At 51.5% G+C, this 49,937-nt stretch carries 36 protein-coding genes, 3 tRNA genes and 1 pseudogene; 20 read left to right on the top strand and 20 right to left on the bottom strand.

Annotated features, from left to right (window positions below; genetic code table 11):
• Window positions 1-455: transposase (locus tag HMPREF2661_RS11050; protein ID WP_141760003.1), on the top strand; the 455-nt coding region annotated here is incomplete at its 5' end.
• Between the two features lie 182 nt (window positions 456-637).
• On the opposite strand, the gene ettA is transcribed toward HMPREF2661_RS11050, so the two are convergent.
• Entirely contained in the window at window positions 638-2,314 is a 1,677-nt protein-coding gene (ettA, locus tag HMPREF2661_RS11045) for an energy-dependent translational throttle protein EttA (RefSeq protein ID WP_070823801.1), read from the bottom strand.
• Between the two features lie 343 nt (window positions 2,315-2,657).
• On the opposite strand from ettA, the gene HMPREF2661_RS11040 reads away from it, so the two are divergent.
• From HMPREF2661_RS11040 to pgmB, 3 genes and pseudogenes are all read left to right on the top strand, one after another.
• Window positions 2,658-4,010: an SLC45 family MFS transporter gene (locus tag HMPREF2661_RS11040; RefSeq protein ID WP_036493892.1), complete on the top strand. Its 1,353-nt coding sequence runs from the start codon at window positions 2,658-2,660 to the stop codon at window positions 4,008-4,010.
• Window positions 4,011-4,086: 76 nt separating this feature from the next.
• Window positions 4,087-6,345: pseudogene (locus tag HMPREF2661_RS11035) on the top strand (glycoside hydrolase family 65 protein).
• Between the two features lie 12 nt (window positions 6,346-6,357).
• Window positions 6,358-7,023, top strand: a complete 666-nt coding sequence (gene pgmB, locus HMPREF2661_RS11030; protein WP_049323068.1) for a beta-phosphoglucomutase — start codon at window positions 6,358-6,360, stop codon at window positions 7,021-7,023.
• Between the two features lie 162 nt (window positions 7,024-7,185).
• Here pgmB and nadB read toward each other — a convergent pair whose 3' ends face one another.
• Together nadB and nadA are read right to left on the bottom strand one after the other, a co-directional pair.
• Window positions 7,186-8,694, bottom strand: coding sequence for an L-aspartate oxidase (gene nadB, locus HMPREF2661_RS11025; protein ID WP_070823800.1), 1,509 nt, complete (start codon window positions 8,692-8,694; stop codon window positions 7,186-7,188).
• Window positions 8,695-8,900: 206 nt separating this feature from the next.
• Window positions 8,901-10,013, bottom strand: a complete 1,113-nt coding sequence (nadA, locus tag HMPREF2661_RS11020) for a quinolinate synthase NadA (RefSeq protein ID WP_070823799.1) — start codon at window positions 10,011-10,013, stop codon at window positions 8,901-8,903.
• A gap of 157 nt (window positions 10,014-10,170) precedes the next feature.
• On the opposite strand from nadA, the gene HMPREF2661_RS11015 reads away from it, so the two are divergent.
• Window positions 10,171-11,109 (top strand): NUDIX hydrolase, encoded by a 939-nt coding sequence (locus HMPREF2661_RS11015; protein ID WP_036493882.1) that lies wholly within the window; start codon window positions 10,171-10,173, stop codon window positions 11,107-11,109.
• 73 nt (window positions 11,110-11,182) lie between these two features.
• Window positions 11,183-12,064 carry a carboxylating nicotinate-nucleotide diphosphorylase gene (nadC, locus tag HMPREF2661_RS11010; protein ID WP_070823798.1) on the top strand — a complete coding sequence of 294 codons (882 nt, stop codon included), beginning with the start codon at window positions 11,183-11,185 and terminating at the stop codon, window positions 12,062-12,064.
• Window positions 12,065-12,125: 61 nt separating this feature from the next.
• On the opposite strand, the gene murI is transcribed toward nadC, so the two are convergent.
• Window positions 12,126-12,935 carry a glutamate racemase gene (gene murI, locus HMPREF2661_RS11005; protein WP_003747483.1) on the bottom strand — a complete coding sequence of 270 codons (810 nt, stop codon included), beginning with the start codon at window positions 12,933-12,935 and terminating at the stop codon, window positions 12,126-12,128.
• 60 nt (window positions 12,936-12,995) lie between these two features.
• The gene (locus HMPREF2661_RS11000) at window positions 12,996-14,225 is read right to left on the bottom strand and encodes a multidrug effflux MFS transporter (RefSeq protein ID WP_070823797.1); all 1,230 of its coding nucleotides are present in this window, start codon (window positions 14,223-14,225) and stop codon (window positions 12,996-12,998) included.
• 241 nt (window positions 14,226-14,466) lie between these two features.
• On the opposite strand from HMPREF2661_RS11000, the gene HMPREF2661_RS10995 reads away from it, so the two are divergent.
• Window positions 14,467-15,996: a helicase HerA-like domain-containing protein gene (locus tag HMPREF2661_RS10995; RefSeq protein ID WP_070823796.1), complete on the top strand. Its 1,530-nt coding sequence runs from the start codon at window positions 14,467-14,469 to the stop codon at window positions 15,994-15,996.
• Between the two features lie 62 nt (window positions 15,997-16,058).
• On the opposite strand, the gene HMPREF2661_RS10990 is transcribed toward HMPREF2661_RS10995, so the two are convergent.
• The 3 genes from HMPREF2661_RS10990 to HMPREF2661_RS10980 form a co-directional block, all read right to left on the bottom strand.
• Complete coding sequence (locus HMPREF2661_RS10990; RefSeq protein WP_070823795.1) at window positions 16,059-17,414, bottom strand: PFL family protein; 1,356 nt, start codon at window positions 17,412-17,414, stop codon at window positions 16,059-16,061.
• A gap of 15 nt (window positions 17,415-17,429) precedes the next feature.
• Window positions 17,430-17,702: an ACT domain-containing protein gene (locus HMPREF2661_RS10985; protein WP_003680574.1), complete on the bottom strand. Its 273-nt coding sequence runs from the start codon at window positions 17,700-17,702 to the stop codon at window positions 17,430-17,432.
• A 107-nt stretch (window positions 17,703-17,809) separates the two neighbouring features.
• On the bottom strand, window positions 17,810-18,949 hold the full coding sequence (locus tag HMPREF2661_RS10980; RefSeq protein WP_070823794.1) for a polyamine ABC transporter substrate-binding protein: 1,140 nt from the start codon (window positions 18,947-18,949) through the stop codon (window positions 17,810-17,812).
• Between the two features lie 328 nt (window positions 18,950-19,277).
• Between HMPREF2661_RS10980 and HMPREF2661_RS10975 the strand changes: the two genes are divergently transcribed.
• Entirely contained in the window at window positions 19,278-19,814 is a 537-nt protein-coding gene (locus tag HMPREF2661_RS10975; RefSeq protein ID WP_003747493.1) for an RNA pyrophosphohydrolase, read from the top strand.
• 68 nt (window positions 19,815-19,882) lie between these two features.
• A complete protein-coding gene (gene parE, locus HMPREF2661_RS10970) occupies window positions 19,883-21,868 on the top strand; it encodes a DNA topoisomerase IV subunit B (protein ID WP_070823793.1) in 1,986 nt (661 codons plus the stop codon).
• Between the two features lie 201 nt (window positions 21,869-22,069).
• On the opposite strand, the gene HMPREF2661_RS10965 is transcribed toward parE, so the two are convergent.
• The 4 genes from HMPREF2661_RS10965 to HMPREF2661_RS10950 form a co-directional block, all read right to left on the bottom strand.
• Window positions 22,070-22,146 (bottom strand) — tRNA-Asp (locus HMPREF2661_RS10965).
• Between the two features lie 32 nt (window positions 22,147-22,178).
• Window positions 22,179-22,254 (bottom strand) — tRNA-Val (locus HMPREF2661_RS10960).
• Between the two features lie 125 nt (window positions 22,255-22,379).
• Complete coding sequence (gene ribA / locus HMPREF2661_RS10955) at window positions 22,380-22,973, bottom strand: GTP cyclohydrolase II (RefSeq protein WP_003685106.1); 594 nt, start codon at window positions 22,971-22,973, stop codon at window positions 22,380-22,382.
• Window positions 22,966-23,631, bottom strand: coding sequence for a hypothetical protein (locus HMPREF2661_RS10950; RefSeq protein WP_070823792.1), 666 nt, complete (start codon window positions 23,629-23,631; stop codon window positions 22,966-22,968). The genes ribA and HMPREF2661_RS10950 overlap by 8 nt, the downstream gene beginning before the upstream one ends.
• 162 nt (window positions 23,632-23,793) lie before the next feature.
• Between HMPREF2661_RS10950 and HMPREF2661_RS10945 the strand changes: the two genes are divergently transcribed.
• Both HMPREF2661_RS10945 and HMPREF2661_RS10940 read left to right on the top strand, forming a co-directional pair.
• Window positions 23,794-23,878, top strand: a tRNA-Leu gene (locus HMPREF2661_RS10945).
• A gap of 158 nt (window positions 23,879-24,036) precedes the next feature.
• Window positions 24,037-25,377 carry a DUF2868 domain-containing protein gene (locus HMPREF2661_RS10940; protein WP_070823791.1) on the top strand — a complete coding sequence of 447 codons (1,341 nt, stop codon included), beginning with the start codon at window positions 24,037-24,039 and terminating at the stop codon, window positions 25,375-25,377.
• 73 nt (window positions 25,378-25,450) lie between these two features.
• Here HMPREF2661_RS10940 and HMPREF2661_RS10935 read toward each other — a convergent pair whose 3' ends face one another.
• The 3 genes from HMPREF2661_RS10935 to grpE form a co-directional block, all read right to left on the bottom strand.
• A complete protein-coding gene (locus tag HMPREF2661_RS10935) occupies window positions 25,451-25,639 on the bottom strand; it encodes a hypothetical protein (RefSeq protein ID WP_234398619.1) in 189 nt (62 codons plus the stop codon).
• Between the two features lie 298 nt (window positions 25,640-25,937).
• Window positions 25,938-27,866, bottom strand: a complete 1,929-nt coding sequence (gene dnaK, locus HMPREF2661_RS10930; RefSeq protein WP_049348822.1) for a molecular chaperone DnaK — start codon at window positions 27,864-27,866, stop codon at window positions 25,938-25,940.
• Between the two features lie 302 nt (window positions 27,867-28,168).
• Window positions 28,169-28,729 carry a nucleotide exchange factor GrpE gene (gene grpE / locus HMPREF2661_RS10925; RefSeq protein WP_070823790.1) on the bottom strand — a complete coding sequence of 187 codons (561 nt, stop codon included), beginning with the start codon at window positions 28,727-28,729 and terminating at the stop codon, window positions 28,169-28,171.
• Window positions 28,730-28,879: 150 nt separating this feature from the next.
• On the opposite strand from grpE, the gene cysE reads away from it, so the two are divergent.
• Window positions 28,880-29,698, top strand: a complete 819-nt coding sequence (gene cysE / locus HMPREF2661_RS10920; RefSeq protein ID WP_070823789.1) for a serine O-acetyltransferase — start codon at window positions 28,880-28,882, stop codon at window positions 29,696-29,698.
• Window positions 29,699-29,772: 74 nt separating this feature from the next.
• On the opposite strand, the gene HMPREF2661_RS10915 is transcribed toward cysE, so the two are convergent.
• Window positions 29,773-30,363, bottom strand: a complete 591-nt coding sequence (locus HMPREF2661_RS10915; protein ID WP_070823788.1) for a tyrosine-protein phosphatase — start codon at window positions 30,361-30,363, stop codon at window positions 29,773-29,775.
• 124 nt (window positions 30,364-30,487) lie between these two features.
• Between HMPREF2661_RS10915 and mnmC the strand changes: the two genes are divergently transcribed.
• Complete coding sequence (gene mnmC, locus HMPREF2661_RS10910; protein ID WP_070823787.1) at window positions 30,488-32,098, top strand: FAD-dependent 5-carboxymethylaminomethyl-2-thiouridine(34) oxidoreductase MnmC1; 1,611 nt, start codon at window positions 30,488-30,490, stop codon at window positions 32,096-32,098.
• 77 nt (window positions 32,099-32,175) lie between these two features.
• Here the strand turns inward: mnmC and HMPREF2661_RS10905 are convergent, their stop codons facing one another.
• Both HMPREF2661_RS10905 and HMPREF2661_RS10900 read right to left on the bottom strand, forming a co-directional pair.
• Window positions 32,176-34,548, bottom strand: a complete 2,373-nt coding sequence (locus HMPREF2661_RS10905) for a TonB-dependent hemoglobin/transferrin/lactoferrin family receptor (RefSeq protein WP_070823786.1) — start codon at window positions 34,546-34,548, stop codon at window positions 32,176-32,178.
• Between the two features lie 169 nt (window positions 34,549-34,717).
• Entirely contained in the window at window positions 34,718-35,341 is a 624-nt protein-coding gene (locus tag HMPREF2661_RS10900) for a biliverdin-producing heme oxygenase (RefSeq protein WP_036493824.1), read from the bottom strand.
• A gap of 396 nt (window positions 35,342-35,737) precedes the next feature.
• On the opposite strand from HMPREF2661_RS10900, the gene HMPREF2661_RS10895 reads away from it, so the two are divergent.
• Genes HMPREF2661_RS10895 through HMPREF2661_RS10885 form a run of 3 tightly spaced genes read left to right on the top strand, consistent with a single transcriptional unit; the run spans window position 35,738 to window position 39,224 of the window.
• Window positions 35,738-37,048: a paraquat-inducible protein A gene (locus tag HMPREF2661_RS10895; RefSeq protein ID WP_084824337.1), complete on the top strand. Its 1,311-nt coding sequence runs from the start codon at window positions 35,738-35,740 to the stop codon at window positions 37,046-37,048.
• Entirely contained in the window at window positions 37,045-38,706 is a 1,662-nt protein-coding gene (gene pqiB, locus HMPREF2661_RS10890) for an intermembrane transport protein PqiB (RefSeq protein ID WP_070823784.1), read from the top strand. Before HMPREF2661_RS10895 ends, pqiB begins: the two co-directional genes overlap by 4 nt.
• Window positions 38,706-39,224 (top strand): PqiC family protein, encoded by a 519-nt coding sequence (locus tag HMPREF2661_RS10885; protein WP_070711805.1) that lies wholly within the window; start codon window positions 38,706-38,708, stop codon window positions 39,222-39,224. Before pqiB ends, HMPREF2661_RS10885 begins: the two co-directional genes overlap by 1 nt.
• Before the next feature lie 55 nt (window positions 39,225-39,279).
• Here HMPREF2661_RS10885 and HMPREF2661_RS10880 read toward each other — a convergent pair whose 3' ends face one another.
• Window positions 39,280-39,990 (bottom strand): GrxB family glutaredoxin, encoded by a 711-nt coding sequence (locus tag HMPREF2661_RS10880; protein ID WP_070823783.1) that lies wholly within the window; start codon window positions 39,988-39,990, stop codon window positions 39,280-39,282.
• Window positions 39,991-40,077: 87 nt separating this feature from the next.
• Between HMPREF2661_RS10880 and HMPREF2661_RS10875 the strand changes: the two genes are divergently transcribed.
• From HMPREF2661_RS10875 to putA, 4 genes are all read left to right on the top strand, one after another.
• Window positions 40,078-42,291 carry a RelA/SpoT family protein gene (locus tag HMPREF2661_RS10875; RefSeq protein WP_070823782.1) on the top strand — a complete coding sequence of 738 codons (2,214 nt, stop codon included), beginning with the start codon at window positions 40,078-40,080 and terminating at the stop codon, window positions 42,289-42,291.
• A 198-nt stretch (window positions 42,292-42,489) separates the two neighbouring features.
• A complete protein-coding gene (locus tag HMPREF2661_RS10870; protein WP_049323149.1) occupies window positions 42,490-43,284 on the top strand; it encodes a formate/nitrite transporter family protein in 795 nt (264 codons plus the stop codon).
• 452 nt (window positions 43,285-43,736) lie between these two features.
• Window positions 43,737-45,263, top strand: coding sequence for a sodium/proline symporter PutP (putP, locus tag HMPREF2661_RS10865; RefSeq protein ID WP_070823781.1), 1,527 nt, complete (start codon window positions 43,737-43,739; stop codon window positions 45,261-45,263).
• 223 nt (window positions 45,264-45,486) lie between these two features.
• The gene (gene putA, locus HMPREF2661_RS10860; RefSeq protein ID WP_070823780.1) at window positions 45,487-49,092 is read left to right on the top strand and encodes a bifunctional proline dehydrogenase/L-glutamate gamma-semialdehyde dehydrogenase PutA; all 3,606 of its coding nucleotides are present in this window, start codon (window positions 45,487-45,489) and stop codon (window positions 49,090-49,092) included.
• 58 nt (window positions 49,093-49,150) lie between these two features.
• Here putA and nth read toward each other — a convergent pair whose 3' ends face one another.
• Complete coding sequence (nth, locus tag HMPREF2661_RS10855) at window positions 49,151-49,780, bottom strand: endonuclease III (RefSeq protein WP_049323145.1); 630 nt, start codon at window positions 49,778-49,780, stop codon at window positions 49,151-49,153.
• Window positions 49,781-49,937 lie beyond the last annotated feature (157 nt).

The raw sequence follows: 49,937 nt of genomic DNA, 5'->3' as shown, positions 1-49,937 counted from the left end.
TGACAGCCCAAATTAAAGCCGTAAAGCAACAGATCAAACAATTCTACAAACAACACCTCGAATACGGCCAAAACCGAAAACGCCTGATGACAATAACAGGCATAGGAGAAACCGCCGCTTCTGTTTTGCTCTCAACCTATAAAAAACACGAATTTAAAACATCAAAGCAATTTGTAGCCTTTATCGGTTTAGATCCCAAACAACACGAATCAGGGACAAGCGTAAAAGGCAAAAGCCGAATATCCAAAATAGGCAAGGCCGACACAAGAAAAGCACTTTTTATGCCGGCATTGGTAGCCTATAGAAGCAACGCATTCCCCGCCCTCATCAACCGTCTGAAGTTAAAAAATAAGCCTCTAAAAGTGATACTGGTAGCACTAATGCGCAAACTAGCGGTAATAGCGTTTACTCTGTTGAAGATTGGCCAAGATTTCCAAGTGGAAAGATATAAATAAAAAATTAAATCAGGCTTTCGCCGGCGATTTTCAATTTATTGAAAATAAAGAATAAATTAAAACATTAAATCTATTCAAAACAAAACAAACACCCCGAACAAGTCGGGGTGCGAATACTTACAACGTCAAGAAATGTAAACATATTTGACTGTGCAATACACTATCTTTTCATGAAAACCTGCTTAACGTGTTACCGGTTTGTAACGGATACGTTTCGGTTTTGCGCCCTCTTCGCCCAAACGGCGTTTCTTATCGGCTTCGTATTCCTGATAGTTGCCGTCGAAGAACACCCATTTAGAGTCGCCTTCACAAGCCAGAATATGCGTAGCGATGCGGTCGAGGAACCAGCGGTCGTGCGAAATCACCATCACGCTGCCGGCAAATTCCAACAATGCGTCTTCCAGCGCGCGCAGGGTTTCTACATCAAGGTCGTTAGACGGTTCGTCTAGCAGCAACACATTGCCGCCGCTCAACAAAGTTTTTGCCAAGTGCAGACGACCGCGTTCGCCGCCAGACAATTGACCTGCGATTTTGCTTTGGTCACTGCCTTTGAAGTTGAAGCGTCCCAAATATTGGCGGGCTGGAATTTCAAACTGACCAACCTGTAAAATGTCGCGGCCTTCGGCAATGTTGTCGAACACGGTTTTGTCGTTTTGCAAACCTTCGCGGCTTTGGTCGATCAGGCTCATTTTTACGGTTTGGCCGATTTTCACTTCGCCGGAATCAGGCTGCTCTTTGCCCGAAATCATTTTGAACAGCGTCGATTTACCCGCGCCGTTCGGGCCGATGATGCCGACAATCGCGCCCGCAGGCACTTTGAAGCTCAAATCGTCAATCAGCACTTTATCGCCAAACGATTTGGAAACGTTCACAAATTCAATCACTTCATTACCCAAACGCTCGGCAACAGGGATAAAGATTTCCTGAGTTTCGTTGCGTTTTTGGTATTCGTAGTTGCTCATTTCCTCAAAACGCGCCAAACGCGCTTTAGACTTGGCTTGGCGGCCTTTGGCATTTTGGCGCACCCATTCCAATTCCTGCTTCATCGCCTTCACGCGCGCAGCTTCTGATTTCGCCTCGTTTTCCAAGCGTTTTTCTTTCTGCTCCAGCCAAGACGAGTAATTGCCTTTCCATGGGATACCGTGGCCGCGGTCAAGTTCCAAAATCCATTCGGCGGCGTTGTCCAAGAAGTAGCGGTCGTGCGTTACCGCGACCACCGTACCGGGGAAGCGCACCAAGAATTGCTCCAGCCATTCGACCGATTCCGCATCCAAGTGGTTGGTCGGCTCGTCCAGCAGCAGCATATCGGGCTTGCTCAACAAGAGTTTGCACAAGGCAACGCGGCGTTTTTCACCGCCGGACAGATTGCCGATTTTGGCATCCCATTCCGGCAGGCGCAGCGCATCGGCAGCAATTTCCAATTCGTGTTCCGCACCGCCGCCCGTGGACGAGCCTGCCGCAATAATCGCTTCCAAGCGGCCCTGCTCTTCCGCCAGCGCATCAAAATCCGCATCAGGATTGGCGTACTCGGCATACACTTCTTCCAAACGTTTCTGCGCCGCAGCCACTTCGCCCAAACCGCTTTCCACTTCCTCACGCACGGTTTTTTCAGGATCAAGCTCCGGCTCTTGCGGTAGATAGCCGATTTTGATGCCACCCATCGGCACGGCTTCGCCCTCGAATTCCTTATCCACACCCGCCATAATCCGCAGCACGGTGGACTTGCCCGCGCCGTTCAAACCGAGCAGGCCGATTTTCGCGCCGGGGAAGAAGGAAAGGGAAATATCTTTAATGATGGTTTTCTGCGGCGGCATAACCTTGCTCACGCGCAGCATAGAATAGACGTATTGTTGGGACATGGTTTTTTCTCGATTCGCTCAAACAAATTTCAGACGGCCCATTTTAACCGATTGCTCAAATACCTGCTTGTTCAAATGCCGTCTGAAAATAGAAATCAGCATCACAAGATGCAGCAAAGCCGAACCAATGCTTTCATTCTCCAAAATTTTCAACACGAAACCGTAAAAAATTTGATTTAAGCCAGTTTATCTTTGAACAAACATTGCCAATATTCGATACGCTCCATAAAATGCGCCTATATCCTTGAAAGTACATAAACAAATAATAACGACAAAGAAACACCGCGCTAAAAACAATTTCAGATTTCCCAATACAAATACTTTTAAAATAAGGATTTGCCTCATGTCTGAACATACGCAAAAAACAACAAAACAAGGTTTGCCCTCACTGGCAAAAAGTACGATTTGGATGCTGAGCTTCGGCTATCTCGGCGTTCAGACGGCCTTTACCCTGCAAAGCTCGCAAATGAGCCGAATTTTTCAAACGCTAGGCGCTGACCCGCACAATTTGGGCTGGTTTTTCATCCTGCCGCCGCTGGCCGGTATGCTGGTGCAGCCGATTGTGGGCTACTACTCAGACCGCACTTGGATGCCGCGCCTGGGTGGCCGCCGCCTGCCCTATCTGCTTTACGGCACGCTGATTGCCGTCATCGTGATGATTCTGATGCCCAACTCGGGCAGCTTCGGTTTTGGCTACGCTTCTTTGGCGGCTTTGTCGTTCGGCGCGCTGATGATTGCGCTGTTGGACGTATCTTCCAATATGGCGATGCAGCCGTTTAAGATGATGGTCGGCGACATGGTCAACGAGGAGCAGAAAAGCTACGCCTACGGCATTCAAAGTTTCTTAGCGAATACGGGTGCAGTTGTGGCGGCGATTCTGCCGTTTGTGTTCGCGTATATCGGTTTGGCGAACACGGCCGAAAAAGGCGTCGTGCCGCAGACTGTTGTCGTAGCATTCTATGTGGGCGCGGCATTGCTGATTATTACCAGTGCGTTCACCATCTTCAAAGTCAAAGAATACGATCCGGAAACCTACGCCCGCTATCACGGCATCGACGTCGCTGCGAATCAGGAAAAAGCCAACTGGTTCGAACTTTTGAAAACCGCGCCTAAAGCGTTTTGGACGGTTACTTTGGTACAATTCTTCTGCTGGTTTGCCTTCCAATATATGTGGACTTACTCGGCAGGCGCGATTGCGGAAAACGTTTGGCAGACAACCGATGCTTCTTCCGTAGGCTACCAAGAAGCAGGCAACTGGTACGGCGTTTTGGCGGCGGTACAATCCATTGCTGCTGTTATCTGCTCGTTTATTCTGGCAAAAGTACCGAATAAATACCATAAAGCCGGTTATTTCGGTTGCTTGGCTTTGGGTGCGCTCGGTTTCTTCTCCGTTTTCTTCATCAGCAACCAATACGCGCTGGTGTTGTCTTATACCTTAATCGGTATTGCGTGGGCCGGTATCATTACCTATCCTTTGACGATTGTGACCAATGCCCTCTCAGGCAAACACATGGGTACTTATTTGGGCCTGTTCAACGGCTCTATCTGTATGCCTCAAATCGTCGCTTCGCTGCTGAGTTTCGTCCTCTTCCCTATGCTGGGCAGCCATCAGGCAACCATGTTCTTGGTTGCCGGCGCAGTCTTGCTGATGGGGGCTTTCTCAGTATGCCTGATTAAAGAGACCCACGGCGAATAATCCGTTTCAACACCATCGGCAAAGGCCGTCTGAAACCTTTGCCGATCTGACAATTTTAATAACAGGAGCTTCATAAATGTACACGAGAATCATGGAAGTCAGCCCTTGGACACTGCGTTCGACCAAACTGGAAAAAGAGCACAAACGACTGCAAGAGAGCCTGACCAGCTTGGGCAACGGCTATATGGGCATGCGCGGCAACTTTGAAGAAACCTACTCCGCCGACAGTCACTTGGGTACCTACATCGCCGGCGTGTGGTTCCCCGACAAAACCCGCGTCGGCTGGTGGAAAAACGGCTATCCTAAATATTTTGGCAAAGCCATCAATGCGCTCAATTTCAGCAAAGTCAAAATCTTTGTCGATGGTCAAGAAGTGGACTTGGCGAAAAACGACGTTGCCGACTTCTCCGTCGAACTCGATATGCAGCACGGCGTGTTGCGCCGCTCGTTCACCGTATTCGGCGTGCGTTTCGATGTGTGCAAATTCCTGTCCGTCGCGCAAAAAGAGCTGGCTCTCATCCGCTGGGAAGCCGTATCCGTTGACGGCAAAACCCACCAAGTCCGCATCGATTCCATCATCGACGCCGACGTGAAAAACGAAGACTCCAACTACGAAGAAAAATTCTGGCAAGTATTGGACAAAGGCGTTTCAGACGACCGCTCCTACATTGCCACCCAAACCGTCGCCAATCCCTTCGGCGTGGAACAATTCATCGTCAACTCCGAGCAAACCTTCGCCGGCAGCTTCAAAGCCCTCGGCGGCAGCCAAACCGATTGGCAGGTCTCCAATTCTTTCGAAGCCGAAGTCGGCGGCACGCCCGAAACCTTTGAAAAACGCGTGATTGTTACCACCAGCCGCGATTATCAAGGCTTGGAAGCAGTGAAAGCCGCAGGCCGCGCCTTGTCGGAAAAAATCGCAGGCGTTGCGTTTGAAACCTTGTTGGACGCACACAAAGCAGGCTGGCTGCACCGTTGGGAAATCGCCGACGTGGTCATCGAAGGCAGCGACGAAGCGCAGCAAGGCATCCGTTTCAACCTGTTCCAACTGTTCTCCACCTACTACGGCGAAGACGCACGCCTGAACATCGGCCCGAAAGGCTTTACCGGCGAAAAATACGGCGGCGCGACCTATTGGGACACCGAAGCCTACGCCGTACCACTCTACCTCGCACTGGCGGAACCCGAAGTTACCCGCAACCTGCTGCAATACCGTCGCAACCAACTGCCGCAGGCGCAGCACAACGCGCGCGAACAGGGCTTGGCAGGCGCACTCTATCCGATGGTGACGTTTACCGGCATCTAGTGTCACAACGAATGGGAAATCACCTTCGAGGAAATCCACCGCAACGGCGCGATTCCTTACGCCATCTACAACTACACCAACTACACCGGCGACGAAAGCTATCTTGCCAAAGAAGGCTTGGAAGTCTTGGTCGAAGTGTCCCGCTTCTGGGCGGACCGCGTCCACTTCTCCAAACGCAACGGCAAATACATGATTCACGGCGTAACCGGCCCGAACGAATACGAAAACAACATCAACAACAACTGGTACACCAACACCCTCGCCGCATGGGTATTGGACTACACCCGCGAAGCCCTGGCGAAATACCCGCGTCCGGATTTGAACGTGAGTGCCGCCGAGTTGGAAAAATGGGCGGACATCAGTGCGAATATGTACCGTCCGCATGACGAAGAACTCGGCGTATTCGTGCAGCACGATGGCTTCCTCGACAAAGACATCCGCCCCGTGTCCGCACTTTCGCCCGACGATTTGCCGCTCAACCAGAAATGGTCGTGGGACAAAATCCTGCGTTCGCCATTCATCAAACAGGCGGACGTATTGCAAGGCATCTACTTCTTCGGTGACCGTTTCAACATAGACGAAAAACGCCGCAACTTCGACTTCTACGAACCGATGACCGTGCATGAAAGCTCGTTGTCGCCTTGTATCCACGCCATCCTTGCCGCCGAACTGGGCAAAGAAGAAAAAGCCGTGGAAATGTACCAGCGCACTGCCCGCCTGGACTTGGACAACTACAACAACGACACCGAAGACGGCCTGCACATCACCTCCATGACCGGCTCGTGGCTCGCCATCGTCCAAGGTTTCGCCCAAATGAAAACTTGGGGCGGCAAACTCAGCTTCGCCCCGTTCCTGCCGAGTGCGTGGACAGGCTACGCCTTCCACATCAACTACCGAGGCCGTCTGATTAAAGTCGCCGTCGGCAAAGAAAACGTGGTCTTCACCCTGCTCAAAGGCGAGCCGCTCGATTTGCAGGTGTACGGCAAAGACATCACGCTCAACGGCAGCCACACCGTCGCGTTAGAAAAATAAGGAGGGCGCAAAATGACTTTTACCGCAGTCCTCTTTGACCTCGACGGCGTCATCACCGATACCGCCGAATACCACTACCGCGCATGGAAAAAGCTTGCCGAAGAACTGGGCATCAGCATCGACCGCAAGTTTAACGAGCAGCTCAAAGGCGTGTCGCGCGACGATTCGCTCAAACGCATCCTCGCACACGGCGGCAAAACCGTCAGCGAAGCCGAGTTCGCCGAACTGACCAGCCGCAAAAACGACAACTACGTCGAAATGATTCAGGCAGTCAAACCCGAAGACGTGTACCCCGGCATTTTGCCGCTACTGGAAGCATTGAGGGCAAACGGCAAAAAAATCGCCCTCGCGTCCGCCAGTAAAAACGGCCCGTTCCTGCTGGAGCGCATGGGGCTGACCCACTTCTTCGACGCCGTCGCCGACCCTGCCGCCGTCGCGCATTCCAAACCCGCCCCCGACATCTTCCTCGCCGCCGCCGAGGGCGTGGGCGTGAACATCCGCCAATGCATCGGCATTGAAGACGCCGCCGCCGGCGTCGCCGCCATCAAAGCCGCCGGCGCCTTGCCCATCGGAGTGGGCAAATCCGAAGACTTGGGCAGCGACATCGCGCTGGTGGCCGGCACCGCCGAGCTGACCTACGCCTACCTGCAAAACGTGTGGGCACAGTCAGGCAGATAAAATATTAAGGAAGTAGAAAGGCCGTCTGAAAAACATTCCAGACGGCCTTTCTGCTTTTAAAACAGAGTAATAACCCAACTTACGCAACCATAAAGACTGAATACCAACTTTTCAATCATGCTATTCAAATTTATTTGAACGATTTTTACTGGCCAGCCAACCTTAACAATCACTATTAAAATGCGCGCCGATGTTTTGCCGCCTTGCGTATGCGGCTTGGGCGACGGCGAGGCTGCATTCGAGCAGATTGCGGTCTTCGTATTCGGACGCGGTGCGCGGCGCGGTTTGGTTTTGCTTCCAAAGCCGCAGTTGGGCGATGGCGTGGCGCAGGCCGGTATCGTTGCGGAGGATGCCCAGATGGCGTTGGTTGAACGCTTGCAGGGCGGGGCGGCTGAATGTGTTTTGGAGGTCGTCTGAAAAGATGCCTGCTTCAGCGAGGGGGTTTTCAGACGACCTTTGGGACGATACGGTTTGGAATGCTTGTCCGTCCGCGATGGTTTGGGCGGCAAGTCTGGCAGTAACGACGCATTCGAGCAGGGAGTTGCTGGCGAGGCGGTTGGCTCCGTGCAGCCCTGTGCAGGCGGTTTCGCCTAAGGCGTAGAGCTGCGGCAGGGAGGTTCTGCCGCAAGGGTCGGTTTGGATGCCGCCGCAGGTATAGTGTTGCACGGGGCGGACCGGGATGGCTTGGCGCGTGATGTCCAAGCCGCATTGGGATAAACAGTGTCGATGGATGGACGGAAAATGCTGACGGACGAACGCTGCGGGTTGATGGCTGATGTCGAGCGAGACGAAGTCTTGCGTTTGTTTGGCGATTTCGGCGGCGATGGCGCGGGCAACGATGTCGCGCGGCGCGAGTTCGGCGCGGCGGTCGTAATGCGGCATAAACCGTTCGCCCGCTTGGTTGGTCAGGATGCCGCCTTCGCCACGCACAGCTTCGGAAATCAGGAAGGTGCGACCGTTTTCAGACGGCCTTGCCAAGCCTGTAGGGTGGAATTGGATAAATTCGAGGTTTTCGACTACGCAGCCTGCGCGTATCGCCATGGCGATGGCGTCGCCCGTGCATTCGGGCGGCGTGGTGGTGGTGGCGTAAATCTGTCCCAAGCCGCCGCTTGCGAGTACGGTATGGCGGGCGTGGATGCGGTAGGTTTCTTGCGTTCGGCGGTCGAGGACGGTCAGTCCGCATGCCGCGCCTGATTCGGTTTGAACGTCCAACGCCATCTGCCGCTCGTAAACGCGGATGTTCGGACGGCAGCGTATTTGGGCAATCAGGCTCTGCATGACGGCTTCGCCCGTGTAGTCGGCGACGTGGGCGATTCGGCGGCAGGTATGCCCGCCTTCGCGCGTCAGGTGCAGGTCGTTATTATTTTGGTCGAACGCCACGCCCTGCGCCAGCAGCCATTCGATTGCCGGTTTGCCCTGCGACAGGATGGTGCGGACGGCGGCTTCGTCGCACAAGCCCGCGCCCGCTTCCAAGGTATCGGCAACGTGTTTTTCGATGTCGTCCTCTCCCGACCACGCCGCCGCAATCCCGCCTTGCGCATGACGGCTGGCGGTGTCGTCCAGCCGGTTCTTGCACAAAATGACGATGCGGAACGATTCAGGCAGCGACAGGGCGAGCGTCAGCGCCGCCAGCCCGTTTCCGGCAATCAATACGTCGCAATCGGCTTGCATGGTGTTGTCCTTGTTTGAAAGGTCGTCTGAAACGGTATAGTGGATTAAATTTAAACCAGTACGGCGTTGCCTCGCCTTAGCTCAAAGAGAACGATTCTCTAAGGTGCTGAAGCACCAAGTGAATCGGTTCCGTACTATCTGTACTGTCTGCGGCTTCGTCGCCTTGTCCTGATTTAAATTTAATCCACTATAATATGGACGGCAAATCAGGCGGGGCCCATGCCGTTGAACACATCTTTTTTCTTCAGCCCTGCCGCGAAGTCGAGCATACGCTGCAAAGGCAGTTTGGCGGCTTCGCCCAGCTTTCTGTCCAACAGGATTTCGTTGTGTCCGCTTGTCAGGGCGTGTTTGATGCCGCCCAGCGAATTCATCGCCATCCACGGGCAGAACGCGCAGCTTTTGCAGCTTCCGCCGTTGCCCGCCGTCGGGGCGGCGATAAATTCTTTGTCGGGCGCCTGCTTTTGCATTTCATGCAGGATGCCCAAATCGGTCGCCACGATGAATTTTTTTTCGGGACGCGATACGGCGGCTTTGAGCAGTTTGCTGGTCGAGCCGACCACGTCGCCCAGTTCGATGACGCTTTGCGGCGATTCGGGATGAACCAGCACCACCGCGTCGGGATGCTCCGCCTTCAGTGCCGCCAGCTCCTGCCCTTTAAATTCGTTGTGAACAATGCACGAACCCTGCCACAACAACATATCCGCGCCCGTTTCGCGGCGGATGTAGTCGCCGAGGTGGCGGTCGGGTCCCCAAATCAGCTTCTCGCCGCGCGCTTTCAAATGCGACACGATTTCCAACGCCACCGAAGACGTAACCACCCAGTCGGCACGCGCTTTCACTGCGGCGGAAGTGTTGGCGTACACCACCACCGTGCGGTCGGGGTGTTGGTCACAAAAAGCCGAAAACGCCTCTTCGGGACAACCCAAATCCAAAGAACATTCCGCTTCCAAATCAGGCATCAGCACCGTTTTTTCAGGGCAGAGGGTTTTCGCGCTCTCGCCCATGAAGCGCACACCCGCCACCACCAATGTATCGGCTTCGTATTCCGCGCCGAAGCGCGCCATCTCTAGCGAATCGCCCACGCATCCGCCCGTTTCCAAAGCCAAATCCTGAATCAGCGGATCAACGTAATAATGCGCCACCAAGACCGCGTTTTTCTCCTTCAACAAAACCTTGATTTCATCTTTCAGACGGCCTGCCGTCTCGCGGTCGGGCGTGTCGGCAACCTTCGCCCACGCCTGACGGATTTGGCAGGCAGAAGTCGGCGTCTGAATGAGGGGCATATCGTAATCGAACGAGCGGCGGGCGGCGGTTTGCATGATGTTTCCTTGTGACTGTTTTTTTCAGACGGCATAAAGGTTTGCCGTTTATGTTTCAAATAGTTTTTATATTATGCTCAACTTGAGTATAATATGCAAGGTCGTCTGAAAACCGCTTTGGTTTACAATAAGGTTTTCTCTTGAATGAAAGCCACGCATGGATGCCTATCCTGAAACAGCAGCCAATACGCAAAGTATCGTCGAACTGGTTCCTGTACTGATCGCCATTACAAACGGCAGCTTGAGGGTTTTGACCGTTGCCCAAGGAGCACTGCTGCCCAACGGCCTGCTTGCACCGCTTCGCCACTCCTTGCAGGCAGGGGTCAGGATGTGGGTCGCCAAGCAGACATCTCAGCCCATGGGCTATGTGGAACAACTTTACACCTTTGTCGATACGCGCCGTCAAAACGAGCAAGGCCTGCCTGTCTTGTACGTCAGCTATCTGGGGCTGGTGCGCGAGGCGGCCGACAGCATCCTGCACCCGGATGCGAAATGGCAGGACTGCTACGGCTATTTTCCGTGGGAAGATTTGCGTACCGACGGCGGGCAGCGCGACGCCATCGTCAGCCGCCTGCGCATTTGGGCAAACTCGGCGGACACGGAGGAAGTGCGCCAAAAGCGGCTCAAGCGCATTCATTTGTGCTGGGGGGTCGAGCCGGAAAACTGGTCGGAAGAATATGTTTTACAACGCTATGAAATGCTGTATGAAAGCGGCCTGATAGCGGAAGCCGCCGAGCCGCAGGCAAACTTCGACTTCGCGCTAACGGGGCAGCCCATGCGCCACGACCACCGCCGCGTGCTGGCGACCGCCCTGTCCCGCCTGCGCGCCAAAATCAAATACCGCCCCGTGATTTTCGAACTGATGCCGCCCGAATTCACGCTGCTGCAACTGCAAAACAGCGTCGAAGCCATCAGCGGCAGATTGCTGCACAAGCAAAACTTCCGCCGCCAGATTCAGCAGCAAAACCTCATCGAGCCGTCGGATACCGGCGTATCGGGCAGCAAAGGCCGCCCCGCGCAGCTTTACCGCTTCCGCGACGACGTCCTGCCCGACAGGCTGATTTCGGACATCGGACTGCCGCTGGGCAGCCGTTAGCCCGTTTTCAGACGGCCTCAAATGAAGTTTTACCCTTGCCGCAACACCAATATTTTTCAACAAAGGAAACCCCATGTCGTCTGAAAACACCCTCTTCCCCCTGCCCGACACCCTGTTGCGCCCCATGGTCGAACAAGCCCTGAGCGAAGATTTGGGCAGGCGCGGCGACATTACGTCCGCCGCCGTCATCGCGCCCGACAAAACCGCCAAACTCTTCCTCGTCAGCCGCGAAGACGGCGTCATCGCCGGCATGGACTTGGCGCGCCTCGCCTTTCAGACGATGGATCCATCCGTCCGTTTCCAAGCTGAAATCCAAGACGGACAAGCCGTTCACGCAGGTCAGACGCTTGCTAGCGTTGATGGAAACGCCCGCGCGCTGCTCGCCGCCGAACGCACTGCACTCAATTACCTCACACACTTGAGCGGCATCGCCACCGCTACCGCTCGCGCAGTAGCCGAAGTTGCCGGTTACAATGTGGACATCGTATGCAGCCGCAAAACCATCCCCCTGCTGCGCGTCCTGCAAAAATACGCCGTCAGGGCGGGCGGCGGCGTAAACCACCGCATGGGCTTGGACGACGCCGTGCTCATCAAAGACAACCATCTTGCCTATTGCGACAGCATCGCCCAAGCCGTGCAGCAGGCAAAACAGGCGGTCGGACCGTTGACCTGCGTGGAAATCGAAGTGGACACGTTGGCACAACTGGACGAAGCCCTCGTGGCGGGTGCGGAACGGATTTTGCTGGATAACATGGACGACGAAACCTTGAAAGAAGCGGCAAACCGCTGCCACACGCAAACCGCCCACCCCCACACTGTCTATTGCGAAGCATCGGGCGGCATCGGCTTCAACCGCCTGAAGCGCGTGGCGCAAACCGGCGTGAATGGCATCGCCCTCGGCTATCTGACCCACAGCAGCCGCTCGTTGGACATAGGTTTGGATTTCATGGCTTAAGTTCGAGTTGGCTATAAAGCAAAGGCCGTCTGAAATTTCAGACGGCCTTTAATATTACCCATCAACCCAATGTAACCATTTCAATCTGCTCCATACTTCTGCCCAAGAAGCGTTCGCCGATGGTACGGAAGCGCAGGGGGATGTCGCTGACGTAGAAGCGGTAATCCGGATTGTCGTTTTCCGTGTTTAGCAAACCTGCTTGCGCCAAGGCTTTGGCGGTGGCTTCGGCGGTGGTAATGGCGGAATCGACCAAGGTAACGTTTTGTGCTTCACGGCCGATAAGCGGTTTGAGCAGTGGGAAGTGGGTACAACCCAACACCAGCGTGTCGATGTCGTCAGCCAAAAGCGGCTTCAGGTATTCGCGCACGGTCAGGCGGGTGACTTCGTGATCAAGCCAGCCCTCTTCTACCAATGGCACAAGCAGGGGCGCGGCTTGTGTGCGCACCAGTGTGTCGTTGTTTTGCGAATGGATGGCGCGCGCGTAGGCGTTGCTGTTGACGGTAGTGTTGGTTGCGATAATGCCGATTCGGTTGTTTTTGGTGGTTTGCAAAGCGGCTTCCGCACCGGCGGAGATGACGTCCAATACGGGCATATTGCCTGCTTTTTGACGAATTTTTTGTCCGGCAACGGCGGCAATGGTGTTGCACGCGATGACGAGTGCTTTAACATCGTTTTCCAGCAGGAAATCGACAATCTGCATGGCGAAGGTTTCGATGGTGGCTCGGGATTTGGTGCCGTAAGGAACGCGTGCGGTATCGCCGAAATAGATGATGTTTTCCATCGGCAGGCGTTCCATCAAGGCGCGGACGTTGGTCAAGCCGCCGACGCCGGAATCAAATACGCCGATGGGGCGTTGTTTGCTGGTACTCATGGTTAATTTCTTCAATATAAAGTCGAGGCCGTCTGAAACCGTTTTCAGACGGCCTGAAGGTTAAACATATTCTTTTTTATCGTTTTCCATCCAAGCCTGATGCGAGCAAACCCACAACAGTACGATACCGCACACGGTCGAGCTCAACATCATACCGGCCATTACCAAGGCAGAACCATTGTGCAGCCAAGTTGTCGCCATGCCAACCGATGCGCCGATGAGGGATTGGAACACGCCCAAAACGGCATTTGCGCTGCCGCCCTCTTCGCTGAAATAGCCCATAAAGCAGGCTTGAGTGTTCGCGCCGACCAAGCCTTGCGTACCGACTGAAAACATCACGCACAACACCAAAGCCCACAAAGGCGGCAAAGACAGCAACAACACCAAAACAGCCATCAGCAAATTGGCGACGAATTGGACGATAATGCCCCATTTGAGGATGTTTTGCGGATGCGTACCGGTTTTCAAACGCCATGCGGTAACGCGGTTAAACGACATCATGGTAATGATATTGAGCGCAAATATCCAAGCATATTGGTTTGGCGAAACATGATACAGTTGTTGGTACACGAACGACGATTCGGTCAAAAAGGCAAACATCGAACCGAAACTGAAAGCTTGGAAAAACAAATAGCCCATCGCGGCCCGCGTCCTCAAAACGCGTTTAAACCTGCCGGCTACCACGCCGAACACGTCCATGCTGATTTTGCCTTTTTGGTGCGGCTTGGGCAGGAAATACCACATTAATCCCCAAAGCAGCAGCGAATAGCAGGCCAGAAAACCGAAAATCATGCGCCAGCCGCCCAAATTCTGCAAGCCTGCACCAATCATCGGCGCCATCAGCGGTACAATCATCAAAATAATGCCGATTAAGGCAAACATCTGCGCGGCTTTGCGTCCGGAATAATAATCGCGCACCATCGCGCCGGAAATCACCACGGTCATCCCCGCACCAAACGCCTGCACGGCACGCAAGTTCAGCAGTTGCTCGACATTATTCACCATCGTCAAACCGACAACGGCGGCAAAGTAAATGCTCAAGCCCACCAAGGCGACAGGTTTACGGCCTTTAATATCCGAAATCGAACCGCCGACCACCTGGCCAAACGCCACGCCAAACATAAAAAAGCTCAGGCTTTGCTCGATACGGTGGATGTCCGAACCCAGCGACTTTGCCATTTCGGGAATTGCAGGCAGATAGGCATCGACAGAAAACGGCATCAGCGCGACCAACATCGCCATCAGCACGGCCATGGTTTTTTCGCCCAACGGGGCTTGTTGTGCAGTCATTCCGATTTTCGCTTTCGTAACAAATATTCAAAAAACAAAGAAAACAACCGCCTTGTCAGACGGTTGCGGGTTGGATGGAATTATAGCAGATTTCAACCCCGTCCAATCACTGCACAAAAACCTTTGCAAAACTTAAGGCCGTCTGAAACTTTGCTTGGTTGAATCCCCCCGCTGCAAACGTTAAAATGCTTGTTTCTTAAGACAACACATTGTTTCACATCACGGATTCTAAGGAATAATCATGACTACATTTCAAATTGCACGTGCCGACGGGAAAACGCTCGAAATCCAAGGCAAAATGGCCAACCGCCACGGCTTGATCGCCGGCGCGACCGGTACGGGTAAAACCGTTACCCTGCGCCGCATGGCGGAAGCCTTCAGCAGCGAAGGCGTCCCAGTATTCTTGGTCGATGTCAAAGGCGATTTGTCAGGCATTGCGCAAGCCGGTGCCAACAGCGGCAAAGTGAGCGAACGCATCGCCGAGTTTGATTTGGGCGAGCAATGGCTGCAAAGTTTCCCCGTGCGCTTTTGGGATGTTTACGGCGAAACCGGTATTCCGGTGCGCGTGACCGTTTCTGAAATGGGCCCTATGCTTTTGGCCCGCCTGATGAACCTGAACGACACGCAGGAAGGCCTGCTCAACCTCGTGTTCAAAGTTGCCGACGACAGAGGCTGGCACATTCTGGACTTAAAAGACCTGCGCAGCATGCTGAAACACGTTTCCGACCACGCCTCGGAATACCGCACGCAATACGGTAACGTCTCCGCCGCCAGTATCGGCGCGATTCAGCGTCAGCTTTTGACACTGGAGAACGAAGGTGCGGAAAAATTCTTTGGCGAACCTTCCCTCAACCTGCAAGACTGGATGCAGACCGACAACGGCGAAGGCATCATCAACATCCTCAACTCCGAAAAACTGATGCGCTCGCCGCGTATGTACAGCGCGTTTTTGCTGTGGATGCTGGCAGAATTGTTTGAAACCCTGCCCGAAGTCGGCGATTTGGACAAACCAAAATTCGTGATGTTCTTCGACGAAGCGCATTTGATGTTCGACAATGCCGCCAATGCGCTGGTCGAACAAATCGAACAAGTCGTGCGCCTGATCCGCTCCAAAGGCGTGGGCGTCTATTTCGTCACCCAAAACCCGCTCGATTTGCCCGACACCATCCTAGGACAGCTCGGCAACCGCGTACAACACGCCCTGCGCGCCTTCACGCCACGCGACCAAAAAGCAGTCAAAGCCGCTGCCGAAACCTTCCGCAGCAACCCAAACATCAAAGTTGCCGAAGCGATTGCCGAACTCGGCGTCGGCGAAGCCCTCGTTTCCTTCCTCGACGAAAAAGGTATGCCCGAACCGGTAGAACGCGCCCTTATCCTGCCGCCGCAATCTTCCTTGACCCCGCTTACCGCAGAAGAGCGCAACCGCTTGTTCCAAAACGACGATTTGTATCCGACCTACAAAGACATGGTGGACAACTATTCCGCCTTTGAATCCTTAGCCGAAGCAGACAGCCAAGCAGCCGCTGAAAAAGAAGCCGCAAATGCTGTCAAAGAGCAGGAGAAAGCACAAAAAGCCGCAGAAAAAGAAGCCGCCAATGCCGATCCCGGCATCCTCGGCGGATTGCTCGGCGGCTTGAGCGGCGGACGTAAAAAATCCGGCCAAGGTTTGGGCTACAACGTTGCCGATGCCATCGGCAGCCAAATCAACCGCCAAGTAACCAACGCCATTTCACGCAGCGTAATGGGCATTATTAAAAATATGTTCAAATAATCAGCCTGCAAACATAAAAGGCCGTCTGAAATTTCAGACGGCCTTTTTATTCATCAATCCAATCAGTTCTTCATCGACTGCACCGGCGCGGGAATCCTGCCGCCGCGGTTAACGAACACTTCGCACGAACCTTCTTTAACCGGCATTACAGGCGCGTAGCCCAGCAGGCCGCCGAACTCGACGCTGTCGCCGACGGTTTTACCGGTAACCGGAATAATGCGCACGGCAGTGGTTTTGCTGTTGATCATGCCGATGGCAGCTTCGTCGGCGATGATGCCGGAAATGGTATGAGCAGGCGTGTCGCCGGGAACGGCAATCATGTCCAAACCAACGGAGCAAACGGCGGTCATCGCTTCGAGTTTATCCAGTGTCAACACACCAGCTTCGGCAGCGGCAATCATGCCCTCGTCTTCGGAAACAGGGATAAACGCGCCGCTCAAACCGCCGACCGCGCTGGAAGCCATCATGCCGCCCTTTTTCACGGCATCGTTCAGCAATGCCAAGGCAGCCGTCGTGCCGTGCGTACCGCAGACGCTCAAACCCATCTCTTCAAGGATACGCGCTACCGAGTCGCCGACGGCGGGGGTTGGTGCCAACGACAAGTCGAGAATACCAAACGGGATATTCAGCATTTTTGAGGCTTCACGGCCGATGAGTTCGCCCACGCGGGTAATTTTGAAAGCGGTTTTCTTCACGACTTCCGCAACTTCGGTCAATGTTGTTGCATCTGAATTTTCCAATGCGGCTTTGACCACGCCCGGCCCCGATACGCCGACATTGATAACGGCATCCGCTTCGCCCGAACCATGAAACGCGCCCGCCATAAACGGATTGTCTTCCACTGCGTTGCAGAACACGACGATTTTCGCGCAGCCGAAACCTTCGGGCGTAATTTCAGCCGTGCGTTTGATGGTCTCGCCTGCCAGCTTGACCGCATCCATATTGATACCGGCGCGCGTGCTGCCGATATTGATGGAGCTGCACACGATGTCGGTAGTCTTCATCGCTTCGGGAATGGAGCGGATCAACACTTCGTCTGAAGGCGACATGCCTTTTTGCACCAGCGCGGAAAAGCCGCCGATAAAAGACACGCCGATGGCTTTGGCTGCCTTGTCCAAAGTTTGCGCCACGCTGACGTAAGAATCGGCTTTGGTTGCAGCCGCGATTTGGGCAATCGGCGTAACGGAAATACGCTGATTCACAATCGGCACGCCGTATTTGGCAGACAAGTGTTTCGCCGTCGCCACCAAATCTTTGCCGACAGTGGTGATTTTTTTGTAAATGTTTTGGTTCAATACATCGATGTCGGTGCTGATGCAGTCGTGCAAATCAATGCCGATGGTAATGGTGCGCACGTCAAAATTCTGGTCGGCCACCATTTTGACGGTTTCTAAAATCTCGCCGGATTGAATACTCATGGCTCTCCCTCCGACTTAAATACGGTGCATGGCTTGGAAAATTTCTTCGTTTTGCATGCGGATATCAAGCGCGAGTTTTTTGCTCTCTTCCGCAAACAAATCCAAAACCTCTTGACGCGATTTGGTGCATTTTGAAGTGTCCACCAAAATAATCATGGTAAAAAAATCGTCCATCAGCTGCTGGCTGATGTTGAGAATATTGATTTGGTTTTCCGCTAAAATTTTGGAAACGTCGTACACAATGCCCACACGGTCTTTACCGATGACGGTGATGACTGAATTGTTCATAACGCTGTTTCTCCTCATAGGATATTTGAAAAGTGTTGACAATTATAACACTCAGGCCGTCTGAAAAACTGTTTCAGACGGCCTGAGTATTCAAATTTCAATTTTAATTATCGCCCTGCTTTCAAAGCCTGCCACAGGCGAACGCTGAGTTTACTCGCATCGGTTGACTTGGGAGAGACGATGAAACTTTTTTCCATCAATTCTTTGCTTGGGAAAATCGATTCGTCAGAGGTGTATTTTTCATCCATCAAATCCCGCGCCGGACGGCTGGCCGGAGCATAAGTTACATAGTTGCCGTTTTTGGCCGCCGTTTCCGGATTGAGCGTGTGATTGATGTATTTGTGTGCATTGGCCACGTTTTGCGCATCACGCGGAATCATCAGCGAATCCACCCAAATACCGACGCCGTTTTTCGGTGTCAATACTTCGATTTCTACGCCGTTTCCGGCTTCTTTGGCACGGGTTTTGGCAATATTGAGGTCGCCGCCATAGCCTACCGATACGCAAAGGTTGCCGGCCGCCATATCGTCGATATAGCCCGACGAGGTAAAGCGTTTGATGTCGGGACGCACTTTTTTCATCATATCGACGGCGGCTTTGATGTCCTCAGGGTTTTCGCTGTTCGGGTCTTTGCCCAAATAATGCAAAGCCAAAGGAATCTGCTCGATGGCGCTGTCGAAATAGCTGATGCCGCAGGATTTCAGTTTTCGGGTGTATTCAGGGTTGAACACCAAATCCCATTCGTTTTCAGGCAGCTTGTCCGTACCCAAAGCCTTTTGAACCTGCTGCTTGTTAATCGCCAGCGTATTGATGCCCCAGAAATAAGGGACGGCATATTCGTTGCCCGGATCGACGGTTTCCATCATTTTCAACAAATCGGGATCGATATTGGCGTAATCGGGAATTTGCGATTTATCGATTTTTTGATATGCGCCGGCTTTAATCTGGCGGCCGACATTGGCAATAGACGGCGCAACCAGGTCATAACCCGACTTGCCGGTCAGTAGCTTGGCTTCCAGCGCTTCGTTGCTGTCGTAGTAATCGTAGCGGACGTTGATATGCGTTTTGTTTTCAAACGCAGACAGCGTGGCCGGATCGACATAATCCGACCAGTTGTAGATATTGAGTTTATCGGTTTGGGAAGAGGAAGTTTGCGATGCGGAAGATTCTGCGGCGGTTCCTTGTCCGCCGCTGCACGCAGTCAAGACGAGGCTCAAGATTGCCGCCGCCATCAAAGATTTTTTCATGGTTTCAGACCTTTTGTTCGGGGGGTAAAAATATTGCAGCGGTGGCAGATGCCACTTACAAAAGGGAAACTGTGGGGGCGGCCGGCATGTGTCCTTTGCCCTTGATTCAGCAAGGTTCGCATTAAACGGCAAAAAGCTTTTGAATGCAAGACCTTAAAGCAGAAAAAATTCTCCCTTTTCAGACGGCCTGAAGCTATGGTTTTATTCATAAACAACATTTTTTCAGAAACGGTTTCATGCCGTCTGGAAAAAACTGTGTGCTTATTCAGACGGCCTCAAGATTTGTCAAAACCGCCCAATTTGTGGGAAAATTGCACGATTGAATTTAATGAAGGGCGACCCCGTGTTAGACAGAGAAGGCTATCGCCCCAATGTCGGTATTATCCTGATTAACGAACGTAACGAAGTCTTTTGGGGCAAACGCGTACGCGAACATTCTTGGCAGTTTCCGCAAGGCGGCATCAAGCCGGGCGAAAGCCCTGAGACCGCCATGTACCGCGAGTTGTACGAAGAAGTCGGCCTGCTGCCGCAACATGTCAAAATTATCGGCCGCACGCGCGACTGGCTGCGCTATGACGTGCCCAGCCACTGGGTGCGCCGCGAATGGCGCGGTTCGTATCGCGGACAAAAACAGATTTGGTATCTTTTGCGTTTGGTCGGCCGCGACAGCGACGTCAACCTCCGCGCCTGCCACCATCCTGAATTTGACGGCTGGCGCTGGCACCAATACTGGGCGCCGGTTGACGAAGTCATCGACTTCAAGCGCGGCGTGTATTTGGGCGCATTGACCGAACTTTCCCGTTTCTTGCGCGGCATAGAAAGCTATGAAGAATTTATCCGTCGCAATCCAATAGAAAACCTATAACCCCAACGCTTTCAGGCCGTCTGAAAGCGTTGTTTTTCTTCCTTTCAGACGGCCTTTACATTATTCCTATGGCTAAAAACAATCAATACAGCGAATCCAGCATTACCGTCCTCAAAGGTTTGGAGCCGGTCAAAGAACGTCCCGGCATGTACACCCGTACCGACAGCCCGACCCATATCTGTCAGGAAGTGATTGATAACGCGGCGGACGAAGCGTTGGGTGGTTTCGCGACTGAAATTGACGTGCAAATTCATGAAGACGGTTCGCTTTCCGTGCGCGACAACGGCCGCGGTATTCCCGTCGGGCTGCACCCTGAAGAAGGCGTACCCGTAGTCGAACTCGTGTTCACCCGTCTGCACGCAGGTGGCAAGTTCAATAAAAAAGACGGCGGCAGCGCGTATGCCTTTTCGGGCGGTCTGCACGGCGTCGGCGTATCCGTGACCAACGCCCTCTCCACCCGCCTTGAGGTAACGGTCAAGCGCGAAGGCAAAATCCACCGCATCGTCTTTTCCGGTGGCGACGTCATTGAACCTTTGACTGAAGTGGGCAAATGCGCCGTCAAAGACAGCGGCACCGAAGTGCGCGTGTGGCCGGACGGCAAATATTTTGAAAGCCCGAATTACAGCATTCCCGAACTCGAGCGCTTATTGCGCGCCAAAGCTGTATTGCTGCCCGGCGTGCGCGTTTCCCTGACCCGTCCGGTTAAAGGCGAAGACGAAGCATACACCCAAACTTGGCACTACCCGGACGGCCTGAAAAGCTATCTGACCGACCTGATTGCCGATGCGCAAGAAGCCGTGCCTATCTTCTCTTGTGAAAACTACATTTCAGACGGCCACAACGGCGATTTCAGCATCGGCGAAGGCGCCGCATTTGCCCTGACTTGGCTGGAAGAAGGCTCTTGCGCCAACGAAAGCTACGTCAACCTCATCCCTACTCCGTTGGGCGGCACGCACGAAGCGGGCTTGAAACAAGCCGTGTTCAACGCCGTCAACAACTTCATCAACCTGCACAACCTCCTACCGCGCGGCGTGAAAGTACAAAGCGACGATGTGTTCGGCAAAACCGCCTTCGTCCTCTCCGCCCGCGTCCTCGACCCGCAGTTCCAAGGTCAGACCAAAGACAAACTGACCAACCGCGACGCATTGAAACTCGTTGCCGCCGTATCGGGCGACCCTCTGGAATTGTGGCTGAACCAAAACGTGGACTTCGGCAAAAAAATCGCCGAACTCGCCATCCGTCAGGCACAAGCGCGGATGCGTTCGGTTAAAAAGATTGAAAAGAAAAAAGGCAGCGGCGTCGCCGTCCTGCCCGGCAAACTGACCGACTGCGAAAGCGAAGACATCCGCGAAAATGAACTCTTCCTCGTCGAAGGCGATTCCGCCGGCGGCTCCGCCAAACTCGCCCGCGACAAAGCCACACAAGCGATTTTGCCCCTGCGCGGCAAAGTGCTCAACAGCTTTGAAGTCCACCCTGACCAACTCTTCGGCAACGCCGAAATCCACGACATTTCCGTCGCCATCGGCGTTGATCCGCACGGCATCAACGACAATCCCGATTTAAGCGGCCTGCGTTACGGCAAAATCGCCATCTTGTCCGATGCCGACGTGGACGGCTCGCATATTCAGGTTTTGCTGTTGACCCTGTTCTACCGCCACTTCCCGAAACTGATTGCCGACGGACACATCTACGTCGCCCAGCCGCCGCTGTTCCGCGTCGATGTCAACGCACAAGGCAAGAGCAAACCCGCCCGCAAATTCTATGCCCTCGACCAAAACGAACTCGACAGCATTTTGGAGCGGCTGCAAAAAGAAGGCGTTAAAGAAACTGCCTATTCCATCAGCCGTTTCAAAGGCTTGGGCGAGATGAACCCCGACCAGCTCAAAGACACCACCATGCACCCCGACACCCGCCGCCTGTTGCAGGTACAAATCCCCGAAGGCGCAGATGACGAAACACGCGACATCTTCGTCAAACTGATGGGCAAAGGCGAAGCCGCCGCCCGCCGCGCATGGATGGAAAAAGAAGGCGATACGGCAGAATTGGATATTTAATCCATTGTTTCAATAGAATAAAGGCCGTCTGAAACTTTAAAAGTTTCAGACGGCCTTTTTTAAAACATAAGAAAATTAAGATTAAACAGTATTTCAATTTCAATACACTGTGGTTATTTACCTGTTTCTATTTTCGTGGCTTAATTGTGCCTTTATAAGACAAACAAAAAAGCACTGATATAATCAGTGCTTTTTAAATAATGGCGCGGCGGACGGGGCTCGAACCCGCGACCCCCGGCGTGACAGGCCGGTACTCTAACCAACTGAGCTACCACCGCGCATCCACTGTCAAAGACAATGAAAAGGAAAGTGGTGGGTGATGACGGAGTCGAACCGCCGACATTCTGCTTGTAAGGCAGACGCTCTACCAACTGAGCTAATCACCCGATAAGCCGACATTAAATCAAAAAATCAGATTACGCGCAAGGTTTTTATTTAAATAAAAACATATCCCATTGAAAGAATATAGAATATTTTATTTAACAATAAAAATAACCGTTATGCCCGTCTATCAATCGAAAATCAAATGCCCCAATTTATCCGCTTTAGTATGCAGATAACGCTCATTTTCCACATTTTCGCCGACATGTAATGCAATCCGTTCGACCACATTAATGCCGGAATCTTTCAACGTTTGAATTTTCTCAGGGTTATTAGTCAGCAACCTGACTTCACGAATATGCAGATAATCATAAATCTGCTTGGCCAAAGTAAAGTCGCGCGCATCCACAGGAAGGCCGAGTGCAACATTGGCCTCAACCGTATCCAAGCCTTGGTCTTGCAGACGATACGCACGGATTTTGTTTATCAAACCAATGCCCCTGCCTTCTTGGCGCAAATATACGATAACACCGCGCCCTTCTTTCTGAACAGCCTGCATTGCCGCTTGAAGCTGAGGGCCGCAATCACATTTCACCGAAAATAAAGCATCGCCGGTCAAGCACTCGGAATGGATACGTGACAACACAGGCAGGCCGTCTGAAACATCGCCCATCGTCAATGCGACATGTTCCTGCCCACCCTCTTCTTCGAAGCCGTGCATCGTAAATTCACCCCATTCCGTAGGCAAACGGCATGACGCGACAAACTTCAACGCGTTACTCATTTTCCGCTTCCTCGTTTTCAGCCACACCCAAGAGGTTTTTCAAAGGTTCTGCCAAGGCTAATGCAAGGGCAATCCAGGCCATCAACACTTCGTCAGGCGCACCGTCCTTGACATCAAATTCAGCATGTACCACGCCTAAAACTGCACCGCTGGGCATACAGACAGGAACAGAAATCTGACTCAAACCGGGATGATTGCGTTCGGCCGACAATTCACCAATTTCCTGCCAATACGCCACATTCTGACAAACATTCATCCAACCGCTTTGCGCCGTACGCACAGCCAAAAAAGCCTGCCCGGTCGGCTCATCAATTGGAATCACATTTTCCAACGGCACGCCCCAACGGCTCAGACGAACCAGCGACAACGCGCCATCTTTCGGAAACGCTGTATAAACCGCTGCACTTTTCAAATGCTCGGTGCGCTCGGCAACCGAATCCAAAGCCATAAAAATCTGTTTCAGCAACCATTCATGTTCGGCATCGACATAATCCGCCAACTGCCAACCATTTTCAGACGGCCACAAAATCGAACGCTCAACCGAAGCATTGCCCATTTTAATCACAGCCTGGGCAGTCAAATAAGCAACATGTATCTCATCCGCAGGCAGCTTCAAACCTTGCGTCTGCAAAAAATCTTTAATCAATAAAGCAGGCATCAGCCCTTCCTCACCAAATGGAAAGTTGAGGCCGTCTGAAAACAAACCCTGCTTTCAGACGGCCGGAATTAAGTCATTATATAAGGGATAAACCGACAAATTCAAGCAAACAAGACTTTGCGCCCCCATTAATCTTGTGTATAATTCACGATTCAAATTAGTGCGGACGTGGCGAAATTGGTAGACGCACCAGATTTAGGTTCTGGCGCCGCGAGGTGTGAGAGTTCGAGTCTCTCCGTCCGCACCACACTCAAAATGAGCAGCTTTCGAGCTGCTTTTTTTACATCTATTCCACTATATACCCAAAATCAAAACTGCTTTTAATTTTTTGACCTTTGCAAAAAAGGGGTTTATTTGTGGGTATAACAGACGTTTCCATTTTATCTTTCAGACGGCCTATCATTTATGTTGAATCCATCGCAAAAACTTGTCGAGTTGGTCCGTATCCTTGAAGAGCGTGCCTATATTTTTCCGGGAGATCCTGTTCAGGCGACGGAAGCGTTGCGACATATTGACGGCGGCAATGAGGAAAAACTGATACGCCGCGCTCAAATTATCGACCGCGACAAGCATTTGAAATATGTGTTGCAACAGGTGGAGACAGGCTCGTTTTGGCTTTGGATTGTTGCGGCGACGTTGTTGTTTACGGTCGGTTTTTCCAGCACTTATCTGTTGATGGACCATCAGGGGCTAAACTTTTTTCTGGTGTTGGCCGGAATTTTGGGCACGAATACGGTCATGCTGCTGGTGTGGCTGGCGACTTTATTCCTGCGTTTGAAAAATGTGCACTTTATCAGCAGTCCGGCAACTTGGTTCCGAGGTAAAGACCCGGTCAATCAGGCTATTTTGCGGCTTTACATGGACGAATGGCGCAAACCGCAAACGCGTTGGCTGATTGGCGCAACCTCACACAGTCTGTGGCTTTGTACGCTGTCGGGAATGTTGGTTTCTGTTTTGCTGCTGCTTTTGGTGCGTCAATATACGTTCAACTGGGAAAGTACGCTGTTGAGCAATACGGCATTGGTGAAAACGGTTGAGGCTTTATCATGGTTGCCGGAACGTTTGGGCTTTCCTGTTCCAGACAGTCAGGCCGTAATTGCAGGCCGTCTGAACAATCATATCGAAGATGCACGCGCTTGGGCGGGTTTACTCATCGGCAGCATTATCTGCTATGGCATTCTGCCGCGCTTGCTTGCTTGGCTGGCTTGCAAGATTACTTTAAAAACCCTGCGCGAACGTTTGGATTTGAATCAGCCCTACTATCAAAACATTCTCCGCACATGGCAAACGAAGATTGTCGATATCGATGACTTTCAGGAAAACATCGTTCCCGTTTCATCCAAAATTACGCTGAATAATGCGCCCAAATGGGCTGTTACACTGGAAACGGAATGGCCTGATCCGCTTTGGTTTTCCGGCGTTTTGGCGCAAGAATGGATAGACAAAGGCGTAGTCGCCGGCAGAAAAGATTTGGAACAATTGGAAGCCGAATTGAAACAAACTCCGGCGCAACTTCTCATCGGCGTACGCACGCAAACTGTTCCCGATCGCGGCATTTTGCGTCAAATCAGCCGCTTGGCCGAAGCTACGGATGGCGGCGTTATCATTCAACTTTTGAATCAAGACAGTTTCTCTGAAGATTTGGATACCAAACTGGATTATTGGCGCGATGCGCTGGCAGAAAGAAACATTGCCTGGCTGGAGCCGACCCGTTTGGCACAAGAAAAACGGCAAAGCGCTATTTGACAGATAAACCGAAGGCCGTCTGAAACCTGATGTTTGTGTTTCAGACGGCCTTATTTATTGTTGAGGATTCATCTTAATGAGGTTCGTGGTGATGCTCTTGATGATGTTTGGGCTTCGGTGCGTGGTGTTTGGCTTTAGGTGCAGGTTTTTTCATTTTGTGCGGTTTGGCTTTTTTGTGCATACGTTCTTGTTTCGGATGCATTTCGTGTTTGCCATGCGCAGAAGCGACAGGAGCCAATACCAAGCCGGCAGCGGCAACCATCAAAGATGGTCATTTGAATCAGTTTTTTCATATTTATCTTCTTTCAAGAGGTTGATTTGAGGTAAAAATAAGCATTTATTCGCACTCAAGCGATGGACAAATATTAATGGCTTTGACTGTCAGCTGCTGTCTGCATTCGGCGAAATCTGTTCAAAATTCAGCAATAGAAGTATGGCAACGCGATGATGTAGCAAGGTTTTGAAAGTTTACCGTCAACTTTGACAAAGCGTCTTTACACATTCCCCAAACAACAAAAAGCGCGAACCTTTCGATTCGCGCTTTTTTCAGACAGCATCAATTATTTTTTGTCGTCTTTTACTTCTTCAAAGTCGGCATCTACAACGTCGTCGTCTTTCTTAGCAGAAGACTCGGCTTGTGCGCCCTCGCCTGCTTGTGCTTCGGCTTGCGCTTGAGCGTAAACCATTTCGCCCAGTTTTTGGCTGGCTGTACCCAAAGCTTCGGCTTTAGCATCGATAGCGGCTTTGTCGTCGCCTTTAACGGCTTCTTCAGCTTCTTTCAACGCAGCTTCGATTTTTTCTTTCTCGGCAGCGTCGAGTTTGTCGCCGTAGTCGGCCAAAGATTTTTTCACGGAGTGAATCAGGGCTTCGGCTTGGTTGCGTGAAGCGACCAATTCAGTCAGTTTTTTATCTTCTTCAGCGTTGGCTTCGGCATCTTTCACCATACGTTCGATTTCTTCTTCGCTCAAACCTGAAGAACCTTGGATGGTGATGTTGGCGGCTTTGCCGGTGCCTTTGTCTTTGGCAGAAACGTGCAAGATACCGTTGGCGTCGATGTCGAAAGTAACTTCAATTTGAGGCATACCGCGTGGTGCAGGTGCGATGTCGGTCAAGTTGAACTGACCCAAAGACTTGTTGGCAGAAGCGCGTTCGCGTTCGCCTTGCAGCACATGGATGGTTACAGCGCTTTGGTTGTCTTCGGCAGTAGAGAACACTTGAGACGCTTTAGTCGGAATAGTAGTGTTCTTTTGAATCAACTTGGTCATCACGCCGCCCATGGTTTCGATACCCAAGGACAGAGGGGTTACGTCCAGCAGCAATACGTCGCTGCGGCCGCCGCTCAATACTTCGCCTTGAATTGCTGCGCCTACGGCAACGGCTTCGTCAGGGTTCACGTCTTTACGAGGCTCTTTGCCGAAGAAGTCTCGAACGGCTTCTTGTACTTTCGGCATACGGGACTGACCGCCGACCAAAATCACGTCGTCGATGTCGCTGGTGCTCAAGCCGGCATCTTTCAATGCGATTTTGCAAGGCTCGATAGAACGTTGAATCAAATCTTCAACCAGGCTTTCGAATTTGGCACGGGTAATTTTCATAGCCAAGTGTTTCGGACCGGTTGCGTCCATAGTAATGTACGGCAGGTTGATTTCGGTTTGCTGACCGCTGGACAATTCGATTTTGGCTTTCTCGGCAGCTTCTTTCAGGCGTTGCAGAGCCATGACGTCTTGTTTCAAATCAATGCCTTGTTCTTTTTTGAACTCGTCAATGATGTAGTCGATCAAGCGTTGGTCGAAGTCTTCACCGCCCAAGAAGGTGTCGCCGTTGGTTGCCAATACTTCAAATTGTTTGTCGCCGTCGATGTTGGCGATTTCGATGATGGAAATATCGAAAGTACCACCACCCAAGTCATACACGGCGATTTTACGGTCTTTGCTGTCGCCTTTGTCCATACCGAATGCCAAAGCGGCTGCGGTCGGTTCGTTGATGATGCGTTTTACTTCTAAACCCGCGATACGGCCTGCGTCTTTAGTCGCTTGACGTTGGCTGTCGTTGAAGTAGGCAGGAACGGTAATCACGGCTTCGGTTACTTTTTCGCCCAAGTAAGCCTCGGCTGCTTCTTTCATTTTACGCAAAACTTCTGCGGAAATTTGAGGAGGAGACAGCTCTTTGCCTTGTGCTTTCACCCATGCGTCGCCGTTGTTGGCTTTGATGATTTCAAAAGGCATGGATTCGATGTCGCGTTGTACTTCTTTGTCTTCAAATTTGTGGCCGATCAAACGTTTGGCCGCGTAAATAGTGTTTTTAGCGTTGGTTACCGCTTGGCGTTTTGCAGGCGCGCCGACGAGGATTTCGCCGCCGTCCAAATAAGCGATAACGGAAGGAGTGGTGCGTGCACCTTCTGCGTTTTCGATTACTTTGGTTTGACCGTTTTCAGAAATGGCCAAACAAGAGTTGGTTGTACCTAAGTCAATACCGATTACTTTTGCCATATTATGTTGCTCCTAAATAAACTTTTCTTAATTAATAATCCTGTGGAACATTTCGTTCCGATGGCTTGTAAATAAGGTTGCTTCATTTTTTTTCAAGGCCTATTTTGAATTTTTTTTAAGATTAAATTCAAGTGCTTGATTTATTTATCCACAAGCCGTTTATTCTTTTTTCAGACGGCCCGGTTTTCATTTTCCGATTCCGGTTTATCGGAATGATTTTCCAATAGCGGAACATCGGGTTTTGAAACCGGATAAGGCCGTCTGAAGATTTTATGCTTGATAAACTTTATCAAGCGATGCCTTCAATCTTCTTTTTTCGCCACGACAACCATTGCAGGACGCAGCACGCGGTCGGCCAATGTATAACCTTTTTTCATCACGCTGACGATGGTATTCGGCTCTTGCTCGCTGACGACTGCCTGCATCGCTTGATGTTGGTGCGGATCGAGTTTGTCGCCCGGCTGCGGATTGATTTCTTTAATGTGTGTGGTATCAAATGCTTTTTGCAGCTCGTTCAAAGTCATTTGCACGCCCATTTTCAGCGCATCGAAATTGCCGCTTTGGTCCAGCAGCGCCATTTCGAGATAATCTTTAACCGGCAACATTTCTGCTGCAAATTTTTGTCCGGCGAATTTATGGGTGTCGGCGATTTCCTGCTGATGGCGACGGCGCAGGTTTTGCTCGTTTGCCAGACCGCGCAATTCGCTGTCTTTGAGCTGGCCTTCCAACTCGGCGACACGCGCCTGAAGTTCTTCGTAAGTCGGTTCTGCTTGTTCGGTTTCAACGGTTTCGGCAGTTTCTACGGCTGCCGTTTCTTCTGCTTCGTGTTGATGTTGTTCGTTATGCTCCGTCATTTCTGACATCCTTTTAGCGTGTTGATATTCGATGTTTCATATATAAGGCCGTCTGAAAAAACTTCAAGCATTTGAATGCCGATTATCAAATGCCTTGTTAAAAGACGTTGGAAAACGGTAAGATAGCCATCTGATTGTATTCTTCAGACGGCCTCAAACATGAAAAAAGACCATTTGAATTCAACTGATTTTAATCTGTGGCACACCATCCGCGAAGAAACCGAAACCGCCGCCGCGGCCGAACCGATGCTGGCGAGCTTCCTGCATCAAACCGTATTGCGCCACCAGTCTCTCGATTCGGTATTGGCCTACCATCTTTCCAGCAAGCTCGGCAGTCCGATTATGGACGTACGTGCGCTGTTTGAAATTTATCAGCAGGCTTTAAGTGCGGACACCCGCATCAGCAAATGTGTCGAGGCCGACTTGAAAGCTATTTACGAGCGCGACCCGGCTTGTGATGAATATTCGCTGCCGCTGTTGTATTTCAAAGGTTTCCACGCCGTACAGGCACACCGCATCAACCACTGGCTTTATCAAAACGGCCGCAAAACGCTGGCGTATTTCCTGCAAAACCGCATGTCGGAAGTGTTCGGCGTCGATATCCACCCGGCCGCCCGTTTCGGTCATGGTTTAATGCTCGACCATGCCACCGGTTTTGTCGCCGGCGAAACCGCCGTCTTAGGCAATAATATTTCCATCCTCCACGGCGTAACGCTGGGCGGCTCGGGCAAAGAAAGCGGCGACCGACACCCGAAAATCGGCGACGGCGTGATGATTGGTGCGAACGCTTCGATTTTGGGCAACATCCGCATCGGCAAAAATGCCAAAATCGGCGCAGGCAGCGTGGTGGTTGCCGACGTACCGTCTTCGATTACCGTTGTCGGCGTACCGGCCAAACCGGTCGGCCGCTCTTCCAAAACTCCGTCTGCCGATATGGATCAAAGCATTCAATTATCATCTACGGATTTTGTGATTTAAACCGTCTGTCATTAAAAAGGCCGTCTGAAAAAACAAATCTTTCAGACGGCCTTTTTATGTTTTGAATCTTGGCGTCAACCGCGTTTGCGCAAGGCTTCCAAATGCGTTTTAACCTGCTCGACTTTCTCTTCGGTAAACAGCTTGGCAATGTTTTTCCAAATGCTGTGATAACCGTAAGGCCCATGTTGCATTTCGGCTTTTGCTTCTTCCACCGGCCAGCCTTGATAGATGATGCGGTACATTCCGGCAATCAAACCGGTACGGTCCGCACCGTGATAACAATGGATAAGTACCGCGCCGTTTTGCTGTTGTTTTTCAATCAGGTATAGGATTTCCGCAATCTCTTTCGGCTTAATGCTCCATGACAGCAACGGACGGTTTAACAAGGTCAAACCATACGCCTTCAAATGGTCGTCATCGTTTCGGTCGAAAAAGCGCAGGTTGATCACGCTTTGAATGCCCAGCTTGACAATGGCTTCTCCATCTTCGGCAACGGGCTGCTCGCTGCGGTAAAGCTTGTCATCGATGCGATAAAGGTTGGCATCGTGTTTAATGGGTGTTGCCCACCGTTCGGGCTGAAAGGCTTGGCCGCCGTTATCCGGCGGCGCAGATAAACAGGCAACGGGCAAGCCGGAAGCGAGAAGGCACAATAAAAGACGGCGCATAAAATTCCTGTATGAAAATCAATGGGAAAACAAATATCGAAAGATTTTATCAAAACCCGTCCGGATATTCTATCCGCGCAAACCGCGTTACAATAAAGCCTCTTTTTTCAGACGGCCTTTCATCATGACCTGCCTTGCTTGGAACACCACACCCGCCCTTGCTACCCTTTGCCGCGCCATCAAACAACATACCGCGCCGCTTTATTTGATTGTCTGCCTGCCTGAAAACCATATTCCCGATTTTCCATTATCGAATCAGCCATCCGAGCTTGAAGGCCGTCTGAACAACCGCCTCGTTCAAGCCATGAAATGCCTTCAGTTCAACAGCGTCAATGTTTTGGAAAACCTATTGCCTGACGTGCATCTTTGGCTGGTTCCGCCACACCGCGCCGACCGCTTGCACGAACATTTCCCTCATATCGAATGGCAAACCGAAGCCATACCCCAATCCACCCCAACTCCCCTAAAACCTTGGTTCAGACGGCCTGAACATCAAGCCATGCCCGAACACGTCCTGATTATCGGCGCAGGCATTGCCGGCGCAGCGACCGCACGCAAACTGGCGGAACACGGCGTACGCGTTACCGTTTTAGAGGCCGAAAAAGCAGCACAGGCAGGCAGCGGCAACCGCCAAGGCTTGCTCTACGCCAAAATCTCGCCACACGATACCGAACAAACCGAGCTGCTGCTGACAGGCTACGGCTACACGCGCCGATTGTTGGAAAACTTGCTGCCCGATTCCGACGTATGGGGCGGAGACGGCGTATTGCATTTGAATTTTGACGACAGCGAACGCAAACGCAATCAGGCCTTGGGTTTGCAACACCAGCATAAACACCTTTACCGCAGCGTATCTGCCGAAGAAGCCGCACACATTGCAGGCATAAACGTATTTTCAGACGGCCTTTACTGGCCGCAAGGCGTATGGCTGAATCCGCCCGCCGTCGTGCATGCCTTATTGAACCATCCGCTGATCGAGTTACACGAACACTCGCCGCTGACCGCTGTATCGCATGACGGCGCACAATGGACGGCACACACGCCAAATACGCATTTCAATGCCAGCCATATCGTTTACTGTATGGGTGCGCACAGCCCGAATGCCGCCGACACCAACGTCTCCGCCCTGCCTTTCCGCCAAATCCGCGGCCAAACCGGTGTTGTGTCCGCCAGCCCGTTTTCACAAAAGCTGCATTGCGCCATTTCCGGCGAAAGCTACATCAGCCCGAGCTGGCAAGGCCGCCACTGCTACGGCGCGACATTTGTCCTCAACAGCAACGATGAAACTTGGTATCCGCACGAAGAAGCCGACAACCGTGCCGCCCTGCACCAGCTCAATCCGCTATTGGCACAATCCCTGTTTTCAGACGGCCTGCAAACTCCCCCGCTCCAATCCACACAAGGCCATGCCGCCCTACGTTGCGACAGCCTCGACCACTTGCCCGTTGTCGGCGCACTCGGCGACATCGCCGCCATGCAGTCCGCCTACGCCAAGCTGGCATTGGACAAAAACTACCGCCTCGACAATATCACCTGCCCTTACCTGCACCATGCCTACATCAATACGGCACACGGCACACGCGGCCTGGCGACAGCCCCCATCTGCGCCGCCGCCATTGCAGCCGAAATACTCGGTTTGCCGCATCCGCTATCGCAAAGGCTGAGAACCGCGCTACACCCCAACCGCGCCATCATCCGCGCGATTGTTCGGCAGCAGCCGTTGTTATCCGTTTAAAATTTTCGTTTTAAATAAAAAAGGCCGTCTGAAAGTCATCAAAACTTTCAGACGGCCTTTGGCTATCCGTTAACTACTTAGAATTTCCATTCCAGCGATACAGCGTAATTGCGGCCTGGGGCGCGATAGCGGTCTAAGCCTTTGCCATCGCGGTCAACGCCGTTGGTGGTGCTATAGCTGTACAGGCCGCGCAGGGAGTCCCAAGTGGTGTATTTGCGGTTGAACATATTGTATACGCCGGCACGCAAAGTCAGGTTTTTAGCCGGTTTGTAGAAGCCGTACATATCAAACACATAAGCCGATTTGTTCAGCCATGGATAATCTACTACTTTTTCTTGCAAAGGCGTACCCCAACCGGTGTTTTCAAACACGGTGTACTGCGCATCTTTAGCTTTTTTCGCACCCAAATAAGTCAGGCGGGAGAACACACCCCATTTTTCGCTCGGGCTTTCGTAATCGACACCGGCAATCACTTTCAGAGGCTGAGTGGACAGCAGGCTGTTGTTGCCTGACAGTTTGCTCTTCGCGTAACCGACAGAACCAAACAATTTCCAGCCTTCAGGTACAAAAGAAACCACTTGACCTAAATTCAGACGGCCTGTCAGCTCAAGACCACGGATTCGGGCCTTGTCGATGTTTTGCATCTGCCATTCCAGTTTTTCGGAATAAGGATTGCTACAAATACCATAGTAGTAATTCATCTGAGTACAGCCGACATCGCCGCTGGTGGTCAGCTTCTGCTCTTCAGACAAGAAGTTGCGGTAATTGCTTTGATACAGGTTGGCATCCAAAGTACCTTTTTCGCTGCGGCCTTGCAGAGAAAGGGTATGGGTGGTGCTGCGCTCGGCTTTCAGGTTCGGATTAGGCAACCAGGTACCTGAGCCGTGGTTGTAAGTGAAATACACTTCAGACGCATTCGGCACGCGGAAACCGGAAGTTACATCGTAACCCAAACGCCATGTCTGACTCAGCTGTGCAGCCAAGCCGACAAAACCGCTCCAGCCTTTATAAGTGTTGGCTGCAGGTGGTGTTTTGTCACAAGCATGACACTCGGCATTCAGTTGCTGCGGCGTCATTTTGGTGTAGTCGTAACGGATACCTGCGCGGCTGCTGAACACGTCGTTCCATTGGATTTGGTCAGACAGCGAGAAACCGTAGTTGTTGGTTTTCACCGGATGCTGAATCGTGCTGGTCGTGCGCAAAATACGGCCGCTGAAGTAGTAATCGTCGCGGTTTAAGTTTTCAAACTCACGTTGGCTGGCAAATGTTTTAAACGACAGGCGGTGTTGCCCGCCCAGTTGCAACGGCTGGCTGTCCATACGCAGCGTAATGCGTTTGAAGGTTGTATCCATGCTGCGGTTGTAGATTTCGTCCAAATCCTTCTGGTTGTAGTTGCGCGTCCAGGTGGAATAATCCATCGGGAACGAGCCTTTGTAGTTAACCGCCGCCACTTTGGTTTTCTGATAATCGAAGTCCGCTTTCAACAACGACAACCAATTCGAATCGGGCGTCCACTCGTAAAACAGGTTGGCATTGCGCCGTCTGTTTACGTCATCGGCTTCGCGCCAAGAAGAAGCGGTCAGGTTATAAGACTCTTCAGTCGTGTAATTGTGGCCCTGCTGACCGTTGAGCGATGCGCCGATACGGTGGTTATCGTTGATTTGATAAGCAATCTTACCCAAGAAGCTGTGGTATTTATGTTTGGACGGATCAGGAATACCGCGCGCAGAACCACGGATATTCGCTCCGCTGCCGGCGCCCTCTACCGGATAGCCACGCTCGCCCGCACTTTCGGTCTCATGACCGCGACGTTGCGAATACAGCAAAGCAGCATCCACGCGGTCGTTGCTCACGCCGAAACCGAATGTATTTGTCCATTCGCGGTTGCGGCTGCTGTAACCGTTTTTCATCATCACGCCAAATTGACGCTCAGGCAACAGCAAATCATGACCTTGCAGTGTTTGGTAATTCACGCCGCCACCCAATGCACCGCTGCCGGTATTGAAAGAGTCTGCGCCCTTCACAATTTCGATGTTGCGTACGAGTTCAGGGTCGATAGACAAACGTGAGCTGTTGAAGTTGCCATAACGGGCATACAGCGAGTTTTCTTCAGAATCAGGCAGGCTCACGCCGTCAATGCTGACACCGACACGGTTGCCTTCCACGCCGCGCACAGCAAAGCCTTTTTGATGGCGGCCGCTGTCGCTCAGGCCGACGTCGGTGGAGTAACGCACCAAATCTTTGTTGTCGCGTATCATTTCCTGTTGAATGCGGCCGAGATTGACACGTTCCACGGTTGCAGGCGCATTACGCTGGCCTTTAACGCGGACTTCTTTTATCTCTGCTTTAACGGGTGTGGTTTCGGTTGCAGCTTCATCCGCTGCCAAGACTGGATTGCCGAAAATACTGCCGACCAGCGCGGCAATAGGAAGCATGTGTAATGGTTTCATATTATCAACTCAAGGTGTAATGGATTGTTCATCCATCAGTTAATGCATAATAAATTTTCTGATAATCATTAATATTTAATAAGACAGCAACCCGTACAAATAAATCTGTGTCGTGTAATTAAAGGTCTCTGCAAACATCCATGCCGAGACCTTGTTTGTTTCATTATTTTTAATGTCTGTGCGGCATCATGCCTTCGGGGGCTTCTGTGCCTTCCGGCAAACCGAAGGTTTCACGCAGAATCACTTTATAGAAGGCAAACGCTTCCTGCGCGCCTTGAATGGCTTCTGCTTCGGCTTCCGGAGTTAAGTTCAGGGCATTCAGGTGCTCGACGAAGGCGCGCCAGTGTTTGCCGCGGCCGTTGGGATGCGGGGCCAGGTGGCGTGCGCCGTGTTCGCCGTTGTATTCGAGTTTTTGAGCGTGTTTGAACAAGAAAGCAGCACCCAAATTTGAACCTTCGGCGCAATAGAGCCAGCCGATGGCTTTATTGCCTGTTTCATGCGGCAATTCTTTGTCGAATTTGTAAGGCTCTTCGCCCAAGTCTTTTAGGTCTTGGGTTACGGCATCGTAACGCGCCATGTATTCGAGTTCGGGAATGGCTTTGTTCAATTCGGCATCTTTATAGATGTGATCGACAGCTTTGTGGAAAACTGATTGGAGTTTCAAAAATTTGATGTAGTTTTCTTTGCTGACGAAAGGCTGGACAAACATAACCAAGTTATCAACGCTGTCGTGTGTAACTGTGGTTTGCTCTTTCAAGCGTTTGGCGAAAGTCAGCTCTTGTGTTTCACTCATGATGTTTCCTTTGAATAGGGGGCAAACGGCTTCAGACGGCCTCTATTGTTTTGAAATGCCGTCTTCTTTGAAAAAATCGTTTTAAAAATAAAGAATGTAACTTTTTAAATGCTTCCGGCTCAGTGTTGGCGTGCCTTTTGCAATTCAATAAGTCTCATCATTTTTTATAATTAGAATATATATCATTTTTATTTCAATGTCAATAAACTCAATTGGGTCTTATTAATAAAATCTAACGGCCCATAGCCAGCGTCTTCTGAAACCTTTGCTGCCTTTTCAGACGGCCTTCTTATGAAGCAGCCGCCATTCAACCAAATATCTGCTAAATTTGTGCTATCCTGCTGTTTTCATTTATAATGCGACACTCTTTGCACCTTCTTTACCCCCTGCCGAACCATGAAACGGATTCCTGCCTACCATCGCTGGTGGCGCTACAAGTCTTATCTTCCTGATGCGACGCTGCCTGCACATACGGTGGAATGCCCCGATTGCGGCTGCCGTATGGATATTCCGCGCCTGCGTCAGGGGCAGGAAGCGCATTGTCCGGTATGCAACCATGAAATCGTAGAGGTGGAAAACAATCCGTATATCGCGCCGATCGCCTATGCGCTGACAACCTTGATTCTGATGGCGTTTGCGTACAATATGGTGTATATCCGCGTCGATTTGTTCGGCGTGACATCGATTTTGTCGTTGCCGCAAATGATGCGGCTTTTGATTTCGCTGGATTATGGTTTTCTGGCGGAAGTGATGTTTATCCTTACTTTCGGTGCGCCTTTACTGTTTTTACTGCTCTGCCTGTATGTTTATACGGCTTTGATACGCGAAAAGGCCTACCCTGCGCTGCGCTTTGCGACGCGTGTATTGGTGCGGCTGCGTCATTGGATTATGGTGGATGTGTTTTTCATCTCCACTTTGGTGGCGTATATCAAGCTCTCGTCCGTTGCTACGGTAGAGTTCGGCTCGGCGTTTTATCTGATGTTTCCGCTGTCGGTCATGCTGATTCGGACTTCGGTATCGATTCCGCAGCATTGGGTTTATTATAAGATTCACCGTTTAACCGGCGGCCATGCGGTTCAGACGGCCTCTGAAGACAAAATCTGTTGCAGCCGCTGCCTGTATTTCCGCAATAAAGACGAGCAGCCTTGCGGCGTATGCGGCGCAGACTTATACCGCCGCCGCCCGAAAAGCCTGAGCATTTCGCTGGCGTTTTTAGTGGCGGCGTTTATCCTGTATTTCCCTGCCAACATCCTGCCGATTATGATTTCGTCCAACCCGACGGCTTTGGAGATCAATACGATTTTCAACGGCATTGTTTATATGTGGGACGAAGGCGACCGGTTGATTGCCGTGATTATCTTTAGTGCCAGTATTATGCTGCCGGTTTTGAAGATTATTGCGATGGCGGTTTTGATTTATTCCGCATACTTCAAACCTGTGATGAGCGCGGACAAAATGTCGGTTTTGTATCGGATTACCGAATCCATCGGCCGCTGGTCGATGATTGATATTTTTGTGATTATTCTTTTGATGAGTTCGTTCCACACCAATATGGCACGCGTCGTGCCGGGTGGTGCAGCGATTTACTTCTGCCTGGTCGTTATTTTGACCATGCTTTCTGCCTATTATTTCGATCCCCGTCTGATTTGGGACAAGCAACAGCAGCTTTCAGACGGCCTTGATTCTGACCAGACCTTAACACAATGAAAAAACACGATTCTTCACCCAATTATCACGCACCGGCGCGTGTCAAGAAAACCAATGTCTTCACGTCTGTCGTGTGGCTGATTCCGCTGATTGCGCTGATTGCCGGCGGCTGGCTTTTGGTTAAAGACATCCGCAACCGCGGCCCTGTCGTTACACTGTTGATGGACAGCGCGGAAGGCATCGAAGTCAACAACACCGTTATTAAAGTGTTGAATGTCGATGTCGGACGCGTTACCCGCATCAAATTGCGCGACGACCAAAAAGGCGTGGAAGTCACTGCGCAGCTCAGCGCCGATGCCAAAGACCTTATCCGCAGCGATACCCAATTTTGGGTGGTCAAACCGCGTATCGACCAAAGCGGCGTTACCGGCTTGGGCACTTTGCTTTCCGGTTCATATATTGCATTTACACCGGGCAAAAGCCAAGAAACCCAAGATGTGTTTGTCGTGCAGGACATTCCACCGATTGCCGCCATCGGCCAAAGCGGCCTGCGCCTGAATTTGATCGGCAAAAACGACCGCATCCTCAACGTCAGCAGCCCTGTTTTGTATGAAAACTTTATGGTCGGTCAAGTAGAAAGCGCGCATTTCGACCCGTCCGACCAAAGCGTGCATTACACCATTTTCATCCAAAGCCCCAACGACAAACTGATTAATTCGGAAAGCCGTTTCTGGTTGGAGAACGGCATCAATATCGAAACCACAGGCAGCGGCGTCAAACTCAACTCCGCCCCTCTGCCTGCCCTGCTGTCGGGCGCGATTTCGTTTGATTCGCCGAAAACCAAAAACAGTAAAAACGTCAAAAGCGAAGACAGCTTCACGCTTTATGACAGCCGCAGCGAAGTTGCCAACCTGCCTGACGACCGCTCGCTGTATTACACCGCGTTTTTCAAACAATCCGTACGCGGCCTGACTGCCGGTTCGCCTGTCGAGTACAAAGGCCTGAATGTCGGCGTGGTTTCCGATGTCCCTTATTTCGACCGCAACGACAGCCTGCACTTGTTTGAAAACGGTTGGATTCCCGTACGCATCCGCATCGAGCCTTCCCGTTTGGAAATCAATGCCGATGAACAAAGCAAAGAGCATTGGAAACAACAATTTCAGACGGCCTTAAACAAAGGCCTGACTGCCACCATCTCCAGCAACAACCTGCTGACCGGCAGCAAAATGATTGAGTTGAACGATCAGCCTTCCGCCTCGCCTAAGCTGCGACCGCATACCGTTTATGCAGGCGATACCGTTATCGCAACCCAAGGCGGCGGTTTGGACGATTTGCAGGCAAAAGTGGCCGACTTGTTAGACAAGTTCAACAATCTGCCATTGGATAAAACTGTTGCCGGCTTGAACGGTTCGCTTGCCGAGCTCAAGTCCACACTCAAATCTGCTAATGCCGCTTTAAGCTCCATCGACAAACTAGTCGGCAAACCGCAGACACAAAACATTCCGAACGAGTTGAACCAAACCCTGAAAGAATTGCGTCAAACCCTGCAAGGCGTATCGCCTCAATCGCCTATCTACGGCGACGTACAAAATACGCTGCAAAGTTTGGACAAAACCTTAAAAGACGTTCAACCCGTGATTAATACTTTGAAAGAAAAACCCAACGCGCTGATTTTCAACAGCAGCAGCAAAGACCCTATCCCGAAAGGAAGCCGATAATGCGCCTCTTCCCGATTGCCGCCGCCCTGACGCTTGCCGCCTGCGGCACTGCGCAAAGCACACAATATTTCGTCCTGCCCGACAGCCAGTACATCCGCCCGGCTGCGCATGGCAATGAAATTGCGGTCAAAGTCAACCTTGCCGAACCGCTTGCCAACGGCGGCCTCGTTTACCAAACCGATGCCTATCATGTGAATCTAGCGAAAAACCACCTTTGGGCGGCACCGCTCGATGGCGCATTGGCAGCAAATCTCAGCAACAAGCTCAACCGCCTCAATCCACATCGCACCTTCGTGCCTGCTTCACGCAGCCAAAGCAGTCAAACCCTGAAAGTCTATATCGAAGCCTTCCAAGGCAGCTATCAGGGGCAGACCACCATCAGCGGTTATGCACTATGGCCGGACGGACGCAGCAAACCGTTTAACGCCATTACGCCGCAACAAGGCGACGGCTATACCGCCATGCTCGAATCGTTGGAAAACGGTTTGTCACAGGTTGCCGATACGATTGCCTATTAAACCAAAAGGCCATCTGAACATTTTCAGACGGCCTTTTTTATGTTTCAAACATTCATTACAACGCGCGGTCAAAATACAAAGCCACGCCGGAACGCTCACTCATCGCCAACAAATAATCCATCAATTTTTGCGGCCATTGGATACCACGCACAACGGTCAGGTTGCGCAAAACAGGAAACGTCAGGATATCTTCCAAACTGATTTCACCGCCCAAGCCCTCGCCTTCGCACACCAGCGCTTCCAGCTCTGCCAAGTCTTGATGCAGACGCTCCAGATACTGCGCCGTTTTGTTCAGATTAGTCTCGAAATTGCCGATACTTTTCTCTTTTTTGTCGATAAAGTATTTTTTCGCTTCATCGGTATCAAATTCGGGCAGGCCGATTTTAACCATGCGCGGCTGTACCAATTTGTTATTGTATTCGCCCACTTTGTCCAACCAAGCCTGTACTTCTGGACGAACTTCTTCTTTCAAACGGCCTTGATCGATGTAACGGACAATATCCAAACTTTCGCCCATAAACGAACCGTCTTCTTTTTGCAAAATCGGCACTTGTTTTGAGCCAATCATGCCAATCGGCATGGCTTCGTCATCATTTGCCAAGACAACCTCTTCCACCGCCACATCACGCAAGCCGAAAATCATCCGCGCACGGACGCAAAACGGGCAATGGTCGTAAATATACAGTTTCATCGAAATGCTCCTTAAAATTTCAAAACGGTTAACCATAACACCCAAGGCCGTCTGAAACAAGGTTTTCTGAAACATAGTGCCACATTCGCATACAAATCTAGGGCTGTCGGCAATAAACTGTTACAATAGCAACGTTTTTATCAAAAAGAAAAAACGCACGCCATGACCACTATTCGCCAAACGCCCCAAACATCGAGTGCAACGCTGGAAGGCCTCCTCGCTTGGTTCGACGGCTATGTTGCCGCGCTGCCCGATTCCGATAAAAACCTGATTCAGACGGCCTTTGACTTAGCTAAAAAACATTATCCTGCCGATGCCCTAACGACTTACGGCGAGCCATTGATGGAACATTTCCTCGGCTCGATGCAAATCGTCAGCGAACTCGACCTCTTGCCTGATGCCGTTGCCGCTACGATTTTGTCCGACATCGGCAAATACGTTCCCACTTGGCACGAATTGGTTACCGAACGCTGCAACAGCACCGTTTGCGAGCTGGTCAAAGGCGTGGACGAAGTACAGAAACTGACCCAATTCGCACGCGTGGACAGCCTTGCCACGCCGGAAGAACGCGGCCAACAGGCCGAAACCATGCGCAAAATGCTGTTGGCGATGGTTACCGACATCCGCGTCGTCCTGATCAAACTGGCGATGCGTACGCGCACCCTCCAATTCTTAAGCAATGTTCCCGACAATCCTGAAAAGCGCGCCGTTGCCAAAGAAACCCTCGACATTTTTGCCCCGCTCGCCAACCGCTTGGGCGTGTGGCAACTCAAATGGCAGCTCGAAGACCTCGGCTTCCGCCATCAAGAACCCGAAAAATACCGCGAAATCGCCCTGCTTTTGGACGAAAAACGCACTGAGCGCCTCGAATACATCGAAAACTTCCTCAATATCCTGCGTACGGAACTGAAAAAATACAATATTCATTTTGAAGTTGCCGGAAGACCGAAGCACATCTACTCCATTTACAAAAAAATGGTGAAGAAAAAGCTCACTTTCGACGGGCTGTTCGACATCCGCGCCGTGCGGATTCTGGTCGACACCGTTCCCGAGTGTTACACCACGCTGGGTATCGTCCACAGTCTCTGGCAGCCGATTCCGGGCGAGTTCGACGACTACATCGCCAACCCGAAAGGCAACGGCTACAAAAGTTTGCACACCGTTATCGTCGGCCCGGAAGACAAAGGTGTGGAAGTCCAAATCCGCACCTTCGACATGCACCAATTCAACGAATTCGGTGTCGCCGCCCACTGGCGTTATAAAGAAGGTGGCAAGGGCGATTCCGCCTACGAACAGAAAATTGCCTGGTTGCGCCAACTCTTGGACTGGCGCGAAAACATGGCCGAAAGCGGCAAGGAAGACCTCGCCGCCGCCTTCAAAACCGAACTTTTCAACGACACGATTTATGTTTTGACCCCGCACGGCAAAGTCCTCTCCCTGCCTACGGGCGCCACCCCCATCGACTTTGCCTACGCCCTGCACAGCAGCGTGGGCGACCGTTGCCGCGGTGCAAAAGTCGAAGGACAAATCGTGCCGCTGTCCACGCCTTTGGAAAACGGACAACGCGTTGAAATCATTACTGCAAAAGAAGGCAATCCTTCCGTCAACTGGCTCTACGAAGGCTGGGTCAAATCCAACCGCGCCATCAGCAAAATCCGTGCCTTCATCCGCCAGCAAAATGCGGATACCGTGCGCGAAACAGGCCGGGCCCAGTTGGACAAACAGTTGTCAAAAATCTTCCCCAAACCCAATCTGCAAGCACTGGCGGAAAAACTCGGCTTCAAAAAAACCGACGAACTCTATACGGCCATCGGCCAGGGCGAGATTTCCAACCGCGCCATCAGCAAGGCCTGCGGTGCTTTGATCGAGCCGGCTCCGGTACCGGTTGACGAGACCAATATCGTCAAACAGTCCAAAATCAAAAAAGGCGGCAAAAACGGCATTCTGATTGACGGCGAAGACGGCCTGATGACCACGCTTGCCAAATGCTGCAAACCCGCGCCGCCCGATGATATTGTGGGCTTTGTTACCCGCGACCGCGGCATTTCCGTCCACCGCTGCACCTGCCCTTCTTTCCGCCACCTTGCCGAGCAGGCTCCGGAAAAAGTGTTGAACGCAAGCTGGGCAGCCCTGCAGGAAGGACAAGTATTTGCCGTCGATGTCGAAATCCGCGCCCAAGACCGCTCCGGTTTGCTGCGCGACGTTTCGGATGCGCTGGCACGGCACAAGCTCAACGTTACCGCGGTGCAAACCCAATCGCGCGATTTGGAAGCCAGCATGCGCTTTACCCTTGAAGTCCGCCAAGTCAACGACCTGCCGCGCGTATTAGCCAGTCTGGGCGACATCAAAGGCGTTTTAAGCGTAACGCGCTTATAATTTCCATTCCTCCATCTAAAGGCCGTCTGAAAGTATTGCTTTCAGACGGCCTTTCACACATCGGCTGCCAATATATAACCTACGCTTCTATCCTTACAATCAGCCGTTATTTCCTGTCCGCCGTATTCTCAGGCAAACTCGCCATCCGTATGATAAAGAAAGATATTTTTATTCTTATATTAACCTTAAGGAAACTTCATGGATACACGAGACCTGTTCCCTCATGAAATTTTGCAGGACGCCATCGGCAAGAGTTGCGCCAAATCTGAATTCAGCATCAAGATGTTGGTGATTTTGAGTTTCTTAGGCGGCGGTTATGTCGGCTTCGGCTATCTTGCCTGCCTGCGCGTCATCAGCGGCATTCCTGCCGAATGGAACGGTCTAGCCGCCCTGTTGGGCGCATCCGTGTTCCCTATCGCACTGATTTGTATCTTAATCGGCGGCGGCGAGTTGGCAACAGGCAATATGATGATTATGGCCTTGGGTAAGCTGACCGGCCGAGTCAGCACCCACAAACTGGTGCGCAACTGGCTGATTGTCAGCTTGGGCAATCTGGCAGGAGCCGTAGCCATGGCTTATTTCCTCGGCCACTACGTCGGCCTTGCCGAAGGACCGGCCACAGCGAAAACCATTGCCATTGCCGAAGCCAAAGTCAATATGGACTTCGGCCGCGCATTCGTTTCTGCCATCGCATGTAACTGGATGGTGTGTATGGGCATCTGGTTTTACTTCGGCGCACGCCATACTTCAGGACGAATCTTAGCCATGTGGTTCCCGGTTATGATCTTCGTATTAATCGGCTTTCAACACTTTGTTGCCAATATGTTCATCATTCCGGCCGGCATTTGGGCGGGCGCAAACGTCAGCTGGGGTCAATTTTTCTACAACATGATTCCTGTTTTCTTAGGCAACGTCCTGGGCGGATCATCCTTTGTCGCGGCCTCTTATCTCTTTGCTTACAAACACTTATTAAAAGACGATTTTTCTATTTAATGTAGTCTTTTTTTCTAAAAACCCCGTATCTGCCCGACACAGATACGGGGTTTCTGCATAGGGCCGTCTGAAAGCCCAAGTCGTTTAATTACTTTTTCTCTTTAATCCCCAAAAAACATCAGGAAAGATAGTTTCACACACTTTCCTTCGTCATCATCGGTAAAAATTTATATATTTTTATGTTTTTAAATGACTTAGCCAAAAGGCGGCATCAATTTCGAATAAAGGCTGAGTTCTTCGCTTTGCAAAAGCGACTTTTTGCGGTATGCTGGTTTAAATTATTTACAATTTAATGCATTAAGATTTCGTATTTTATTGTATTTGAAAATAATTTATCCTGTCTCTCTCGCAAAAAACAGGATTTTTAAGCTGTATTTTTATTAGAAAAAAGTTTGGGTATGAATTGCTTGCAATTTCAAACCCGTTTTAAAAGTTAGATGAGGAATAAGTACATGAATCCCATGTATATCACTTTCGCGATCTATTTGGTCGCCGTACTACTGATCGGCCTTGCCGCCTATTTTTCAACCCGCAACTTCGACGACTACATCCTCGGCGGCCGTAGCTTGGGCCCGTTCGTGACCGCGATGTCTGCCGGTGCTTCCGATATGTCAGGTTGGCTCTTGATGGGTTTGCCCGGTGCCATTTACCTGAGCGGTTTGAATGAAGCTTGGATTGCCATTGGTCTGATTGTAGGCGCATACTTCAACTGGCTTTTGGTTGCAGGCCGTCTGCGCGTGCATACCGAATACGCCAACAACGCACTGACGCTTCCTGACTACTTCTTCCACCGCTTCGGTGCCGGCGGTCACTTGATGAAAGTGGTTTCCGCACTGATTATCTTGTTCTTCTTCACTATTTACTGTGCTTCAGGCATCGTGGCCGGTGCTACCCTGTTCCAAAGCCTGTTCCACGGTATGTCTTACACTCAAGCCATGTGGCTGGGTGCCGGCGCAACCATCGCCTATACCTTCTTGGGCGGTTTCTTGGCCGTAAGCTGGACCGATACCCTGCAAGCTTCTTTGATGATTTTTGCATTGATCCTGACCCCTGTAATGGTGTACCTGGGCTTGGGCGGTGCAGATCAAATGAATGCCGCTATGCAACAAGTCGCTGCCTCTACCGGTAAAGAATACGGCAGCCTGTTTGCCGGTACAACCGTCATCGGCATTATCTCCACCGCCGCTTGGGGCTTGGGCTATTTCGGCCAACCGCACATCTTGGCTCGCTTCATGGCTGCCGAAAGTGCCAAATCCCTGGTTTCTGCACGCCGCATCGGTATGACTTGGATGATTCTGTGTATGGCCGGTGCCGTGGCTGTCGGCTACTTCGGTATCGCTTACTTCGGTGCCAACCCTGCCCACGTTGATGAAATGAACGGCAACCACGAGCGTATCTTCATCGCCTTGGCCACCCTGCTCTTCAACCCTTGGATTGCCGGTATCATCTTGAGCGCGATTCTCGCCGCCGTAATGTCCACTCTGTCTTGCCAATTGTTGGTTTGCTCCAGCGCGATTACCGAAGACTTCTACAAAGGCTTCCTGCGTAAAAAAGCACAACAAGCTGAATTGGTATGGATTGGCCGTCTGATGGTATTGGCGATTGCCGTGATTTCCATCCTGATTGCTTCTGATCCTGAAAGCAAAGTATTAGGCTTGGTAGCTTACGCATGGGCTGGCTTTGGTGCCGCATTCGGCCCGGTCGTTATCCTGTCTGTACTGTGGAAACGCATTACTGCCTACGGCGCACTCTCCGGCATGATTGCAGGTGCACTGACTGTAGTAGTTTGGGCTGAGTGGATCAAAAAACCTGCTTTGGCCGCACAAGAAACAGGTTTCGCTACTGTCTATGAAATCGTTCCTGGCTTTATCATTTGCACACTCGTGATTGTTTTGGTGTCCCTGATCGACAAAAAACCTTCACGCGAATTGCAAGAACGCTTTGAAAAAGCAGACGCAGAATACCGCGCCTCTAAATAAGACGTTTTCAGACGGCCTGCATGATTCCGTGCAGGCCGTCTTTACGAAATAAACTGTTTCAAAATAATCTGAGCCTTATCAGAAAAAACAGCAATTTATGCGGATGCATCTTGTATCCGCATCATAATTTTATTACGATATTACTATCCTTCAGAATGCTTGTTTTGTCAGTCTTAATTCAGGCCGTCTGAAACCATGAAAAAACCTTTGGAGAACATAAATAATGTTTAACTTCGCTTTTCCAACACAAACTCCTCTGCGTCAAGCTGTAACTGATGCCTACCGCCGTGATGAAATCGAGGCCGTTCAGGATATGTTGCAACGTGCACAGATGACCGACGAAGAACGCAATGCCGCCTCCGAGCTTGCCCGTCGTTTGGTTACCCAAGTCCGTGCCAGCCGTACCAAAGCCAGCGGTGTAGATGCTTTGATGCACGAGTTCTCTCTCTCCAGTGAAGAAGGTGTTGCACTGATGTGTCTGGCTGAAGCCCTGCTGCGCATTCCGGACAATGCCACCCGTGACCGCCTGATTGCCGACAAAATCTCTGAAGGCAACTGGAAAAGCCACTTGAACAACAGCCCTTCCCTCTTCGTTAACGCGGCTGCATGGGGTCTGCTGATTACCGGCAAACTGACCGCAACAAACGACAAACAGATGAGTTCCGCATTGAGCCGTCTGATCAGCAAAGGCGGCGCACCTCTGATCCGTCAAGGTGTGAACTACGCAATGCGCCTGTTGGGCAAACAGTTCGTAACCGGCCAAACCATTGAAGAAGCGCTGCAAAACGGTAAAGAGCGCGAGAAAATGGGTTACCGCTTCTCCTTCGATATGTTGGGTGAAGCCGCATACACCGAAGAAGATGCCAACCGCTACTACAACGACTACGTCCAAGCCATTCATGCCATCGGTAAAGATGCCGCAGGCCAAGGTGTTTACGAAGGCAACGGTATCTCCGTCAAACTTTCCGCCATCCACCCACGCTACTCACGCGCCCAACACGAACGCGTGATGAGCGAACTGTTGCCGCGCCTGAAAGAATTGTTCCTTTTGGGTAAAAAATACGATATCGGTATCAACATCGATGCCGAAGAAGCCAACCGTCTCGAATTGTCTTTGGACTTGATGGAAGCTTTGGTTTCCGATCCCGACTTGGCCGGCTACAAAGGTATCGGTTTCGTTGTTCAGGCCTACCAAAAACGTTGCCCGTTCGTTATCGACTATCTGATCGACCTGGCACGCCGCAACAACCAAAAACTGATGATCCGTTTGGTTAAAGGCGCATACTGGGACAGCGAAGTGAAATGGGCTCAAGTAGACGGCATGGACGGCTACCCGACTTACACCCGTAAAGTCCACACCGACATCTCCTATCTCGCCTGCGCACGCAAACTCTTGGATGCGCAAGATGCCGTGTTCCCACAATTTGCCACACACAACGCCTACACTTTGGGCGCAATCTACCAAATGGGTAAAGGCAAAGACTTCGAACACCAATGTCTGCACGGCATGGGCGAAACCCTGTACGACCAAGTGGTTGGCCCGCAAAACTTAGGCCGTCGCGTACGCGTGTATGCCCCGGTCGGCACACACGAAACCCTGCTTGCCTACTTGGTACGCCGTCTGTTGGAAAACGGTGCAAACTCTTCTTTCGTGAACCAAATCGTTGACGAAAACATCAGCATCGACCGCCTAATTAAGAGCCCGTTCGACACCATTGCCGAACAAGGCATCCACCTGCATCCGGCATTGCCTCTGCCGCGCGATTTGTATGGCAAAGGCCGTCTGAACTCCCAAGGCGTCGATTTCAGCAACGAAAACGTATTGCAAAATCTGCAAGAAAAACTCAACCAAGCTTCTTCCGAAGACTTCCACGCCGCGTCTATCGTCAATGGCGAAGCGCGTAACGTGGGCGAAGCGCAACCCGTCCGCAACCCTGCAGACCACAACGATGTTGTCGGCACTGTCAGCTTTGCCGATGCGGCATTGGCTCAAGAGGCTATTGGTGCAGCCGTTGCCGCCCTGCCGGAGTGGAGCGCCAAACCTGCTTCAGAACGCGCCGACTGCCTGCGCCGTTTTGCAGATTTGTTGGAACAACACACGCCTGCATTGATGATGCTGGCCGTCCGCGAAGCCGGTAAAACCTTGAACAACGCCGTTGCCGAAGTACGCGAAGCCGTTGACTTCTGCCGCTACTATGCCAACGAAGCTGAAAACACCCTGCCTAAAGATGCCAAAGCTGTCGGCGCAATCGTTGCCATCAGTCCATGGAACTTCCCATTGGCCATCTTTACCGGCGAAGTGGTTTCTGCATTGGCAGCCGGTAACACTGTTATCGCCAAACCTGCCGAACAAACCAGCCTGATTGCCACTTACGCAGTTTCCCTGATGCATCAAGCCGGTATTCCGACTTCTGCGCTGCAACTCGTACTCGGCGCAGGTGATGTCGGCTCCGCCCTGATCGGCGACGCCCGCATCGGCGGCGTGATCTTCACCGGTTCTACCGAAGTAGCGCGCCTGATCAACAAAGCCCTGTCCAAACGCGACGACAGCCCTGTCCTGATTGCCGAGACCGGCGGTCAAAACGCGATGATCGTAGACTCTACCGCCCTGCCGGAACAAGTCTGCCTCGACGTATTGAACTCTGCCTTCGACAGCGCGGGCCAACGTTGTTCCGCCCTGCGTATCTTGTGCGTTCAAGAAGATGTTGCCGATAAAATGATCAACATCATCAAAGGCGCAATGGATGAGCTGGTTGTCGGCAAACCAATCCAACTGACCACAGACATCGGCCCTGTCATCGATGCTGAAGCCCAACAAAACCTGTTGGCCCACATCAACAAAATGAAAGGCGTAGCGAAGGCTTACCACGAAATCAAAACTGCCGCCGACGTTGATGACAACAACTCTACCTTCGTTCGTCCAATCCTGTTTGAATTGAACAACCTGAACGAGTTGCAACGCGAAGTGTTCGGTCCCGTGCTGCATGTTGTCCGCTACCGTGCCAGCGAATTGGATCAACTCATCGACCAAATCAACGCCAAAGGCTATGCTCTGACCAGCGGTGTACACAGCCGTATCGAAGGTACTGTCGACCATATCCGCGACCGCATCGAAGCCGGTAACATCTACGTTAACCGCAACATCGTCGGTGCCGTTGTCGGCGTACAACCTTTCGGCGGTCACGGCTTGTCCGGTACCGGTCCAAAAGCAGGCGGTTCATTCTATCTGCAACGCCTGGTCCGTACTCCTGAATGGGTTGCCCCAACCCTCAGCCGCATCGGTCAAGCAGACGAAGACGCGCTCAAACGTTTGGAAACCCTGGTTCACAAACTGCCGTTTAACGCAGAAGAGAAAAAAGCCGCAGCCGCAGCTTTGGGTCACGCACGCGTCCGTACCCTGCGCAAAGCCGAAACCGTATTGGTCGGCCCGACCGGCGAACGCAACTCATTGAGCTGGCGCTCTCCAAAACGCGTTTGGGTACATGGCGGCAATCTGCTGCAAGCCTTCTCTGCCCTGACCGAGCTGGCAGCCGCAGGCATCCAAACCGTTGTTGAGCCTAACAGCCCATTGGCTTCCTACTCAGCCGATTTGGACGGTTTATTGCAAGTCAACAGCAAACCTGAAAACGCAGGCATCAGCCATGTTGCCGCTATCGAGCCTTTGAGCAGCGAGCGCAAACAAGAGTTGGCCGGCCGCGACGGCGCGCTCATCCGTATCCTGCCTTCCGAACAAGGTCTGGACATTCTGCAAGTATTTGAAGAAATTTCTTGCAGTATCAATACTACCGCTGCCGGCGGTAACGCCAGCCTGATGGCAGTTGCCGACTAATCACAGCCAAATCAAAGGCCGTCTGAAATTCAGACGGCCTTTTTTTATCTGTTTTTATTTACATTTTTGCCGGATATTCGCACAAATCATTAATCAAACATTTGCTGCATTGCGGTTTCAAAGCCTTACATGTATAGCGGCCGTGCAAAATCAACCAATGATGGGCATCCATCAAAAATTCTTTGGGAATAAAGCGCATCAGCTTGTCTTCAACCTCACGCACATCCTTGCCCGGCGCGATTTTGGTGCGGTTAGCCACACGAAAAATATGGGTATCAACCGCCATAACAGGTTGTCCGAATGCAGTATTCAACACCACATTGGCAGTTTTTCGGCCGACACCGGGCAAAGATTCCAAAGCCTCGCGGTCGGCAGGTACTTCGCCATTATATTTTTCCAGCAAAATACGGCAAGTCTGCATGATGTGTTTGGATTTGGTTTTGTAGAGGCCTATGGTTTTGGTGTATTCCATCACGCCGTCCAGCCCCAAATCCAACATGGCTTGCGGCGTATTGGCAACGGGAAAGAGTTTGGCAGTCGCTTTGTTCACGCCGACATCAGTTGCTTGTGCAGACAATAAAACGGCGATAAGCAACTCAAACGGCGAGCTAAAATTCAACTCGGTAGTCGGATGAGGATTAGCAGCGCGGAAACGCTCGAAAATTTCTTGGCGGATTTGTTTGTTCATTGTTTGGATTATTTTTTTATTGGCGCAGCAATTATAGTGAAATCATGTTGATACGGCTACTTCAAGTAAAACAAGGCCGTCTGAAACGCATTCAGACGGCCTGATGATCAAACAGTCTACTGTTTATTTTTGGGGCTGACGTAGATTAGCAGTTATG

Source organism: Neisseria sp. HMSC061B04, from assembly GCF_001836705.1.
Classification (GTDB): Bacteria; Pseudomonadota; Gammaproteobacteria; order Burkholderiales; family Neisseriaceae; genus Neisseria.
The sequence above is the reverse complement of the archived record's forward strand: the minus strand, read 5'-3'. Positions and strand labels throughout refer to the sequence as shown.

Excerpts from the sequence above, each read along its gene's own strand:
- ettA (WP_070823801.1), bottom strand. The coding sequence starts at position 2,314 with ATGTCCCAACAATACGTCTATTCTATGCTGCGCGTGAGCAAGGTTATG.
- HMPREF2661_RS11040 (WP_036493892.1), top strand. The coding sequence starts at position 2,658 with ATGTCTGAACATACGCAAAAAACAACAAAACAAGGTTTGCCCTCACTG.
- pgmB (WP_049323068.1), top strand. The coding sequence starts at position 6,358 with ATGACTTTTACCGCAGTCCTCTTTGACCTCGACGGCGTCATCACCGAT.
- nadB (WP_070823800.1), bottom strand. The coding sequence starts at position 8,694 with ATGCAAGCCGATTGCGACGTATTGATTGCCGGAAACGGGCTGGCGGCG.
- nadA (WP_070823799.1), bottom strand. The coding sequence starts at position 10,013 with ATGCAAACCGCCGCCCGCCGCTCGTTCGATTACGATATGCCCCTCATT.
- HMPREF2661_RS11015 (WP_036493882.1), top strand. The coding sequence starts at position 10,171 with ATGGATGCCTATCCTGAAACAGCAGCCAATACGCAAAGTATCGTCGAA.
- nadC (WP_070823798.1), top strand. The coding sequence starts at position 11,183 with ATGTCGTCTGAAAACACCCTCTTCCCCCTGCCCGACACCCTGTTGCGC.
- murI (WP_003747483.1), bottom strand. The coding sequence starts at position 12,935 with ATGAGTACCAGCAAACAACGCCCCATCGGCGTATTTGATTCCGGCGTC.
- HMPREF2661_RS11000 (WP_070823797.1), bottom strand. The coding sequence starts at position 14,225 with ATGACTGCACAACAAGCCCCGTTGGGCGAAAAAACCATGGCCGTGCTG.
- HMPREF2661_RS10995 (WP_070823796.1), top strand. The coding sequence starts at position 14,467 with ATGACTACATTTCAAATTGCACGTGCCGACGGGAAAACGCTCGAAATC.
- HMPREF2661_RS10990 (WP_070823795.1), bottom strand. The coding sequence starts at position 17,414 with ATGAGTATTCAATCCGGCGAGATTTTAGAAACCGTCAAAATGGTGGCC.
- HMPREF2661_RS10985 (WP_003680574.1), bottom strand. The coding sequence starts at position 17,702 with ATGAACAATTCAGTCATCACCGTCATCGGTAAAGACCGTGTGGGCATT.
- HMPREF2661_RS10980 (WP_070823794.1), bottom strand. The coding sequence starts at position 18,949 with ATGAAAAAATCTTTGATGGCGGCGGCAATCTTGAGCCTCGTCTTGACT.
- HMPREF2661_RS10975 (WP_003747493.1), top strand. The coding sequence starts at position 19,278 with ATGAAGGGCGACCCCGTGTTAGACAGAGAAGGCTATCGCCCCAATGTC.
- parE (WP_070823793.1), top strand. The coding sequence starts at position 19,883 with ATGGCTAAAAACAATCAATACAGCGAATCCAGCATTACCGTCCTCAAA.
- ribA (WP_003685106.1), bottom strand. The coding sequence starts at position 22,973 with ATGAGTAACGCGTTGAAGTTTGTCGCGTCATGCCGTTTGCCTACGGAA.
- HMPREF2661_RS10950 (WP_070823792.1), bottom strand. The coding sequence starts at position 23,631 with ATGCCTGCTTTATTGATTAAAGATTTTTTGCAGACGCAAGGTTTGAAG.
- HMPREF2661_RS10940 (WP_070823791.1), top strand. The coding sequence starts at position 24,037 with ATGTTGAATCCATCGCAAAAACTTGTCGAGTTGGTCCGTATCCTTGAA.
- HMPREF2661_RS10935 (WP_234398619.1), bottom strand. The coding sequence starts at position 25,639 with ATGGTTGCCGCTGCCGGCTTGGTATTGGCTCCTGTCGCTTCTGCGCAT.
- dnaK (WP_049348822.1), bottom strand. The coding sequence starts at position 27,866 with ATGGCAAAAGTAATCGGTATTGACTTAGGTACAACCAACTCTTGTTTG.
- grpE (WP_070823790.1), bottom strand. The coding sequence starts at position 28,729 with ATGTCAGAAATGACGGAGCATAACGAACAACATCAACACGAAGCAGAA.
- cysE (WP_070823789.1), top strand. The coding sequence starts at position 28,880 with ATGAAAAAAGACCATTTGAATTCAACTGATTTTAATCTGTGGCACACC.
- HMPREF2661_RS10915 (WP_070823788.1), bottom strand. The coding sequence starts at position 30,363 with ATGCGCCGTCTTTTATTGTGCCTTCTCGCTTCCGGCTTGCCCGTTGCC.
- mnmC (WP_070823787.1), top strand. The coding sequence starts at position 30,488 with ATGACCTGCCTTGCTTGGAACACCACACCCGCCCTTGCTACCCTTTGC.
- HMPREF2661_RS10905 (WP_070823786.1), bottom strand. The coding sequence starts at position 34,548 with ATGAAACCATTACACATGCTTCCTATTGCCGCGCTGGTCGGCAGTATT.
- HMPREF2661_RS10900 (WP_036493824.1), bottom strand. The coding sequence starts at position 35,341 with ATGAGTGAAACACAAGAGCTGACTTTCGCCAAACGCTTGAAAGAGCAA.
- HMPREF2661_RS10895 (WP_084824337.1), top strand. The coding sequence starts at position 35,738 with ATGAAACGGATTCCTGCCTACCATCGCTGGTGGCGCTACAAGTCTTAT.
- pqiB (WP_070823784.1), top strand. The coding sequence starts at position 37,045 with ATGAAAAAACACGATTCTTCACCCAATTATCACGCACCGGCGCGTGTC.
- HMPREF2661_RS10885 (WP_070711805.1), top strand. The coding sequence starts at position 38,706 with ATGCGCCTCTTCCCGATTGCCGCCGCCCTGACGCTTGCCGCCTGCGGC.
- HMPREF2661_RS10880 (WP_070823783.1), bottom strand. The coding sequence starts at position 39,990 with ATGTTTCAGAAAACCTTGTTTCAGACGGCCTTGGGTGTTATGGTTAAC.
- HMPREF2661_RS10875 (WP_070823782.1), top strand. The coding sequence starts at position 40,078 with ATGACCACTATTCGCCAAACGCCCCAAACATCGAGTGCAACGCTGGAA.
- HMPREF2661_RS10870 (WP_049323149.1), top strand. The coding sequence starts at position 42,490 with ATGGATACACGAGACCTGTTCCCTCATGAAATTTTGCAGGACGCCATC.
- putP (WP_070823781.1), top strand. The coding sequence starts at position 43,737 with ATGAATCCCATGTATATCACTTTCGCGATCTATTTGGTCGCCGTACTA.
- putA (WP_070823780.1), top strand. The coding sequence starts at position 45,487 with ATGTTTAACTTCGCTTTTCCAACACAAACTCCTCTGCGTCAAGCTGTA.
- nth (WP_049323145.1), bottom strand. The coding sequence starts at position 49,780 with ATGAACAAACAAATCCGCCAAGAAATTTTCGAGCGTTTCCGCGCTGCT.